47 protein-coding genes and 1 riboswitch (2 of these 48 only partly in view) are annotated in these 57,671 nt (G+C 70.9%); of the genes, 23 read left to right on the forward strand and 24 right to left on the reverse strand.

Translation table 11 applies throughout. The features are described 5' to 3' along the window. Positions 1-46, forward strand: partial view of a VWA domain-containing protein gene (locus Pka01_RS21960; protein WP_203884710.1) — the final stretch only. It extends 2,306 nt beyond the left edge of the window; the window shows 46 of its 2,352 coding nt (coding positions 2,307-2,352); its start codon lies beyond the left edge, outside the window; its stop codon occupies positions 44-46. 1 nt (position 47) lies between these two features. Next, a complete protein-coding gene (gene cobO, locus Pka01_RS21965; protein ID WP_203884711.1) occupies positions 48-650 on the forward strand; it encodes a cob(I)yrinic acid a,c-diamide adenosyltransferase in 603 nt (200 codons plus the stop codon). A gap of 29 nt (positions 651-679) precedes the next feature. On the opposite strand, the gene cobN is transcribed toward cobO, so the two are convergent. Next, on the reverse strand, positions 680-4,408 hold the full coding sequence (gene cobN, locus Pka01_RS21970; protein WP_239115200.1) for a cobaltochelatase subunit CobN: 3,729 nt from the start codon (positions 4,406-4,408) through the stop codon (positions 680-682). Between the two features lie 153 nt (positions 4,409-4,561). After that, a riboswitch (cobalamin riboswitch) is annotated at positions 4,562-4,756 on the reverse strand. A 21-nt stretch (positions 4,757-4,777) separates the two neighbouring features. Between cobN and cobG the strand changes: the two genes are divergently transcribed. Genes cobG through Pka01_RS21985 form a run of 3 tightly spaced genes read left to right on the forward strand, consistent with a single transcriptional unit; the run spans position 4,778 to position 8,345 of the window. Continuing rightward, positions 4,778-6,223 (forward strand): precorrin-3B synthase, encoded by a 1,446-nt coding sequence (gene cobG / locus Pka01_RS21975; RefSeq protein ID WP_203884712.1) that lies wholly within the window; start codon positions 4,778-4,780, stop codon positions 6,221-6,223. After that, positions 6,220-6,840: a precorrin-8X methylmutase gene (locus Pka01_RS21980; RefSeq protein WP_203884713.1), complete on the forward strand. Its 621-nt coding sequence runs from the start codon at positions 6,220-6,222 to the stop codon at positions 6,838-6,840. The genes cobG and Pka01_RS21980 overlap by 4 nt, the downstream gene beginning before the upstream one ends. A 5-nt stretch (positions 6,841-6,845) precedes the next feature. Then, positions 6,846-8,345: a precorrin-2 C(20)-methyltransferase gene (locus Pka01_RS21985; protein WP_203884714.1), complete on the forward strand. Its 1,500-nt coding sequence runs from the start codon at positions 6,846-6,848 to the stop codon at positions 8,343-8,345. Here Pka01_RS21985 and Pka01_RS21990 read toward each other — a convergent pair. Next, a complete protein-coding gene (locus Pka01_RS21990; RefSeq protein ID WP_203884715.1) occupies positions 8,333-9,091 on the reverse strand; it encodes a cobalt-precorrin-6A reductase in 759 nt (252 codons plus the stop codon). The genes Pka01_RS21985 and Pka01_RS21990 overlap by 13 nt on opposite strands. A 41-nt stretch (positions 9,092-9,132) precedes the next feature. Here Pka01_RS21990 and Pka01_RS21995 point away from each other — a divergent pair, with 41 nt between their 5' ends. After that, positions 9,133-10,215 carry a cobalt-precorrin-5B (C(1))-methyltransferase gene (locus Pka01_RS21995; protein ID WP_203884716.1) on the forward strand — a complete coding sequence of 361 codons (1,083 nt, stop codon included), beginning with the start codon at positions 9,133-9,135 and terminating at the stop codon, positions 10,213-10,215. A gap of 8 nt (positions 10,216-10,223) precedes the next feature. Here Pka01_RS21995 and cobM read toward each other — a convergent pair whose 3' ends face one another. Genes cobM through Pka01_RS22020 form a run of 5 tightly spaced genes read right to left on the reverse strand, consistent with a single transcriptional unit; the run spans position 10,224 to position 15,292 of the window. Beyond that, positions 10,224-10,967 (reverse strand): precorrin-4 C(11)-methyltransferase, encoded by a 744-nt coding sequence (gene cobM, locus Pka01_RS22000; protein ID WP_203884717.1) that lies wholly within the window; start codon positions 10,965-10,967, stop codon positions 10,224-10,226. Continuing rightward, positions 10,964-12,205: a precorrin-6y C5,15-methyltransferase (decarboxylating) subunit CbiE gene (gene cbiE, locus Pka01_RS22005; protein WP_203884718.1), complete on the reverse strand. Its 1,242-nt coding sequence runs from the start codon at positions 12,203-12,205 to the stop codon at positions 10,964-10,966. Before cbiE ends, cobM begins: the two co-directional genes overlap by 4 nt. Then, on the reverse strand, positions 12,202-12,597 hold the full coding sequence (locus Pka01_RS22010) for a pyridoxamine 5'-phosphate oxidase family protein (protein WP_203884719.1): 396 nt from the start codon (positions 12,595-12,597) through the stop codon (positions 12,202-12,204). The genes cbiE and Pka01_RS22010 overlap by 4 nt, the downstream gene beginning before the upstream one ends. Positions 12,598-12,653: 56 nt before the next feature. Then, on the reverse strand, positions 12,654-13,331 hold the full coding sequence (locus Pka01_RS22015) for a response regulator (protein WP_203884720.1): 678 nt from the start codon (positions 13,329-13,331) through the stop codon (positions 12,654-12,656). Further along, positions 13,328-15,292: a sensor histidine kinase gene (locus Pka01_RS22020; RefSeq protein ID WP_203884721.1), complete on the reverse strand. Its 1,965-nt coding sequence runs from the start codon at positions 15,290-15,292 to the stop codon at positions 13,328-13,330. Before Pka01_RS22020 ends, Pka01_RS22015 begins: the two co-directional genes overlap by 4 nt. Before the next feature lie 159 nt (positions 15,293-15,451). Here Pka01_RS22020 and Pka01_RS22025 point away from each other — a divergent pair, with 159 nt between their 5' ends. Continuing rightward, positions 15,452-16,183 carry a hypothetical protein gene (locus Pka01_RS22025; RefSeq protein WP_203884722.1) on the forward strand — a complete coding sequence of 244 codons (732 nt, stop codon included), beginning with the start codon at positions 15,452-15,454 and terminating at the stop codon, positions 16,181-16,183. Between the two features lie 66 nt (positions 16,184-16,249). Here the strand turns inward: Pka01_RS22025 and Pka01_RS22030 are convergent, their stop codons facing one another. Further along, positions 16,250-17,053, reverse strand: coding sequence for a class I SAM-dependent methyltransferase (locus tag Pka01_RS22030; RefSeq protein WP_203884723.1), 804 nt, complete (start codon positions 17,051-17,053; stop codon positions 16,250-16,252). A gap of 122 nt (positions 17,054-17,175) precedes the next feature. On the opposite strand from Pka01_RS22030, the gene Pka01_RS22035 reads away from it, so the two are divergent. The 9 genes from Pka01_RS22035 to Pka01_RS22075 all read left to right on the forward strand — a co-directional run bounded on the left by Pka01_RS22035 (position 17,176) and on the right by Pka01_RS22075 (position 32,593). After that, complete coding sequence (locus Pka01_RS22035) at positions 17,176-17,829, forward strand: PadR family transcriptional regulator (RefSeq protein WP_203884724.1); 654 nt, start codon at positions 17,176-17,178, stop codon at positions 17,827-17,829. A 189-nt stretch (positions 17,830-18,018) separates the two neighbouring features. Then, the gene (locus Pka01_RS22040) at positions 18,019-19,263 is read left to right on the forward strand and encodes an FAD-dependent monooxygenase (protein WP_203884725.1); all 1,245 of its coding nucleotides are present in this window, start codon (positions 18,019-18,021) and stop codon (positions 19,261-19,263) included. Between the two features lie 108 nt (positions 19,264-19,371). Further along, entirely contained in the window at positions 19,372-19,791 is a 420-nt protein-coding gene (locus Pka01_RS22045; protein WP_203884726.1) for a VOC family protein, read from the forward strand. 549 nt (positions 19,792-20,340) lie between these two features. Then, positions 20,341-21,006, forward strand: a complete 666-nt coding sequence (locus Pka01_RS22050; RefSeq protein ID WP_239115201.1) for a response regulator transcription factor — start codon at positions 20,341-20,343, stop codon at positions 21,004-21,006. 350 nt (positions 21,007-21,356) lie between these two features. Then, positions 21,357-21,917 carry a hypothetical protein gene (locus tag Pka01_RS22055; protein ID WP_203884728.1) on the forward strand — a complete coding sequence of 187 codons (561 nt, stop codon included), beginning with the start codon at positions 21,357-21,359 and terminating at the stop codon, positions 21,915-21,917. Positions 21,918-21,932: 15 nt separating this feature from the next. Then, a complete protein-coding gene (locus Pka01_RS22060) occupies positions 21,933-24,008 on the forward strand; it encodes a flotillin family protein (protein WP_203884729.1) in 2,076 nt (691 codons plus the stop codon). Between the two features lie 130 nt (positions 24,009-24,138). Continuing rightward, positions 24,139-29,049: a DNA repair ATPase gene (locus Pka01_RS22065; RefSeq protein WP_203884794.1), complete on the forward strand. Its 4,911-nt coding sequence runs from the start codon at positions 24,139-24,141 to the stop codon at positions 29,047-29,049. Positions 29,050-29,075: 26 nt separating this feature from the next. Beyond that, complete coding sequence (locus Pka01_RS41295; RefSeq protein ID WP_275414490.1) at positions 29,076-31,949, forward strand: helix-turn-helix transcriptional regulator; 2,874 nt, start codon at positions 29,076-29,078, stop codon at positions 31,947-31,949. Between the two features lie 104 nt (positions 31,950-32,053). After that, positions 32,054-32,593 (forward strand): COG4315 family predicted lipoprotein, encoded by a 540-nt coding sequence (locus tag Pka01_RS22075; RefSeq protein WP_203884730.1) that lies wholly within the window; start codon positions 32,054-32,056, stop codon positions 32,591-32,593. Positions 32,594-32,699: 106 nt separating this feature from the next. Here Pka01_RS22075 and Pka01_RS22080 read toward each other — a convergent pair whose 3' ends face one another. Continuing rightward, positions 32,700-33,821 carry a hypothetical protein gene (locus Pka01_RS22080; RefSeq protein WP_203884731.1) on the reverse strand — a complete coding sequence of 374 codons (1,122 nt, stop codon included), beginning with the start codon at positions 33,819-33,821 and terminating at the stop codon, positions 32,700-32,702. Between the two features lie 151 nt (positions 33,822-33,972). On the opposite strand from Pka01_RS22080, the gene Pka01_RS22085 reads away from it, so the two are divergent. From Pka01_RS22085 to Pka01_RS22095, 3 genes are all read left to right on the forward strand, one after another. After that, a complete protein-coding gene (locus Pka01_RS22085) occupies positions 33,973-34,746 on the forward strand; it encodes an SDR family NAD(P)-dependent oxidoreductase (protein WP_239115190.1) in 774 nt (257 codons plus the stop codon). A gap of 423 nt (positions 34,747-35,169) precedes the next feature. After that, complete coding sequence (locus Pka01_RS22090; protein ID WP_203884732.1) at positions 35,170-38,061, forward strand: LamG domain-containing protein; 2,892 nt, start codon at positions 35,170-35,172, stop codon at positions 38,059-38,061. A gap of 173 nt (positions 38,062-38,234) precedes the next feature. Next, positions 38,235-39,290 carry a helix-turn-helix domain-containing protein gene (locus tag Pka01_RS22095; RefSeq protein WP_203884733.1) on the forward strand — a complete coding sequence of 352 codons (1,056 nt, stop codon included), beginning with the start codon at positions 38,235-38,237 and terminating at the stop codon, positions 39,288-39,290. A gap of 90 nt (positions 39,291-39,380) precedes the next feature. Here the strand turns inward: Pka01_RS22095 and Pka01_RS22100 are convergent, their stop codons facing one another. Further along, positions 39,381-40,286 carry a sensor histidine kinase gene (locus tag Pka01_RS22100; protein WP_203884734.1) on the reverse strand — a complete coding sequence of 302 codons (906 nt, stop codon included), beginning with the start codon at positions 40,284-40,286 and terminating at the stop codon, positions 39,381-39,383. 291 nt (positions 40,287-40,577) lie between these two features. On the opposite strand from Pka01_RS22100, the gene Pka01_RS22105 reads away from it, so the two are divergent. Together Pka01_RS22105 and Pka01_RS22110 are read left to right on the forward strand one after the other, a co-directional pair. Then, complete coding sequence (locus Pka01_RS22105) at positions 40,578-41,126, forward strand: RNA polymerase sigma factor (RefSeq protein WP_203884735.1); 549 nt, start codon at positions 40,578-40,580, stop codon at positions 41,124-41,126. Beyond that, positions 41,126-42,304 carry a CU044_5270 family protein gene (locus Pka01_RS22110; RefSeq protein ID WP_203884736.1) on the forward strand — a complete coding sequence of 393 codons (1,179 nt, stop codon included), beginning with the start codon at positions 41,126-41,128 and terminating at the stop codon, positions 42,302-42,304. Before Pka01_RS22105 ends, Pka01_RS22110 begins: the two co-directional genes overlap by 1 nt. A 346-nt stretch (positions 42,305-42,650) precedes the next feature. On the opposite strand, the gene Pka01_RS22115 is transcribed toward Pka01_RS22110, so the two are convergent. Continuing rightward, on the reverse strand, positions 42,651-43,151 hold the full coding sequence (locus tag Pka01_RS22115; protein WP_203884737.1) for a hypothetical protein: 501 nt from the start codon (positions 43,149-43,151) through the stop codon (positions 42,651-42,653). Between the two features lie 90 nt (positions 43,152-43,241). Here Pka01_RS22115 and Pka01_RS22120 point away from each other — a divergent pair, with 90 nt between their 5' ends. Further along, positions 43,242-44,042: a putative hydro-lyase gene (locus Pka01_RS22120; protein WP_203884738.1), complete on the forward strand. Its 801-nt coding sequence runs from the start codon at positions 43,242-43,244 to the stop codon at positions 44,040-44,042. Positions 44,043-44,080: 38 nt separating this feature from the next. Here Pka01_RS22120 and Pka01_RS22125 read toward each other — a convergent pair whose 3' ends face one another. Further along, complete coding sequence (locus tag Pka01_RS22125; RefSeq protein ID WP_203884739.1) at positions 44,081-45,292, reverse strand: MFS transporter; 1,212 nt, start codon at positions 45,290-45,292, stop codon at positions 44,081-44,083. A 69-nt stretch (positions 45,293-45,361) separates the two neighbouring features. Between Pka01_RS22125 and Pka01_RS22130 the strand changes: the two genes are divergently transcribed. Next, entirely contained in the window at positions 45,362-46,333 is a 972-nt protein-coding gene (locus Pka01_RS22130) for an ArsR/SmtB family transcription factor (protein ID WP_203884740.1), read from the forward strand. 14 nt (positions 46,334-46,347) lie between these two features. Here the strand turns inward: Pka01_RS22130 and Pka01_RS41300 are convergent, their stop codons facing one another. The 12 genes from Pka01_RS41300 to Pka01_RS22185 form a co-directional block, all read right to left on the reverse strand. After that, on the reverse strand, positions 46,348-46,482 hold the full coding sequence (locus Pka01_RS41300; RefSeq protein ID WP_275414491.1) for a hypothetical protein: 135 nt from the start codon (positions 46,480-46,482) through the stop codon (positions 46,348-46,350). Positions 46,483-46,518: 36 nt separating this feature from the next. Then, on the reverse strand, positions 46,519-46,995 hold the full coding sequence (locus Pka01_RS22135; RefSeq protein ID WP_239115191.1) for a VOC family protein: 477 nt from the start codon (positions 46,993-46,995) through the stop codon (positions 46,519-46,521). Further along, on the reverse strand, positions 46,992-47,498 hold the full coding sequence (locus Pka01_RS22140; RefSeq protein WP_203884741.1) for an SRPBCC family protein: 507 nt from the start codon (positions 47,496-47,498) through the stop codon (positions 46,992-46,994). Before Pka01_RS22140 ends, Pka01_RS22135 begins: the two co-directional genes overlap by 4 nt. Continuing rightward, a complete protein-coding gene (locus Pka01_RS22145; protein ID WP_203884742.1) occupies positions 47,498-47,854 on the reverse strand; it encodes an ArsR/SmtB family transcription factor in 357 nt (118 codons plus the stop codon). Before Pka01_RS22145 ends, Pka01_RS22140 begins: the two co-directional genes overlap by 1 nt. A 185-nt stretch (positions 47,855-48,039) precedes the next feature. Beyond that, a complete protein-coding gene (locus Pka01_RS22150) occupies positions 48,040-49,164 on the reverse strand; it encodes a CU044_5270 family protein (protein ID WP_203884743.1) in 1,125 nt (374 codons plus the stop codon). Further along, the gene (locus Pka01_RS22155; protein ID WP_239115192.1) at positions 49,161-49,685 is read right to left on the reverse strand and encodes an RNA polymerase sigma factor; all 525 of its coding nucleotides are present in this window, start codon (positions 49,683-49,685) and stop codon (positions 49,161-49,163) included. The genes Pka01_RS22150 and Pka01_RS22155 overlap by 4 nt, the downstream gene beginning before the upstream one ends. Positions 49,686-49,877: 192 nt before the next feature. Further along, positions 49,878-53,186, reverse strand: a complete 3,309-nt coding sequence (locus tag Pka01_RS22160; RefSeq protein ID WP_203884744.1) for a PQQ-dependent sugar dehydrogenase — start codon at positions 53,184-53,186, stop codon at positions 49,878-49,880. Between the two features lie 160 nt (positions 53,187-53,346). Next, the gene (locus tag Pka01_RS22165; protein ID WP_203884745.1) at positions 53,347-54,498 is read right to left on the reverse strand and encodes a sugar phosphate isomerase/epimerase family protein; all 1,152 of its coding nucleotides are present in this window, start codon (positions 54,496-54,498) and stop codon (positions 53,347-53,349) included. Between the two features lie 573 nt (positions 54,499-55,071). Next, on the reverse strand, positions 55,072-55,524 hold the full coding sequence (locus Pka01_RS22170; RefSeq protein WP_275414492.1) for a very short patch repair endonuclease: 453 nt from the start codon (positions 55,522-55,524) through the stop codon (positions 55,072-55,074). 53 nt (positions 55,525-55,577) lie between these two features. Then, complete coding sequence (locus Pka01_RS22175) at positions 55,578-56,678, reverse strand: DNA cytosine methyltransferase (protein WP_203884746.1); 1,101 nt, start codon at positions 56,676-56,678, stop codon at positions 55,578-55,580. Positions 56,679-56,889: 211 nt separating this feature from the next. Beyond that, positions 56,890-57,639 (reverse strand): DUF6339 family protein, encoded by a 750-nt coding sequence (locus Pka01_RS22180; RefSeq protein WP_486357947.1) that lies wholly within the window; start codon positions 57,637-57,639, stop codon positions 56,890-56,892. Continuing rightward, positions 57,636-57,671, reverse strand: the 3' portion of a protein-coding gene (locus tag Pka01_RS22185) for a hypothetical protein (protein ID WP_203884748.1). It continues 789 nt past the right edge of the window; 36 of the gene's 825 nt are visible here — the last part of the coding sequence; its start codon lies off the right edge, out of view; it ends in the stop codon at positions 57,636-57,638. The genes Pka01_RS22180 and Pka01_RS22185 overlap by 4 nt, the downstream gene beginning before the upstream one ends.

The following is a 57,671-nucleotide window of genomic DNA, read 5'->3' on the forward strand; positions in this document are numbered from 1 at the left end:
CAGTGATCGGACCGCCGACGGGCGTGACTACAGGAAGGCGATCTGAGATGCCGCAGGGCAAGCCGGCCAGCGTCCCCGACGACGGCCTCACCACACGGCAGCGGCGCACCCGGCCGCTGCTGATGGTCCACACCGGTCCCGGCAAGGGCAAGTCGACGGCGGCGTTCGGCATGGCCCTGCGCGCCTGGAACCAGGGGTGGCCGATCGGCGTGTTCCAGTTCGTGAAGTCGGCCAAGTGGCGTATCGGCGAGGAGCGCGCGCTCACGGTGCTGGGCGCGTCCGGCGAAGGCGGCCCGGTGACCTGGCACAAGATGGGCGAGGGCTGGTCGTGGATCCAGCGTCCCGGCAGCGAGGAGGATCACGCCGCCGACGCCCGCGAGGGCTGGGAACAGATCAAGCGTGACCTCGCCGCGGAGACCTACCGGTTCTACGTGCTCGACGAGTTCACCTATCCCCTCAAGTGGGGCTGGCTCGACCTGGACGACGTGCTGGAGACGCTCGCCGCCAGGCCGGGCAGCCAGCACGTCGTCATCACCGGCAGGGACGCCCCGGACGGGCTCATCGAGGCGGCCGACCTGGTGACCGAGATGGGCAAGGTCCGCCACCCGATGGACGCCGGCCAGAAGGGCCAGAAGGGCATCGAATGGTAGGCAGGCAGTGACTGCCAGGGCCCCTGGGGTCAGGCCGAGCCGCCGTCCTCCAGGTCTCCCTCCGTCTTGAGGTAGACCTCCTGGAGGCCGCGCAGGATCTCCGGATCCGGGTGCTCCCACATGCCGCGCTCGGCCGCCTCGAGCAGGCGCTCGGCGATCCCGTGCAGCGCCCACGGGTTCGACTTGGCCATGAACGCCTGGTTCTCCGGGTCGAGCACGTACGACTCGGTCAGCTTGTCGTACATCCAGTCGGCGATCACGCCGGTCGTGGCGTCGTAGCCGAACAGGTAGTCGACGGTCGCGGCCAGTTCGAACGCGCCCTTGTACCCGTGCCTGCGCATCGCGGCCAGCCAGTTGGGGTTGACGACCCTGGCGCGGAAGACGCGCGAGGTCTCCTCGGACAGGGTCCGCGTGCGGACCGCGTCCGGGCGGGTGCTGTCGCCGACGTAGGCGGCGGGAGCCGTACCGGTGAGGGCGCGGACCGTGGCGACCATGCCGCCGTGGTACTGGAAGTAGTCGTCGGAGTCCGCGATGTCGTGCTCGCGGGTGTCGACGTTCTTGGCGGCCACGGCGATCCGCCGGTAGGCGCTCTCCATGTCGGTCCGCGCGGGGACGCCGTCGAGGTCGCGGCCGTAGGCGAAGCCGCCCCAGACGGCGTACACCTCGGCGAGGTCGGCGTCGTCACGCCAGTTGCCGCTCTCGATGAGAGGCAGCAGCCCGGCGCCGTACGCCCCCGGGCGGGACCCGAAGATCCGCATAGTGGCTCTGCGGGAGTCGCCGTGCGCCGCCTGGTCGGCGGTGACATGAGCGCGGACGTAGTTGTCCTCGTCGGCCTCCTCGAGCGCGGCGACCATCCGCACGGCGTCGTCGAGCATCGCGACCACGTGCGGGAACGCGTCGCGGAAGAAGCCGCTGATCCGGACGGTGACGTCGATGCGGGGACGGCCGAGTTCCTCGAGCGGGATCGGTTCGAGCCGGGTCACCCGGCGCGAGGCCTCGTCCCATTCGGGGCGGACTCCGAGCAGCGCGAGCACCTCGGCGACGTCGTCTCCGGCGGTCCGCATCGCGCTGGTCCCCCAGACGGACAGGCCGACCGAGCGCGGCCAGTCGCCCGTGTCCGCGCGGTAGCGCTCGAGCAGCGACTCGGCCATCGCCTGGCCGGTCTCCCAGGCCAGCCTGCTGGGCACGGCCCGGGGGTCGACCGAGTAGAAGTTCCTGCCGGTCGGCAGCACGTTGATCAGTCCACGGAGCGGGGAGCCGCTCGGGCCCGCCGGGACGTAGCCGCCGTTCAGGGCGTGGAGGACGTGGTCGAGCTCGTCGGTGGTGCGCGCAAGCCGCGGCACCACCTCGGTGGCGGCGAACGTCAGAACCTGTTCGACGAGCTCCCGGCGGGCACCGGAAGCCCCGCTGTCGAGGGCGGGGCTGTCAGGGGCCGTGCGGTCGGGGGCGGGGCTGTCAGGGGCCGTGCGGTCGGGGGCGGTGCTGTCAGGGGCCTCGCTGCCATGGGGCGACCCGGCCGTTCCGGCGAGGACCGCCGCGGTGACGTCGCGGACAGCGGCCGGTTCCCAGCCGCGCTCCTCCATCCCCTCGACCAGGGCCCGGGCCAGCGTCTCGGCCCGGTCGACGTTCGCCAGTCCCTCGCTGCCGTCCTCGGCCAGGCCGAGCGCCTCGCGCAGGCCGGGCAGGGTCTGCCTGCCCGCCCACATCTGCCGGGCGCGCAACATCGCCAGAACCAGGTCGACGCGGACCTTCCCGACCGGCGCCTCACCGAGGACGTGGAGACCATCGCGGATCTGCGCGTCCTTGACCTCACAGAGCCAGCCGTCGACGTGCAGCAGGAAGTCGTCGAACTCGGTGTCGTGCGGACGGTCCTCCAGCCCCAGGTCGTGGTCGAGCCTCGCCGCCTGGATCAGCGTCCAGATCTGTGCCCGGATCGCCGGAAGCTTGGCCGGGTCCATCGCGGCGATCGAGGCGTGCTCGTCCAGGAGCTGTTCGAGTCGCGCGATGTCGCCGTACGTCTCCGCGCGGGCCATCGGCGGCACCATGTGGTCCACCAGCACGGCGTGCGTACGGCGTTTGGCCTGCGTGCCCTCACCGGGGTCGTTCACGAGGAACGGGTAGACCAGCGGCAGGTCGCCGAGCGCCGCGTCGGGGCCGCACGCCGCGGACATGCCGGCCGACTTGCCGGGCAGCCACTCCAGGTTGCCGTGCTTGCCGACGTGCACCATCGCGTGGGCGCCGAAGTCCGCGGCCAGCCAGCGGTACGCCGCCAGGTAGTGGTGGCTCGGCGGCAGGTCGGGGTCGTGGTAGATGGCGATCGGGTTCTCGCCGAAGCCACGCGGCGGCTGCACCATCACCACCAGGTTGCCCGCCCGCAGCGCGGCCAGCACGATCTCTCCGTCAGGGTCGCGGGACCTGTCGACGAACAGCTCGCCCGGCGGCGGCCCCCAGTGGCGCTCCATCCCCTCGCGGAGGTCGTCAGGCAGCGTGTCGTACCACTCGCGGTAGGACGCCGCCGAGATGCGCACGGGGTTGCCAGCGAGTTGCTCCTCGGTCAGCCAGTCCTGGTCCTGGCCGCCCGCGGCGATGAGGGCGTGGATCAGCGCGTCGCCGTCCTGGTCGGCCACGCCGGGCAGTCCCTCGCCCAGGTCGTAGCCCGCCTCGCCGAGCCTGGCCAGCAGTTTGACCGTGCTCGCCGGGGTGTCCAGGCCCACCGCGTTGCCGACGCGCGAGTGCTTCGTCGGATAGGCCGAGAGCATGACCACGAGCCTGCGCTCCGCCGGCGGTACGTGCCTGAGCAGGCCGTGCCGTACGGCGATGCCGGCGACGCGTGCGGCGCGCTCGGGGTCGGCGACGTAGACGGTGAGCCCGTCGGCGTCGACCTCCTTGAACGAGAACGGGACCGTGATGATCCGGCCGTCGAACTCGGGGATGGCCACCTGGGAGGCCGCGTCGAGCGGGGAGAGCCCGTCGTCGTTCTCGTCCCATGCCTGCCTGCTGGTGGTCAGGCAGAGTCCCTGCAGGATCGGCACGTCCAGGTCGGCGAGCGCGCCGACGTCCCAGGCCTCGTCGTCGCCGCCCGCCGAGGCGGTGGCCGGCCGCGATCCGCCGGCGGCGAGCACCGTGACCACCAGCGCGTCGGCGGTGCGGAGGGTCTCGAACAGGTCGGGCTCGGCCGTGCGGAGCGAGGAGCAGAAGACGGGCAGCGCCTGGCCGCCCGCGTCCTCGACGGCCTGGCAGAGCGTCTCGACGAAGCCGGTGTTGCCGGCCATGTGATGCGCGCGGTAGTAGAGCACGCCGATGACGGGACCTTCCGTACGGCGCGGCGTGCGTACCAGCGGACCCCAGGTCGGCGTGGCGGCGGGCGGCGCGAAGCCGCGGCCGGTGAGCAGGACCGTGTCCGAGAGGAAGGCGTGCAGTTCGGCGAGGTTGGCGGGCCCGCCGTGGGCCAGGTAGGCATGGGCCTCGGCGCAGGTCCCCGCGCTGACCGTGGACAGCTCCATCAACTCGGCGTCGGGCGCCTGCTCGCCGCCGAGGACGACCACCGGTCGCGGCCCGGCCAGCAGGGCGTCGATGCCCTCTTCCCAGGCCCTGCGCCCCCCGAGCAGCCGGACGACGACGAGATCGGTGCCTTCGACCAGCTCGGGCAGGTCGTCGGCGACCAGCCTGGCCGGGTTGCCGAGGCGGTAGGACGCCCCACTCGCCCGGGCGCTGAGCAGGTCGGTGTCGGACGTCGACAACAACAGGACGGTCGGCACGGAAGTCGACGGCGTGGTGCCGGACGGCACGGAGTTCGACGGCGTGGAGTTCGACGGCGTGGAGTTCGACGGCGTGGAGTTGGTCGGCATCGAGCTGGAGCTGGACGGCTCAGGGCGCACGGAGGTTCCTCCCTCGGGGTCCTCGCCCCGGTCGTGGGTGTCGCGACGGCAGGAGTCTCCTGGCTCCCAGATCGACGCTCACCCCGGCCTTCCCGTCCGAAGCCGGACCGTGGCCCGCGATGGGGGTCGCTCCCTGGTCACAGTGGCGGGACCGCGCCGGCTTCGCACCGGCTTCCTCCCTGTGCCGTCGTCTCCGATGAGACTACGGCAGCCGGATGGAATGCAATAACTGGCGTTAACATCCTGTTCGTGGCGATTGGCGACTTTTCCGGACGTGCGCACCTCGACGCATGCCCGGGTGCGCTGCAGGTCCATACCGCCGCCGACGGCGGTCTCGCCCGGGTCCGCGTGCCCGGCGGTGCCGTTTCGGCCGCCCAACTGCGCGAGCTGGCCGCCTGCGCGGCCGAGCTGGGCTCGGGCGTCATCGAGCTGACCTCGCGGGCGAACGTCCAGGTGCGCGGGCTCGACTCCGCGCCGGCCTTCGCTGAGCGCATGGCCGCCGCCGGGCTCCTGCCGTCCGAGACGCACGAACGTGTGCGCAACATCATCGCCTCACCGTTCTCCGGCCGGTCCGGCTCGACCCTGCTCGACGTGCGTCCGCTGGTCGCGGAGCTGGACCGGGCCCTGTGCGCCCGCCCTCGCCTCGCGGAGCTGTCCGGGCGCTTCCTGTTCGCTCTGGACGACGGCACCGGCGACGTCGACGAACTCGGCGCCGACGTCGCGCTCCTCGCCCGGTCGCGTAGTGCCCGGTCGCGTACGGCCCGGTCGCGTGCGGCATGGACGGTGCTGCTCGCAGGTGTGGAGGCCGGAACAGTCCCGGCGACCGGTGACGCGGCCGGTCCGGTGGCTGGTAACGCGGCCGGTCCGGTGGCTGGTGGCGCGGCCGGTTACGCGGCTGGTCCGGTCGGCGTCATGGTGGCCGCCGCGGAGGCGTTCCTGGACGAGAGGGCCGCCCAGGGCGGCACCGCGTGGCGTGTCTCCGATCTCGAGGACGGCCCCGCCCGAGTGGCCACCCGTCTGCACCTCGACTCGGCCACTGCGGACAGCTCCGCGCCCGTCCCCGTACGGACGACAGCGGGTGTGCGGAGACCGAGGCTCGTTGAGCAGACGGACGGACGCGTCGCGCTGGAGGTCGTGGTGCCGCTCGGCAGGTTGTCCGCCGCCCAGGCGCTTCTTCTCGCCGACGCGGCGGGGGGCGAGGCTCCATCGGTACGGCTGACGCCGTGGCGGACGGTCGTCGTCCCGGATCTGACCCGCGCCGAGGCGGGCCATTGGACCCCGATTCTCACCCGGGCCGGTCTGGTCGCCGACCCGTCGTCCCCCTGGGCCGGCGTGAGCGCCTGCACCGGGACGCCCGGCTGCGCCAAGTCGCTCGCCGACGTCCAGGCGGACGCGGCGCTGGAGGCGGACGAGGCCGTGCACGCACGAGGGGTGCCCGTGCACTGGGCCGGTTGCGAGCGCCGCTGCGGACGGCCACGCGGACGGGTGGTCGAGGTCGTGGCGACCGGCACGGGATACCGGGTCGAGCTCGACGGCGACCGCCGCACGTGCTCGGGCCCCGACGAGGTGGCCGCCGCCGTTGCCGCGTTCAGTACGGCCGGCTCGACCACGGCCGGCTCGACCACGGCCGGCGAAGACCCAGCCGCATCCAGTGAGGCCGTGTCGAGCGTGCCCGCAGCCAGAGGGGAAAAGTGACCGACTACGTACGCGACGGCGCCGAGATCTACCGCCGGTCGTTCGCCACGATACGCGCAGAGACCGACCTCACCGGGATGCCGCCGGATGTGGCCCAGGTGGCCGTGCGCATGGTGCACGCCTGCGGCATGACGGACCTGGTCGACGACCTCGGCTGGTCGCCGGCCGTCGTGGCGTCCGCGCGGGCGGCGCTGCGCGGCGGTGCGCCGATTCTGTGCGACGCGGCGATGGTCGCCTCCGGCGTGACGCGGCGGCGGCTCCCGGCGGACAACGACGTGGTGTGCACGCTCGGCGACCCGCGCGTTCCCGAGCTCGCCGAGCGACTCGGCACCACCCGCAGCGCCGCGGCGCTGGAGTTGTGGGGCGACCGGCTCGGCGGCGCGGTCGTCGCGATCGGCAACGCGCCGACGGCGCTGTTCCGTCTCCTGGAGCTGATCGCCGAGGGGGCGCCGCGGCCGGCCGCCGTGCTGGGCATCCCGGTGGGCTTCATCGGAGCGGCGGAGTCCAAGCAGGCGCTGGCGGACAGCGATCTGGAGTTTCTGGTGGTCCACGGCCGCAGGGGCGGCAGCGCGATGGTGGCGGCGGCGGTCAACGCCATCGCGAGCGAGCAGGAGTGAACGCGATGACAGGTCGGCTCTACGGCGTCGGGCTCGGTCCGGGAGACCCCGAATTGGTGACGGTGAAGGCGGCCCGCCTGATCGGCGAGGCCGACGTGATCGCCTACCACAGCGCCCGTCACGGGCGGAGCATCGCCCGCTCGATCGCCCTGTCGTACATGCGGGACGGCCAGGTCGAGGAGCTCCTGCAATACCCCCTGACCACCGAGACCACCGACCACCCGGGCGGCTACCAGGGCGCGCTCGACGACTTCTACGCCGTCTGCGCGCAGAGGCTGGCCGTGCACCTCGACGCGGGCAGGACCGTCGTCGTGCTGTGCGAGGGGGATCCGCTCTTCTACGGGTCGTACATGCACATGCACAAGCGGCTCGCGCACCGTTACCCGACCGAGGTGGTGCCCGGTGTCACCTCCGTCAGCGGGGCGTCGGCGGTGCTCGGCCGTCCGCTGGTGGAACGGGACGAGATCCTGACCGTTCTGCCGGGGACGCTCCCCGCCGACGTGCTGGCGGACAAGCTGCGCAACACGGACTCGGCGGCGGTGCTCAAGCTGGGCCGTACGTTCGAGAAGGTCCGTGACGCGCTCGCGGAGGCCGGGCGGCTCGACGAGGCGTGGTACGTCGAGCGGGCCACGACGAAGGGCCAGCGGGTCGCCCCGCTGAAGGACGTGGACCCCTCCGAGGTCCCCTACTTCTCGCTCGCGCTCATCCCGAGTCCGGCCGAGCGGACCTTCGTGCCCGAGCACGCCGGGCGGCAGGAACAGTCCGGGCAGGTCACCGTCATCGGGCTCGGACCCGCGGGGCGTCCGTGGCTCACCCCGGAGGCGCAGGAGGCCCTCGCGGACGCGACCGACCTCGTCGGATACGGCCCCTACGTCGACAGGGTGCCGCAGAACCCCCGGCAGCGCCGTCACCGCACCGACAACCGGGTGGAGGCCGAGCGGGCCAGGCACGCGCTGGAGATGGCGCTCGGCGGCGCGCGGGTGGCGGTGGTGTCCTCGGGCGACCCCGGGGTCTTCGCCATGGCCAGCGCGGTGCTGGAGCAGGCCGGCGAGGAGAGGTACGCCGGGGTGCCCGTGCGGATCGTGCCGGGGCTCACCGCGGCGCAGGCGGTGGCCAGCAGGGCGGGGGCGCCGCTCGGCCACGACTACTGCGTGTTGTCGCTGTCGGACATCCTCAAGCCGTGGGAGGTCGTCGCCGACCGCATCACGGCGGCGGCGAAGTCCGACATGGTGCTCGCCGTCTACAACCCGGCCTCGCGCAACCGCGCCTGGCAGGTGGGAGCCGCGCGGGACCTGCTGCTCGAGCACCGCGACCCGGGGACGCCCGTGGTCGTCGGACGTGACGTCGGCGGGCCGGAGGAGAGCATCACGATCACCACGCTGGGCGAGCTGGACCCGTCGGCCGTCGACATGCGGTGCCTGCTGCTCGTCGGATCCTCGACGACGCGGGTGGTCGAACGTGAGGGCGGCCCCGTGGTCTACACACCGCGCCGCTACCCGTCGTGACGCCGGTCCGCCGCCAGGCCGCCGAGCCATTCGACGACCGCGTCGGGCGTGGTCACGAGCCGTACGCCGCCGGGCGGCGCCGGCCGGTCCACCATGACCACGGGCAGACCGAGCTCCCTGGCGGCGACGAGCTTCGCGGTGGTCATCGAGCCTCCGCTGTCCTTGGTCACCAGCACGTCGAGCCGGTGGTCCTCGATGAGGGCGCGCTCGCCCTCCACGGTGTACGGGCCGCGGGCGAGCAGGATCCGCACATTGCCGGGGATCGGGGGTTCCGGCGGGTCCACGGAACGCGCGAGGAACCACAGGCCGTCGAGCGCCGCGAAGACAGGCAGGCTCCTGCGTCCCGTCGTGAGGAACACCCTCCGGCCGAGCGAGGGCAGCAGGTCCGCCGCCGCGTTCAGGGAGGCGACGCGATGCCAGGAGTCGCCGGGCTCCTCCGTCCAGCCTGGGCGGCGCAACACGAGCAGGGGAACGCCGGTGCGCCGCGCCACCTCGGCCGCCGACGCGCTCATCCGCGCGGCGAACGGGTGGGTCGCGTCGACGAGGGCGTCGATCGCGTTGCCGTGGATCCAGGCCGCGAGGCCGTCGGGCCCGCCGAAGCCGCCCTCGTGCACCTCGCCGACCGGCAGGCGCGGATTGCTCACCCGACCGGCGAGCGACGACACCACGTGGACGTCCGGCCGGGGGTCGAGCACGGCGGCCAGCGCCCGCGCCTCTGCGGTCCCGCCCAGGATCAGCACCCGCATGCCGTGTCCCCTTCCGTCCTGCCGACCATGCGATCCGTCCGATGAGCGCCCCGCTGCGTCACGGCTGGACCACCGGCGCCTGCGCGACCGCCGCCACCACCGCGGCCTATACGGCGCTGCTCACCGGCGAGTTCCCCGACCCGGTGACGATCACGCTGCCCAAGGACCGCACGCCCGCCTTCGCGCTCGCGCGCGAGACGCTCGGCGACGGCTTCGCCACGGCCTCGATCGTGAAGGACGCGGGCGACGACCCCGACGTGACGCACGGCGCGCTGATCTCGTCGTCCGTACGGCCCGGCCCTCCGGGAAGCGGCGTCACCTTCGTCGCCGGACCGGGCGTCGGCACGGTCACCAAGCCCGGCCTGCCGCTCGACGTGGGCGAGCCGGCCATCAACCCGGTGCCGCGCCGCATGATGCGTGAGCACGTCGCAGAGGTCGCGGCGGCGCACGGCGGCGGCGGCGACCTCGTGGTCGAGATCTCGGTGGAGAACGGCGAGGAGCTGGCCCGCCACACGTGGAACCCGAGGCTCGGCATCCTCGGCGGGCTGTCGATCCTCGGGACGACCGGAGTGGTCGTGCCCTACTCGTGCTCGGCCTGGATCGACTCCATCAGACGCGGGGTCGACGTCGCCAGGGCCGCCGGGCACGTCCACGTGGCCGGATGCACCGGCAGCACCTCGGAGCGCGTCGCGGCCGGGCTGTACGGCCTGCCGGACGACGCGCTGCTCGACATGGGCGACTTCGCGGGAGCACTGCTGAAGTACCTGCGCCGCCACCCCGTGCCGCGGCTCACGATCGCGGGCGGCGTCGGCAAGCTCTCCAAACTGGCCGACGGCCACCTCGACCTGCACTCGGGCCGCTCCCAGGTCAACCCCGACCTGCTCGCGAGGCTCGTGCTCGACGCGGGAGGCGCGGCCGGGCTCGTGGAGAGCGTCCGCGAGGCCAACACCGCGCTGCACGCGCTGCGGCTGTGCCAGGAGGCCGGGCTGCCGCTGGGCGACCTGGTCGCCGAGGGGGCACGGGCCACGGCGGTCGAGGTGCTGCGGGAGGCTCCGGTCGAGGTCGACATCGTGGTCATCGACCGGGCCGGCGTGATCGTGGGACGGGCGGGCGGCCGCTCCTGACGCTACCGTCACGACCGGCGGCGGCCGGGCGAGTAGAGGTGGCTGTCGGGGAACTCCGACGCCGCCAGCACCCGCCCCACCACGATGACCGCCGTGCGCCTGATCCCTGCCTGCCGTACCTGGTCGGTGATGTCCGCGAGCGTGCCCCGGAGGATCACCTCGTCGTCGCGGCTCGCCCGGGCCACGACGGCGACGGGACAGCCCGCGCCGTACGAGGGCAGGAGCTCCGCGACGACCTCCTCGACGCGCTGGACGGCCAGGTGCAGCACCATGGTCGCGGTGCTCGCCGACAACGTCCCGAGGTCCTCGCCCTCCGGCATCGGCGTCGCCCGCGCGGACGTTCGCGTGAGGATGACCGTCTGGCCAACGCCGGGGACGGTGAGCTCGCGGCCCAGCGAGGCGGCCGCCGCGGCGAAGGCGGGCACTCCAGGCACCACGTCGTAGGGGATGTCCAGCAGGTCGAGCCGGCGCATCTGCTCGGCCACGGCGCTGAACACCGAAGGGTCGCCCGAGTGCAGGCGCGCCACGTCCAGCCCCGCCTCGTGCGCGGCGGTCATCTCGGCGATGATCTCGTCGAGCGTCAGGTCGGCCGTGTCGACGAGCCGGGCGTCCCCGGGGCAGGAGTCGAGCAGCTCACGGGGGACCAGCGACCCCGCGTAGAGGCAGACGGGCGACGACTCCAGCACGCGCAGCCCGCGTAACGTGATGAGGTCGGCCGCTCCCGGGCCCGCGCCGACGAAGTGCACCGTCATGGGGAATCTCCTTCGACCAGGGATTCGGGCACGGATTTGACCGCGGACCAGACGGTCACCGGCATCATCGCCCGCCATCCGGTGAAGCCGCCGACCGGAGAGGCCCGCTGCACCGAGAGGCGCACCAGGTCGCCGCCGAGCCTGCCGTACCACTGCCCGACGACGGCCTCGGACTCCAGGGTGACCGCGTTCGCGACGAGCCGACCGCCGGGCCGTAGCGCCGCCCAGCACGCCTCGACGACTCCGGGCACGGTGACGCCGCCGCCGACGAACACCGCGTCGGGCGAGGGCAGGCCCGCCAGCGCAGCCGGGGCATACCCGTCCACCACGCGCAGCCCGGGCACGCCCAGCGTCTCCGCGTTGCGGCGGATCCGTTCGCCGCGGTCGGGCCTGCCCTCGACGGCGACAGCCGTACAGGACGGGTGGGTCCGCATCCATTCGATCGCGATGCTTCCCGCGCCCGCGCCGACGTCCCACAACAGTTCGCCGGGAAGGGGAGCGAGCCTGGAGAGGCTGACCGCCCGCACCTCGCGCTTGGTGAGCTGCCCGTCGTGCTCGTACGCCTCGTCGGGCAGGCCGGGAACCAGGGCTGACGGCCGGGTGCCCGGGTCGGCCGCGCATTCGACACCGATCACGTTGAGCGCCGGGGAGTCGGAGTGCGGCCACCGGGACGCGACGCCGTCCTGCCGCGACTCGGCCGCCGAGCCCAGATCGGCCAGGACCGTCATGCCGCTCGCGCCGTAGCCTCGCGCGGTCAGGAGCGCGGCCACCTGTGCGGGGCCGTCGCCGTCCGCGCTGAGCACGAGGACGCGCCGCCCGGGCGAGACGGCCGCGCTCACGGCGGCGAGCGGTCGGCCGACGAGGCTCACGACCTCGACCTGCTCGACGGGCCAGCCCAGCCTCGCGCAGGCCAGGGAGAGCGACGACAGGTGGGGCAGCACGCGCAGCCGCTCGGGACCGAGCAGGCGCACCAGCGTCGAGCCGATGCCGAAGAACATCGGGTCACCGCTCGCGAGGACGCAGACGGCCCTGGCGGCGTGCGCCTCCATCAGCCTCGGCAGGGCGGGCAGGAGGGGGGACGGCCAGATGATCCGCTCGGCGGTGACGCCGGGCACCTCAGGGATCAGATCGAGCTGCCTGGAGCCGCCGACCAGCACCTCGGCCGCCTGGACGGCCGCACGCGAAGAGGGGGAAAGACCGGCCCACCCGTCGGCGCCGATCCCGACGACCGTGATCACACGTTTCCCAGCACTCGGGTCACCCGGATCTCCAGCACGACTCGGGCCGGGTTGGGCCGCGGCTGTTTGTACCGCTCGGCATAGCGGCGCTCGGCGTCGGCGACCTGCTCGGGCTCGGCACGGAGGACGGCCATGCCTTCGAGGGTCGACCACCGGCGTCCGTCGACCTGGCAGACCGCGACCGGTGTGCCCTCGGGACCGGCGGCGGCGACGCGGCGCGCCTTGTGCGAGGCGCCCGAGGTGATGACGCGGGCCGTCGCCGATTCCAGGTCGAGGGTCACGCCGACCGGCACCACGTGGGGCGTGCCGTCACGCCGGACGGTGGTGAGCGTGCACAGGTGCCGCTCCCGCCAGAACCCGGCGAACTCCGCACCACGCTCGACCAGATTCACGCCGTACCCTTTCGTCCCGTTTCGGCCATCGTAGTGGCCGGGATCCGCCGGCCCCGTCAGGGCCGGTGGCCGAGACCGGCCTGGCGGGCGCGCACGATCGCCTCGGCGCGGTCGGCGACCTGGAGTTTGGCGAAGATCGCGGAGATGTGGTTGCTGACCGTCTTGGGGCTGATGACGAGACGCCGGGCGATGACCGCGTTGGAGTGTCCGGCGGCGATGAGGTCGAGGACCTCGCGCTCCCTGCCGGTCAGCTCGGGGAACGGCTCCGCGGGAGTCGCGTTCCGGCCGCCGCCGGCGAAGAAGTCGATGATCCGGCGGGCCACCGTCGGCCCGAAGACGGCCTGACCTGCCGCGACGGAGCGGATGGACCGGACGATCTCCTCCTGCTCCGCGCCCTTGACGAGATAGCCCGACGCGCCCGCGCGCATCGCGGCGAAGACCGACTCGTCGTCTTCGAACATCGTCAGGACGAGCACCCGGGTGGCGGGCGCGACGCGCAGGATCGACCGGGTCGCCTCGACGCCGCTGACCCCGGGCATGTGCAGATCCATCACGACGACGTCGGGACGGGTGAGCTGGACCTCCCGGCAGGCGGCCTCGCCGTCTCCCGCCTCGCCGACGACCTCGATGTCGGGCAGGGAGGCGACAAGGGCGCGCATGCCCTCGCGCATCATCGGATGGTCGTCGACCACGACCACACGGATGGCGGCCCCGGTGCTCAGGTCGGTGCTCATCTCGGCTCCAGGGGCAGGAGGGCGTGGACGCGGCCGCCGCGGTCGGTCGGCCCCGCGCTGAGGGAGCCGCCGAGTTCGGCGGCGCGTTCGTGCATGGAACGGAGGCCGACTCCATGCTGCCACGCGGTCACGCCGCCGGCGCCGTCGTCGCGGACCTCCAGATGCAGGGAGTGGTCGGCCCGCAGCGTGATGACGCACGAGCCGGCGCTGCCGTGCCGCAGGGCGTTGGTGACCGCCTCCGTGGCGATGCGGTAGGCGGCGACCTCCACGGCCGCGGGCAGCGACGGCAGGTCGGCGGGGGAGTCGAGGGTGACGACGAAGCGGCCGTCGTCGCGGCGCCAGGCCTGCTCCGCCCGTTGCCGCAGGGCGCCGAGCAGGCCGAGTTCGTCGAGGTCCGGCGGCCGCAGGTCGTAGACGAGACGCCGGATGTCGGCGATGGCGCCGGTCAGGTCGGCCCGCAGGTCGAGCAGCAACTGCCCGGACCGCGCCGGATCGACGGTCTGGAGGTTGTGGGCCGCGTCCGCCTTCAGCGTGACGGCGGTCAGCGCGCTGCCGAGGCCGTCGTGCAGGTCACGGCGCAGCCGACGGCGCTCCTCCTCCCTGGCGGCGACGATGCGGGCACGCGACTCGCGCAACTGCTCGGACAGCAGGACCGCCTGGAGCGCGACTCCGACGGGCGCGGCGAGCAGATCGAGCGCGCGGCTGTCGGCCGCGGACAGCCGTGATTCGCCGGAGCGCAGTCCCACCAGCAGGTCGGCGGGCGTGCCGTCCGCCACCTCCAGAGGCACGGTGTGCCGCCCCTCGGGTGCGGTGCCGAACGTGGCGACGAGCCTGCCGTCGGCGCTGACCGCGGCGTACGGCAGGCGCAACGCCTCGCAGACCGCCCGGAGCACACCCTCCAGTCCGGCGCCGAGCCGCACGCCCACGCTGGCCGCCGCCGCGGCCGGGTCGTGGCGCCGGCCGTACATGAGCCGGTCCACGCCGGACTGGACGGCGGCGCGGGCGGGCGCGAAGACCAGCGCGACCACACCGGTCGCCACCAGCGGGCTGGCCTCGAGCCGGTCGCGGGCCAGAGCGCCGAGCACTGCGACGATGCCCAGGTAGGCGCCGATCACGCCCACCGTGAGCACGCCGTAGACGATGGACCGGTTGACCACCAGCCGGATGTCGTACAGCCGGTGCCGGATGATCGCGATCGTCGCGGCGGCCGGGATCAGCGGCAGGGTCAGCAGGAACAGGATCGGCCCGTCGGTAGTCACGAGGCGCTGGACGTTGAGGACGACGAAGACCGCGACCGCCCAGAGCAGCCACATGAGCTGGAGCCGCTGGTCGCCGATCGAGCGCCTGACCCGCAACCACAACGCGGCGACGCTGGCCAGCAGCACGAGCCCCACGAGGACGACGGCCACCGGGACGATCGCCCCCACGACGCGTCCGGCCGCCTCCGGCAGCAACGGGCTGCGGTCGGCGATGGGCTCCTTGTCGATGGCCCCCGGCTGCAGTGTCAGAGCCGGCGTGAGCACGACCAGAGCCAGGGTGACCGCGGCCAGCGGGCGCCACCGCGGCGACAGCGCCGTCCCGTCGGGGAACAGCTGCAGGATCAGCGGCAGGCAGACCGCGGGGGCCGGGATCCACACGGTGATGCCGATCACGTCGATCAGCCGTTCCCACCCCGGCGTCAGTGCGATCACGCCCGACTGCAGGCCCAGGCAGACCACGCTCGCCGCGTAGAAGGCGCCGAATGCGACGAACAACGATCCGATGCGGTGCCGCGGCCGGTGGGTCAGCACGAGCGCGCCGAACGCGGTGAACGTCACGGCCATCGCCGAGTTCGTCAGCAGGTACGTCTCGGCCGCGTCGCGCAGGTCGTAGCCGCCGGCGAGCCACGACGCCCACGCGGCCGCGATCGCCACGGCCGTGACGGTGAACGTGGCGATCGGAGCGGCTCGGGAGGCTGACATGCGACCCATCATCGGGTCCGGCGACCCCTGGAGCCATAGGGGCGGACTCCTATCCCGCCGCAGGAGGCCTGGGAACGGATGGGAGGGCGCGCCCAGGAACGCGGGGGCTCCGGCGGCCCACTCTCGGCGGGAGGAGACATCACAGGCATCGGAGGATCCATGGAAAACGAGTCCCGTACCGAGACGGCGAGCCGCGCGGCGGCTACGGCGGCCGGCAGGCCACTGCGAGACGTCCGCGCGTTCTGGCGGATCCTGCTCGCGGTGATCACTCCGCTGCCGCTGTTCGCCCAGGCGGTCTACCAGCTGCTGATGCCTGGCCCCGCCGGCGGCGACTTCGCGAGCACGCTGGACATGGTCGGCTCCGCCCAGGGCACGGTGGGCGCGCTGCAGTGGGTGGGAGCCGTCTTCACCGTCACGCTCATCCCGGCCACGTGCACGGTGGCGTGGGTCGCCCGCCGCGGCGCCCCCCGGCTCGCGACGGCGGGCGCCCTGCTGTCGATCCTGGGGTTCCTCGCCTCGGCTCTGCTGCCCAACGACCACCTCATCGCGCTGGTCACGCTGCAGGGTGGCATCGACCAGGGCGCGGCGACCGCGCTCGACCAGGGGCTGTGGGCGAACCCGGTCGTCTCCGCCGCCTCGGGGTTGTGGATCCTCGGGCTCACCGTGGGCCTGGCGCTGGTGGGGGCCGCGCTCTGGCGCAGCCGGGTCGCGCCCGCCTGGGCGGGCGTCGCGCTCATGATCGCCGGCCCCACCCACCCGTTCATCCCGGGTCAGGTCGGCAGCGCCGCGGGACTGGTGGTGGGTGCGATCGGCATGGCCGGGGCGGGCGTCGCCCTTCTGCGGATGCGCGACGACGAGTTCGACCTGCCGCCCGGACGGCGGTCGTCCTGACCCGAGGAGTGAGCCTGACTCAAGAGGTGAGCGCTGACGCGCGGCGGGTCGGCGGCCCGCCGCGCGTCAGCGTCCGTCCGGGAGGCGGGTGTCGGAGAGGCGGGTGTCGGAAAGGCGCAGCAGGGTGAGGTAGCGCTTGACGATCCGCCCGCCGTACCGGCCGTCGATGAGGGCGGCGATGCAGCCGAGCAACCCGGCTCTGGCGTCGGCGGGCAGCGCCCGGTGGTTGGAGTAGGTGGACAACACGTCGAGGTATTCGGCCGTGGTGTAGCCCCGTTCCCATTCGAAGCGGCGGAACCGTGAGACGCCGAACCTGCCTGAGGCGTCGATCTCGGCGCTGTCGGACGGCAACGCGACGGCCGGCTGCAGCGTCAGGCCCGGCGGCGTGTCCGGGTCGAACCTCTCGTAGCACCGCTGGACCTCGGCGAAGAAGGGTTCCGTCCCGCCGCTGATGTGGTGCGTCGAGATGACGGCGAGGGTGCCGCCGGGGCGCAGCGCGTCCGCGGCCTTGGCGACGCGGACGGCCGGGTCTATCCAGTGGAAGCTCGTCGCCGCGAGGACGACGTCGAACGGCTCGGGCGGCAACGGCCACTCCTCGAACGCCGCGTTGACGATCTCGACGTCGGGGAAGCCGGCGAGCTTGCGGCGGGCGAGCCGGGCCAACTCCTCGCCCAGCTCGATCGCGACGATCCGGCATCCGCGCTCGGCGAGCGGGATGGTCGCCTGCCCGGTGCCGCAGCCGATCTCCAGCACGCGGCTTCCCCGGGGGATCTCGTCGAAGAGCCCGGCGGGATATCCGGGCCGCGCCCGGTCGTACAGCTCGGCGTCCTCGGTGAACGTACGGCGGAGCCTTTCCCGGTCTGCGGCCATGTTTCGAAGCGTACGCGCGGGCCCCGAAGCGCACGCGCGGGCCGGGCGGGAGCCTTGTCAGGCGATTACTCGTAAACGTATACTCGCCTACGAGTAATCGGCTGCGAATATCGGAGCGTCCATTGGCCAAGCGTCGAAAGGTCGGCAACCTACTGGCGCTCGCCGTGCTCTCCGCTGTCATGGAACGGCCGATGCACCCCTACGAGATGGCCTCTGTGCTCCGCGAGCGGGGCAAGGAGCGCGACATGAACATCAAGTGGGGCTCCTTCTACACCGTCGTGCGGAACATGGAGAAGCACGGCCTGCTGGAGGCGACGGAGAGTGTCCGGCAGGGGGGCCGCCCCGAGCGCACCGTCTACCGGATCACCGACGCCGGTCGCGCCGAGCTCGTCGACTGGGTGCGTGAGCTGGTCTCCACGCCCGAGCGTGAGTTCTTCAGGTTCGAAGCCGGGCTCTCGGTGCTCGTGGTGCTGCCTCCCGACGAGGTGACCGCGCTGCTCGGGCAGCGCCTGAGCCTGTTGGAGGCGGAGATCGCCGATACGCGGGAGTCCCTCGGGCGGGTCGCCGGTCAGATTCCCCGGGTGCTCCTCCTCGAGACGGAGTACGACCTGGCCATGCGTGAGGCGGAGGCGGCCTGGGTCCGCTCGCTGCTCGGCGAGCTGACCTCGGGTTCGCTGCCTGAGCTCGAGCTCTGGCGGCGGTTCCACGAGACGGGGCAGGTCCCCCAGGAGGTGCTCGACATCGCGGAGAGGAGCCGTACGAAGGACGCGCCATGAAGAAGGGGACCCCGGACGAGGTGCTGCAACACCCCGCCGGGGTCCCCGGCCTCGAACCGAACCCGCGGAAGGGAACCAGCACGAGGTGGCGACCGCAAGAATAGCCGGGGCTCTCCTCCATGGGCCGGTTCGGACGATCAAGATCCGAAACCGGAGGAATCCATGCAGAACCCAACCCGAGGAGAGGGCATGTCCAAGGTACGGACAGCGCTGGTGATCGGTGGCGGGGTGGCCGGACCGGTCGCGGCGCTGGCATTACGCAAGGCCGGTATCGACGCGAAGGTGTACGAGGCCTACCCGAGCACGGCCGACGGCATCGGCGGCTCGCTCGCGATCGCCCCGAACGGCCTGGCCGCGCTGGAAATCGTCGGCGCCAGGAAGGCCGTCGAAAACTACGGGACACCGACCCCGAAGTCCGTGATGTCCTTTGGTCGCAGGGAGGTCGAGCTGCCCCAGCCGTCCGGCCTGCCGCCCATGCGGCTGATCCAGCGCGGCGACCTGCACAGGGCGCTGTACGACGTCGCGGTCGCCGGCGGTGTCCAGATCGAGCACGGCAAGCGGCTGGTGGCGTTCGACGACGACGACCCAGCCGGGGTGACCGCCCGGTTCGCCGACGGCAGCGTCGCGACCGCCGACGTGCTGATCGGTGCCGACGGCGTGCACTCGACCGTGCGTCGACTGATCGACCCGGCCGCGCCCAACGCCGGCTACACGGGCATGCTGGGCCTCGAGTCGATCATCGACTGGGCCGTGCCCACCGAGACCGGCACGATGCGCTTCACGTTCGGCAAGCGGGCGTACTACCTGTACTCGCGGCGGCCTGACGGGCGCACGCAGTTCGGCGTCAACCTGCCGCAGGAACGGCCGATGAGCCTGACCGAGGCGCGGGCCGTGCCGGCCGAGGAGTGGTTGCGGCGGCTGCGCGATGTGTACGGCGACGACGACCCGGGCGGCGACCTGGTCCGGCATATCGACCCGGCGAAACTGATCGTGACCGGCTCGACGCACATCATGCCGGCCGTGCCGCACTGGCACCGCGGGCGTGCCGGGCTGGTCGGCGACGCGGTGCACGCGCCGTCGAACAGCTCGGGGCAGGGCGCGTCGCTGGCCATCGAGAGCGCGATCGAGCTGGCCCGCTGCCTACGGGACCTGCCGGACGCGCGGTCGGCGTTCACCGCGTACGAGCGGTTGCGCCGGTCGAGGGTGGAAGGCATCGCCCGCAAGGCGGCGAAGGTCAACCACGTGAAGGCGCCTGGTCCGTTCGCGCGGGCCGTGACGCCGACGCTGATGCGGTTGCTGCTGAGGACGGCGCTGCGGCCGGAGAAGACCTTGGGCCCGATCCAGCGGTACCGCATCGACTGGGCGGCGAAGGTGACGGCCGACGCGTCTTCGAGATCGTCACCCCGGCGACGAGCCGGAAGCGCTTCAACGTGACGATTTGCGACTTCGGCAGAGTCCGGGGCGAGGAGTTCCGCGAAACACCTACAGGGTAGCTACCGTTCGTTCATGGCAAATGTCGCATAAGACATGGAAAGGCAGACAATGGCGGAGATTCCCCGTTTCCATCTGGCCGTGCCCGTGGACGACCTGGACGCGGCCCGCCGCTTCTACGGCGAGCTCATGGGCTGCGCGCAGGGCCGTAGCTCCGACCGGTGGATCGACTGGAACCTGCACGGCCACCAGTTCGTCACCCACCTGGCCCCCGGCCGCTCCGAACGCGTGCACAACCCGGTCGACGGCCACGACGTCCCCGTGCCGCATTTCGGGCTTATCCTGACAATTCCAGAATTTCACAAGCTGGCGGACCGGTTCCGCGAAGCCGGCACCGCGTTCGTCATCGAGCCGTACCTGCGTTTCGAGGGCCTGCCCGGCGAGCAGTGGACGATGTTCCTGCTGGACCCGGCCGGCAACGCGATGGAGTTCAAGGCGTTCGCGGACGACGCGCAGGTGTTCGCCGTCTAGCACTACATCGCTGGATCGCGTTCAGCGTCTGGCTGATTCCGCTGTGTGACGGGCTCGGGTGTGTCGCGGTGGGGGGCATGCCCGAACCTGTCGAGAGTCCAGGCGCGGTCACACTCGCTGATCTGAATATCTGCGCGAGTGGAGCGGCCGCCTGTTCCCTTTGGCGCAGGGCGTACCCCGAACGGTGTAGACCCCGGTGACGGTCAACGGACGACGCGGCCCGCGCGCGGCCCGGCCTAGCGTTGCGCCTCGCCCCTTGTCGCGCTTGTCGCGCTTCACCCCCTTGAGGGAGCACCCCGCATGGCCGAACCTTCGCCGCTCCGCGAACCCGCCCCCGTGCGCCATTCCGCCGTGATCGTCGACGCCGCGCTCGCCGTTCTCACCGTGGTCGGCTTCACCACCGGCGCCCTCGCCGCCGGGGTGCGTTCACCCTGGCAGGGCACGATCCCCCTCGCGCTCTTTCTCGGAGCTCTCCTGTTCTTCAGGCGCCGCCTCGGTCCCCGGCGGCTTCGCCGTACGGGCCGACATCCCTGTGGCAGGCTCGGCACCGTGACGATCAAGGTGCTCCTCGCCGACGACCAGGCACTCGTGCGGGCCGGGTTCCGCAGCCTGCTGGCCCGTTCCCGGGACGTCACTGTCGTCGGCGAGGCCGCCGACGGCGACGAGGCCGTACGGCTGGCCGCGAGCACCCGCCCCGACGTCATCCTGATGGACATCCGCATGCCCGGCACCGACGGCATCACCGCCACCCGCCGCATCGTGGCCGACCCCGCCGCGCCCGGTTGCCGCGTCGTCATCCTCACGACGTTCGACACCGACGAGCACGTCTTCGCCGCGCTGCGCGCCGGAGCCGGCGGCTTCCTCACCAAGGAGGTCGAACCGGCCGAGCTGCGCCGCGCGGTCGCTGCGGTCGCCGCCGGAGACGCCCTTCTATCGCCGGGTGTCACCCGCCGCGTCGTCGAGCAGTTCGCCCGTCGCCAGGACCTCTCTCCGGGCGCCGGACAGCGGTTGGCCGTCCTCACGGCGCGGGAACGGGAGGTGGTCAGGCTCGTCGCGCTCGGCCTGTCCAACGACGAGATCGCCGAGCGCCTCGTCATCAGCCCGCTCACCGCCAAGACCCACATCACCAGGTCCATCGCCAAGCTGGACGTACGCGACCGGGTGCAACTGGTCATCCTCGCCTACGAGAGCGGCCTGATCCGGCCCGGCGGCTGAGCGAGACGGACGATTCGTTCGCGCCGCCACAAATGACTCGCCATCGCGCCGTGCCGGGCGGCGAGATCGGGAGATCACGCCCGGTCTCGTCGCCCGTACGGAGCCGGCTCACGGAAGCCGGCCCGAGATTCCATGAAACGAAAGAGAGGGCACCCGGAGTGCCCCTCGCTTCGACCTCATCAGAGGGGCCGGGCAGGAGCAATGTGAGTGGAGGGAGCCGTTGTGAACACAACGGGCTGAAGCGGCCAAAAGTGCCCGATATTCGCATCGAATTTGTTAGTTACAAATGCTGGGTTATCAGGCAATAATGCATACGTCTCAGGGGGGACGTACGTAAACGGTGGGAGTCGATGGGGGATTTCGTCGGCGCGGCGCTCGGTTTTCCGGCCGTCCTGTTCAGCTTCATGTTGGTCGTCGTCATCGCTTATTGGGTGCTCGTTCTGCTCGGAGGTCTCGGGCTCGACCTTCCCGACGAGTTCCTGTCGGGCATCGGGATGCGCGGGCTCCCCGCGGGCGTCGCGCTCTCGCTCATGGTGGCGATCGCCTGGTTCGTCAGCCTCGCCGGTGTGGTGCTGGTCGACGGGACGCCCGCCAGGATCGCCGTTCTGCTGGTCGCGCTGCTCGCCGCATGGTCGCTCACCCGCCTTCTGGCGCTGCCGTTCCGGCGGTTCCTGCCGCCGATCGCCGCGCCGTCGCGGAACGACTTCGTCGGGCGGATGTGCGTCATCCGCACCGGGCGGGTCGGGCGTGACTTCGGCCAGGCCGAGGTCACCGCGGAGGACGGCTCCTCCGCGGTCGTCCAGGTGCGGCAGACCGGCGAGGACGACCTTCGCGCCGGCAGTTCCGCCCTCATCTTCGACTATGACCCGGAGGGCGAGTTCTTCTGGGTCATGCCCTATGAAATGCACTGACAGGGGACCTAGCGCATGGATGTCATCTCCACGGGAATGGGCGTTCTCTTAGGCGTCATCCTTCTCGTCATCATCGGCATGGTGTTCGTCATCAGCCGCCTGTTCCGCAAGGTCGAGCAGGGCAAGGCTCTCATCGTCTCCAAAGTGCGGAAGGTGGACGTCACATTCACCGGCGCCGTCGTCCTGCCCGTGCTGCACAAGTCGGAGACGATGGACATCTCGGTGAAAACCATCGAGATCACTCGGACCGGGCAGGAAGGCCTCATCTGCCGGGACAACATCCGGGCCGACATCCGCATCACGTTCTTCGTCCGGGTCAACAAGACGGTCGAGGACGTCATCAAGGTCGCGCAGGCGATCGGCACGGCCAGGGCCAGTGACGAGCAGACGCTGCAGGTGCTGTTCAACGCCAAGTTCTCCGAGGCGCTCAAGACGGTCGGCAAGCAACTCGACTTCGTCGACCTCTACACCAAGCGCGACGAGTTCCGGGACCAGATCGTCCGCGTGATCGGCACCGACCTGAACGGCTACAGCCTCGAGGATGCCGCCATCGACTTCCTCGAGCAGACGCCCCTGGCGCAGCTCGACCCGGCCAACATCCTCGACGCCCAGGGCATCAGAAAGATCACCGAGCTCACCGCGATCGAGCACGTCAAGACCAACGAGTACCAGCGCAACGAGGAGAAGGAGATCACCCGCCAGAACGTCGACGCGCGGGAGGCGATCCTCGAGCTGGAACGGCGCCAGGCCGACGCGGAGACCAAGCAGAAGCGTGAGATCGAGACCATGCGGGCGCGGGAGGAGGCCGAGACCTCCCGGGTGCGGGCCGAAGAACGCCTCAAGGCGCAGACGGCGATCATCCGCACCGACGAGCAGGTGGGCGTCCAGGAGGAGAACCGGGCCAGGGAGGTCGCCGTCGCGGAGAAGAACCGCGAGCGGGTCATCGCGATCGAGACCGAGCGGATCGAGAAGGACCGCATGCTCGAAGTGATCGCCAGGGATCGCGAGACCGAACTGGCCCGCATCGCCAAGGACAAGGAGCTCGAGGTCGAGAAGCGGGCCATCGCCGAGGTCACACGCGAGCGGATCGCAGTGGACAAGACGGTCGCCGAGCAGGAGGAGACCATCAAGCGCCTGCGGGTCGTCGAGGAGGCCGAGCGCACCCGCCAGGCACTGGTGATCCAGGCCGAGGCGGAGGCGCAGGAGAACCTCGTCAAGGACATCAAGGCGGCCGAGGCCGCGGAGGCCGCCGCGAAGTACAGGGCCCGCGAGGAGCTCGTGCTCGCCGAGGCCCGCCAGCAGGCGGCCGAGCTCGACAGCCGGGCGAAGATCCGCCTCGCCGAGGGCATCCAGGCCGAGGCGGCCGCCGCCGGCCTCGCCGAGGTCCAGGTGCGCGAGCGCGACGCCGAGGCCATCGAGAAGGTGGGCCGCGCGGAGGCCGCCGTCGACAGGGAGAAGGCGCTCGCCGCCGCCCTGGCCGTCGGCGAGAAGCTCAAGGCCGAGGCCGAGGGCGAGCAGGCCAAGGCGCTCGCGGCCGCGGCCGCCGTGGGCGAGAAGCTCAAGGCCGAGGCCGAGGGTCTCACCGAGAAGGCGGCGGCGATGGCCGCGCTCGACGAGGCGAGCCGGGGACACGAGGAGTACCGCCTGCGGCTGGAGGCCGACACGCAGGTCCGGCTCAGGAGCATCGACGTGCAGCGGAACATCGCCGAGGCGCAGGCGGCCGTGCTGGCGGCCGGGCTGGAGAAGGCCGACATCGACATCGTCGGCGGCGACACCGTGTTCTTCGACCGGCTGATGGGCTCGATCTCCATGGGCAAGAGCGTCGACGGCTTCGTCGAGAACTCGGACGTCGCGCGGGCGGTCGCCCGGCCGTACCTGGACGGGACGGCGAGCCTGACCCAGGACCTCAGCCGGATGCTCGGGTCGCTGGACACTGCCGACGTGCGGAACCTCACGCTCTCCGCGCTGCTGGTGAAGCTCATCAAGGCGGGCGGACCCGATGCCGACAAGCTGCAGGCCCTGCTGAGCGCCGCGCAGCGGCTCGGCGTCGCCGAACAGCCGGTGGCGGCGCTCGACGCGGTGAAGCACTGACGAGCGCGTGACAGAGGTTTCCGTGACAGAGGCCGGCGGGACGGACACCGCAGTGACCGGGACAGAGTCGATCGGAACACAGCCGATCGGGACGGCGACCACCGCAGCCGGGGGCGCCGAGGCAGGGAGCATGGGAGCGGGGGACGCCGCCGGGACGCGGGCCGGGCTCGACGCGGGCACCTACGAGGTGCTCAGAGCCCGGCTGGGCGAGCAGGCCAAGGAGCTCGCCCGCCGGGCCGAGGCGCTCAACGCCGACCGGCTCGAGGTCTTCGGCGGCACGGAGCTCCGGCTCGTCGGCACCGACCGGGTCCGTACGGAGAACAACTGCGTGCCCCGCGACATCGTGTCGGCGGACGGGGTCATGTTGTTCGGCTACAACGTGTTCATCGGGCTGAAGTCCGAGACGACGGTGCCGGACGTGTTCTCCGCCCACCGGTTCAGCCGCGACGGCGACGCGTTCCGGTTCGACGACGCGCCCCTGCCGTTCGGCGGCGACCCGCAGTTCGACCGGGACTTCGGCGAGCTGTACCGGTACTACAAGGAGACGAGGCTGCTGCAGCTGCGCCGGGTGGAGGGCAGGCTGCTCGCGGTCTTCCAGACGGGCCCGCAGGACATCCGGGTGTTGCGCTGGACGGTCGCGGCCGACGGCTCCATCGCCTACCTGGACAACCGCGGCGAGCGCGACCACGTGTTCCCGCCGTCGCACGACTTCGAGTGGACGCAGACCACCCGGGACGACCACGTCCTCGGCCGCCATCCGCACATCTCGATCGGCGACGAGGTGTTCGTCGAGACCGTCGGCGGCGACCTCACCATCAAGATCGAGAACAACACGGAGACCGGTGAGGGCGTCTACCGGGAGCCCGTCGCCGAGCCGCTGCAGAGCCTGGCCGACGCCGACGTCCAGTACGCCAGGGTCGGCCCGCTGATCCTGCTGCGCATCCGGCCCTACAACGAGCCCGAATGGCGTCACCTGGTCTTCAACATCCGGACCAGGGCCGTGGTCAGGCTGGACGGCATCGGCAGGTCCTGCCTGCTGCTCCCCGAGGACCAGGGTGTGATCTTCCCCGGCGGCTACTACCTCGCCACCGGCACGGCCAAGACCTTCGACACCGACGTGGCGGGCCTGGAGTTCGAACGCGTCATCCGCTCGCCCAACGGCGAGGACGTGCTCTACGTCTACCGCGCGCGGACGGAGGGCCGGACGCTGCTCCTGCCGTACAACGTGATCCGCAAGGAGGTCGCCAACCCGATCACCTGCCACGGCTACTCGCTGTTCGACGACGGCACCCTCATCGTGTTCCGGGAGACCTCCGCCGAGCCGACCCGCGTGCATCCCATGCAGGTGTGGCAGACGCCGTACGTCTCCGACACCTTCGCCGCGGCCCAGCCGGTGGGGACCGGCCCGCTGGAACGCATCGGCAACGCCGAACTGGTGCGCGGGATCTCCGACTGCCTGTCCGTCGTCCGCATGGTCGGGGAGATGGCGCCGTCCGTCCCGGTGCTCGAGGCGCTGATCGCCGCGTGCGTCCGGGCCTTCGACACCTATCACTGGCTGAACGACCACGGCCTGCGCGGGCCGCTCGCCGACGTCCGCGCGACGGCCGAGCAGGTCCTGGACGAGTTCGAGAAGGTCCAGTCGCTGACCGGGCAGGCCGCGTCCGCGCTGCAGGACGAGGAGGGGCGGATCGCCTCGCTCGTACGGCAGGCCCGTGGCGAGACGCCCATGACGGCCGACGCCTGGGTGCGGCAACTCGCCGGGCTCCGCCGGGCCCAGGGGCGTCTCGCGACGTTGCGCGAGATGCGGTACGCCGACCTGGACAGGGTCGCCGCGCTGACGGCCGACCTCGACTCCGAGATCGGCACGGCCGCGCGTCGGGCCGTGACGTTCCTCCAGGGCGAAGACGCGTTCACCGGCTACCACGCAGACGTGGAACGGCTCACCGAGCAGGCACGGGCCATCGGCACCGTCGCGGAATCCACGCCGGTCTCCGAGCGGCTCGCGGAGCAGAGCGAGGGCCTGGCCATCCTGACCGAGGTCGTCGGCACGCTGGACATCGACGACGCGACGGTGCGCACCGCGATCCTGGAACGGATCGGCGAGGTCCTCGGCGGGATCAACCGCGGCAGGGCGACGCTCACCGCGCGGCGCGAGGAACTGCTCGCGAGCGAGGGACGGGCCGGCTTCGCCGCGGAGTTCGCCGTGCTCGGCCAGACGATCACCGGCGCCCTCGACGTGGCCGACACCCCCGAACGGTGCGACGAGCAACTCGGCCGGCTGATGCTCCAGCTGGAGGGGCTGGAGTCGCGGTTCGGCGAGTTCGACGACCTCGTCGCCCGGCTCGAGGACAAGCGGGAGGACGTCTACGAGGCGTTCTCCTCGCGCAAGCAGGCGCTTCTCGACGAACGCGCGCGGCGTGCCGACCGGCTGTCCGCCTCCGCCGACCGCATCCTCGGCGGCCTGGGACGCCGGGTCGCGAGCCTCGGATCGCTCGAAGAGGTCAACACCTACTTCGCCTCCGATCCCATGGTGGCCAAGCTGCGCGCCGTGTCCGGCGAGTTACGCGAGCTCGGAGACCAGGTCAGGGCCGAGGAGCTCGACGGCAGGATCAAGGCGGCCCGGCTCGAGGCGGGCCGTGCGCTGCGCGACCGGCTCGACCTCTACGCCGACGGCGGCGAGACCATCCGGCTCGGCAGGCACCGATTCGCCGTCAACACGCAGCCGCTCGACCTCACGCTGGTCCCGCAGGACGGGCGGATGGCGTTCGCGATCACCGGGACCGACTACCGGGCGCCGGTCGGCGACGAGTCATTCGACGCCACCCGGCCGTTCTGGGACCAGCCGCTCGTCTCCGAGTCCGCCGACGTCTACCGGGCCGAGCACCTGGCCGCCGCGATCCTCTCCGAGGCGGAGGCGGACGCACCGGAGCGCACGCTCGACGCCCTCCAGGCGGCCGCGCTCGTCGACGGCGGCCTGCTCGACGTGGTCCGCCGCGTCGTGGAGACCCGCTACGACGAGGGTTACGAACGCGGGGTGCACGATCACGACGCGGCGGCCGTCCTCGACGCCCTCCTGCGACTTCACGCCGGCGCCGGTCTGCTGCGGTACCCGCCGGAGGCGCGCGCCGCCGCGCAGCTGTTCTGGGCGTTCGGCGCCGAAGAGGCCGCCCGTGCCACCTGGACGACGCGGGCCCGTTCGCTGGCCAGGGCCCGGGCCATGTTCCGCAGGAGCTCCGCGGCAGGTGAGATGCACGCGGAGCTGGGTTCGGCCGTGGACGCCTTCCTTCGCGGCGCGGGACTCGCGGGAGGCGAGGCCGCGCTCGCGGGGGAGTACCTCTTCGAGGAGATGTCGAGCACGCCCACCGGTTTCGTCACGAGCACCGCGGCCAGAGGCCTCCTCGACGGCTTCCGGGGGGCGCTCGGCGGTTCCGCGAGGGACTTCGAAGCCGACCTGCGCGCGCTCGGCGACGACCTGAGAGCCCGCCACCAGCTCGTCGGCGCCTGGCTCGGGGCCTACCTCGACGCCTCCGACGGCCGGTCGGCCGTACAGGCCGGAGATCTGGCCGAGGCCGTCGCCGTGCTGCTGTGCGACCTGCCGCGGCACGACTCGTCGGCGGCCCTGACGGCCACCGTCGAGAACCTGCTGGGCACGCATCCCCGGTTGACCGGGCGGAACATCGACCTGCGCCTCGACGAGGTGCTCGCCCGCACCCGCCGGTTCCGTACCGAGCGGGTGCCCGCCTACCGCGCCTACCAGCGGCGGCGGGGTGAGCTGGTCGACGGCGAGCGGGCGCGGCTGCGGCTCGAGGAGTACAGGCCCTCGGTGATGAGCGCGTTCGTGCGCAACCGGCTGCTCGACGAGGTCTACCTGCCGCTCATCGGCGACAACCTGGCCAAGCAGCTGGGCGCGGCGGGAGACGCCAAGCGCACCGACCAGATGGGCCTGCTGTTGCTGATCTCCCCGCCGGGGTACGGCAAGACGACGCTGATGGAGTACGTCGCGAGCCGGCTCGGCCTGGTCTTCGTGAAGGTCAACGGCCCGGCACTGGGGAACGCCGTCACCTCGCTCGACCCGGACCAGGCTCCGGACGCCACCGCGCGGCAGGAGATCGAGAAGGTCTCGTTCGCGCTGGAGTGCTCGAACAACGTGCTGCTCTACCTGGACGACATCCAGCACACCTCGCCCGAACTGCTGCAGAAGTTCATCTCGCTGTGCGACGCCCAGCGCCGCATCGAGGGCGTGTGGAACGGCCGGACCCGCACCTACGACCTGCGTGGCAAACGCTTCGCCGTCTGCATGGCGGGCAACCCGTACACCGAGGCGGGCAGACGCTTCCGCATCCCGGACATGCTGGCCAACCGGGCCGACGTGTGGAACCTCGGCGACGTGCTGTCGGGCAGGGAGGAGCTGTTCGCGCTCAGCTACATCGAGAACGCGCTGACCTCCAACCCCGTCCTCGCGCCGCTGTCGACCCGCGACCGCGCCGACGTCGAACTGCTCGTACGGCTGGCCAGGGGCGACTCGGGAGTGCGCGCCGACCAGTTGAGCCATCCGTACTCGAAGGTCGAGCTCGACCAGATCGTCGCGGTGCTCACCAAGCTGCTGCTGGTCCAGGAGATCGTGTTGTCCGTCAACCAGGCGTACATCGCCTCGGCTGCCCAGGCGGACGCCTCGAGGACCGAGCCGCCCTTCCAGCTCCAGGGGTCGTACCGGAACATGAACAAGCTCGCCGAGCGGATCATCCCGATCATGAACGAGGCCGAGCTCCAGGCCCTGATCGACGATCACTACCTGGGCGAGGCCCAGACGCTCACCTCCGGGGCCGAGGCCAACATGCTCAAGCTGGCCGAGCTGCGCGGCACGATGACGCCCGGCCAGGCCGAGCGCTGGGCCGCGGTGAAATCCGGCTACCTGCGGTCGAAGGCCCTCGGCGGGGACGGCGACGACCCGGTGGCCCGGGCCGTCGGCGCCATCGGCCTGCTCGCCGACCGGGTGGGCGGCGTGGAGAAGGCCATCGAACGGGCGGCCGGCCCCGAATGAGAGACCTTTGATGGCATCCTTACCTTGTGTCAGCTTCTCGGGGGATTAGTTCGACTCTGGTAGGTCGTGCCGGTGAGCTCGCCTTCCTGGACGCCGCCATGGACACGCTGCCCACGGCGTTGCTCGTCGGGGGCGAGGCCGGCGTGGGGAAGAGCAGGCTGATCCGGGAGTTCGTGCAACGGGTCCAGCAGCGCGGCCGGACGAAGGGCGTGCTGGCGTTGATCGGCGCCTGCCACCAGATCAGCGCGGAGGGCCTGCCGTACGCGCCCTTCAGCGCCGTGCTCCGCCGGCTCGTCAGGCAGATCGGCGTGGAGGGGGTGACCGCGCTGCTGCCCGGCGGCTCGCCTCGCGGTCTGGCCCGCCTGCTGCCCGAGTTCGGCGAGCCGGACACCGAGTCCGGCACGTCGGTGGCCAGGTCGCGGTTGTTCGACCACGTCCTGCTGCTGTTCGAGCGGCTGGCGGAGGACAGGCCCGTCGTCCTGGTCATCGAGGACGCGCAGTGGGCGGAGCGCTCCACCCGCGACCTGCTCAGCTACCTGATCGGCAACCTGCCGCCGGGCGTCCTGGTGATCGTCGCCTATCGGTCGGACGAGCTGCATCGCACGCATCCGCTCCGGCCGCTGGTCGCCGAGCTCGACCGCATCCCCTGGGTGCGCAGGCTCGAGCTCGACCGGCTGCCCCGCCGGGGGGTCGCCGAGCAGGTCCGGAGCATCCTCGGCCGCGAGCTCGATCCGCGGCTGCTCGACCGGATCTACGAACGCAGCGAGGGCAACCCGCTGTTCGTCGAGGCGCTGCTGGGCGACGGGAGGATCGAGGGCGAGCTGCCCGAGTCGCTGCGCGACCTCATGCTCGGAGCCGTCCACAAGCTTCCAGAGGAGACCCAGGAGATCCTGCGGCTGGCCAGCGCGGGAGGCGCCCGGGTCGAGCACACGCTGCTCGCGGCGGTCAGCGGGCTGGACGACGCCGCCCTGTCGCGGGTGCTCCGACCGGCGGTGTCCGGCAACGTCGTGGTCGTTGACGGCGAGGCGTACACCTTCAGGCACGCCCTGCTGCGCGACGCGGTCCACGGCGACCTGCTGCCGGGCGAGCACTCCCGCACGCACGCCAGGTTCGCCGAGGCGCTCGAGGCCGACCCGTCCCTGGTCCCGCCCGGCCGCGCCCCCGCGGCGCTGGCCTTCCACTGGTACTCCGTGCACGACGACACCGGAGCGCTGGTCAGCGCCTGGAAGGCCGCGCAGGTCGCGAAGGAGGCGGCCGCCTACACCGAGTCGCTGCAGATGCTCGACCGCGTCCTCGACCTGTGGAAGAAGGTGCCGGACGCGCAGGAGCGCCTGGGCGTCGACCACACGTCGGTGCTGGAGGGGGCGATCGAGGCCGCCAACGTCGCGGGCGAGACCGATCGGGGGATCGCCTACGCCCGCGAGGCGCTGAAGGAGATCGACGATCCGGTGCGCGCGGCCGGGGTGCTCGAACAGCGGGCCAGGATCAAGATCAAGCTGGGCGACGCCACGGTCCTCGACGACCTGCACGAGGCCGTTCGGCTGGTGCCGGCGCACCCGCCCAGCCTGCCCCTGGCGCGGGCGTTGTCCACGCTCGCGCAGCGGCTCTACCTGATGCCGTCGGGACGAAGGGACGAGGCCCGCGCGCTGGCCGCCGAGGCGCTGACCATGGCCCGCGCGGTGGGCGACGCCACCGCCGAGGCCCACGCCCTCATCACGCTCGCCGGGTGCGAGTTCGACGAGGGGGACGCGGAGCGGCACCTGGAGGCTCTGGCGGAGGCCCTCAGGGTCTCCGAGCGCGGGGCGGACGACTCCGTGCTGCTGCGGGCCGCCACCAACGAGGCGCACGTCCTCGAGGGCATGGGCGAGCACGAGCGCGCCGCCGCCGCGGCACGGCGGGGGATCGAGGCCGCGGGCCGCCACGGCCAGGCCCGCACGTCGGGCGCGTTCCTCACGATGAACCTGGCGGAGCCGCTGCTCGCGCTCGGCCGCTGGGACGAGGTCCTCGAGCTGGTCGAGCACGCGCTGGAGCTGTCACCGCCCCGGCTGACCCGGGCCTCGCTGCACTGGCTGATCGGTTTCGTCGCGATGGCGCGGGGCGACCTCGACGCCGCCGCAGACGCGCTGGCCGCCGTCGACACGGTGCGGGCGTCGTCGTCCTCCCTCGTGCAGGATCTGTTCCCGCCCGAGAGGCTGCGGATCGAACTCCGGGTCGCCCAGGGCGACCTGTCCGGCGCGCTCGACGCCGTCGACTACGTGCTGGCCGAGCTCGGCCTCTCCGGCGGACCCCGGTACGGCTGGCCGTTGCTGGCGAGCGCCGCACGCGCCTGTGCGGAGGCGGGCGGGGAACGCGCGGCGAAGCTGGTGGGCGAGCTACGCCTGCTGGCCTCGCAGACGCCCGTCCGCGTACGCGTCCAGCAGGCGCACGCCCTCGTCTTCGAGGCGGAGGCAGCGCGGGCCGAGGGCCGTGCCGTCCCGAGTGAGTGGGACGCCGCGGCGGCTCACTGGAAGGCGCTGGGCGAGCCGTACCCGGAGGCCTACGCGCTGCTCCGGGCGGCGGAGACGGCCGGCAAGGACGCCGCGGCGACCCGGCTGCACCGCGCGGCCGAGCTCGCACACGAACTCGGCGCCCAGCCGCTGCTCGAGGAGATCGAGGCCCGCGCCCGCCGTGCCCGCGTGCCGATCGGCGCGCGTCCGGGCGACGACTCGCTCGGGCTGACGCCGCGTGAGCGGGAGGTGCTCCGCCTCATCGCCGACGGGAGGAGCAACCGGGAGATCGCCGGGGCGCTGTTCATCTCGGCCAAGACCGCCAGCGTCCACGTGTCGAACATCCTCACCAAGCTCGGGGTGGCGGGCAGGGGCGAGGCCGCGGCCGTCGCCCGCCGCCTAGGCGTCGGCTGACCGGGCCGGCGGTAAAGATCGCCCCACCCGCCGGACGGAGGTCCGGCGGGTGCTGGTGAGATGGGAACGCCTATTCGCCGTCCATCATGCGAAGGACCACCCTGATGAACACTCGTGCCCGCGCGGGCCGTCTCGTGGCCGTCACATTCGCCGTCGTCGGGCTCGCGACCGCCTGCTCGTCCGGTGACGAGTCGAAGAGCGCCGCCCCCGCCCCCAAGGCCGCCACTCCCGAGTCGACCGCGGCCACCGCCGCCGCGAACGCGACGGAGACCCCCGGCCCCGTCGTCGGCGGGCCGGTCGGCACCTCGACGTCGTCCATCGGACTGATCGTGGTCGACGGCACCGGCCGCACGGTCTACGCGTACGACAAGGACAAGACCCACCCCGCGACGTCGGACTGCGACGACCGGTGCGCCGCCCAGTGGCCACCCGTTCCCGCCACCACCGACGTCGCCGGCATCGACTCCGCCCTGGTCGGCTCGCTGACCCGCAAGGACGGGTCCGAGCAGCTCACCATCGGCGACCACCCGGTCTACCTCTACGCCGGGGACAAGGCGCCGGGAGACGTCAAGGGCCAGCTGGCCGAGGGCGCCTGGCACGCCATCACGCCGAAGGGCAAGGAGATCGACAAGCAGGCCCGCTGAGCCGCCCGATGCGCGCGTCAGGCGGGAGCGCCCGGCGCGCGCATCGGGCGGAGTGCCACCGGGGGCCGGTGGGCCTCCGATGTGCCCCCGATGGCAGGTCCCGGTTTCAGCGGTCGCGCTGGATGAGGCCGAAGCCGTGGGCGACCTGGCCGTCGTCGACGATGTAGTTGCCGACGCTCCACAACCGGGCCGTGCCCTTGATCGGAGCCAGCGCGTTCACCGCTTCGACCCGGCCCCCGGCGGGGACCGTGCCCGCGACGGTCTTCCAGCGCCTGCCGTCGAAGCGCCAATAGAGCGGCGGCCCGGAGAATCCGGCCGGGTCGCCGGTGACCCACACCTTGCCGCCGTTGCCGCTGATGGCGAGCGGCCACTGGCCCTTGTCGGGCATCTTGACGTTCTTCCAGCGTTCGCCGTTCCAGTGCAGGACCGTCGGGATCCAGCCCTCGCCCTTCGGGATCAGCCCGGTCACCCACACGCTCTTCCTGGACTGGGCCCACACGTCGTTGACGCCCAGATTGTTCGCCGGGGTCTTCACCCGCTTCCAGCTTCGGCCGTTCCAGCGCGCGGTGTACGGCTGCAGCCCCTTGGCCTCGGTGTAGACGGTCCCGGCGATCCACGCGTCGGTGGCGGACCTGGCGTCGATCGAGCTGATCCGCACGCCCGCGGGCACAGCCGTGGTCTTCCAGCCGCCGCGGACGCGCCGCGACACCCAGGTCTCCCCGACCAGCCATGTGGCCTTGCCCGCCGAGGCGAGCTCGGCGTAGGAGACGGGCGCCCCCTCGGGAAGCTCGGGGAAGGCGACCTCGCGCCACCTCCGCCCGTCGAAGTGGGCGACCCCCGCCCGCTCCTCGTTCCAGCCGTAGACCCATACGTCACGGGGCGAGGACGCGCTGACGGAGTACCAGTACTTCATGTCCGGCAGCGAGCCGGGCGGGATCAGGCTCCAGGCGCGCCCGTTCCAGCGCAGGACAGCCGCGTGGTGGTCGCCGTTCGCGTCCTGGTACTGGCCGACCGCCCACGCGCTCGACGCGCTGGGAGCGGCCACCGAGTGGAGGTATCCCTCGGTCAGGCGGCCCGCGTAGAAGATCTTCCAGGCGGGCGGGACCGCCGCCGCCTGTCGCGTCGGCGCCGTCTGCCGCATCGGTGTCGCCTGCGCCGGCTCGACGGCCGCGGTCAGGCCGATGACCATCGTGGCGGCGGCGAGGCCGTACACCATCCTTGCTCTCATCGCGCGTCCTTCCCCCCGGGCCGGCCGGCGGAGGCCGGTGCCGTCCCTCGCTACTGAGAGAAGAGATGGGGATTACGGCGATGCGGTTTGTGGCCTGTGGGCGACATTTCTGAATCGCCGGGTAGGTGCGGGGTCCGACCGAGGAGGGATCATGGGCGACACCTACATCGTGACCGGGGGCGGCCACGGCATCGGACGCGCCATCGCCGAGCGGCTGCTGGGCGAGGGGAGCGGCGTCGTCGTCATCGAGTTCGACCCGGCGGCGCTTGCGTGGACCGACGACCACCCCGCCGGACCTCGTCTGACCGCGGTGGCGGGCGACGCCGCCGACGAGGCCGTGACCGAGCGGGCCGCCGACCTGGCGGAGTCGTCAGGCAGGCTCGCGGGGTGGGTGAACAACGCCGCGGTCTTCCGGGACGCCGCGCTGCATTCGACGGCGGCGCGGGACGTCCTCGACCTCATCACGCTGAACCTCGCCCCGGCGGTGACCGGCTGTGCCACGGCGGTGCGCCGGTTCCTGGCACGCGGCCAGGGCGGAGCGATCGTGAACGTCTCCTCCCACCAGGCGCGGCGTGCCGTGCGGGGCGCGCTGCCGTACGCGACGGCCAAGGCCGCGATGGAGGGGCTGACCCGGGCGCTCGCGGTCGACTACGGGCCCTCGGGCGTCAGGACCAACGCCGTCGCGCTCGGCTCGATCGGCACGCAGCGGTATGCGGACTTCCTCGGCAGCCGGGATCCGGCTGCGGCCGCGCGCATCGAAGGCGAGATGGCCTCGCTGCATCCGCTGGGCAGGGTCGGGCGGGCCGAGGAGGTGGCGGCCGCGGTGGCCTATCTGTTGTCCGATGACGCGAGCTTCGTCAACGGTGCGATCGTGCCCGTCGACGGCGGCCGGTCCGCCGCCGGCCACGACCCCGAAGAGATGTGATCACGGTGCCGCAGGGCGCGGGCCGGAGCCTCGGTTCAAGGGTTCGGCATGGGGACCGAGAGATTCCTGTGTGAGCAATATCACCGTCCTGCCCCGCACGTCCGTCGCGGGGCGACGCCGTACCGGCGGTCTTCGGGGTGGGCCGGGGTGGGTGATCAGTGAGTTAACCGGACGCTAACCGAGCCGCCGGGCATTGCTATCGCCTGCCCGGCCCGCGGCGTTACAGGTGTGCCGACTGGATCACTGACTGTTGGTATTTACGCATATTGATCACCTTTCTTACGATCAGGGCGCTTTGTCGGCAACTGGTCTTTGATGGGGGCTGAAATGCGTCTGACGAGGAGATCGTCGGCGGCACGAGAGCGAAGTCCGCGGAGAGCGCGCACGCGTCACGCGGTCCGCATATTGGGTGCGGCGGCGGCCGTGCTGGCACTGGAGGCAGGCGTCGGGGTGCCACAGGCCTCAGCCGCCACGGAGACGACGTCCTCGGGAGCGTTCACGGCGGCAGCGGTGGTCAACACGCCGCCCGCACAACCCGCGCTTGCGGATCTGACGATGTCGCCTGGTTCCGTGTGCCAGGCCGAGCCGGTCCGGGTCAACCGGCTGCCCCAGGTCACCGCGAAGTTGACCGACCCGGACGGCGATCGGGTGGGCGCCCAGTTCGCGGTCTCCTGGCCTGACGCCACGGGCAAGCTGGTGCGCCAGTGGTGGTCCACCGGTGGGGAGGACGTCCCGCCGCCCAGTGGGTGGTTCGAGAGCTCGGGGTCCCCGTTCACGGAGGCGCTGCCGGCGTCGATCCCCCAGGGAACGACCGTGGGCTGGGAGGTCCGTGCCTGGGACGGAGTCGCCTGGGGCCCGTGGAGCCCGGCCGGCACCTCCACGAGGTGCCGTTTCGCATGGAAGACGGCCGCGCTGAGCGACCCGAAGGTGACGAGCGCCGACTATCCGGGATCCACTGATTTGACCGGCTCGCTGCCGTTCACGACCGGGGTGGGCCGCGACGGCGCGTTCACCGTCGATTCGGACGACAGCGATGTCGTCGCGTACCAGTGGGGAATGGACACGGGCGTCACGGGCGCCCACGTGGTGACGACGAGACAGGGTGAGCCCCGGACCGTGCGACTGCTGCCCACGACGGAGGGCGGCCACTCGCTGGCGGTCAGGGCCTTCGACTCCTACGGCAACGGCAGTCGCCAGGTGACCTACCACTTCAACGTGCTCGCCGGTCAGCCGGAGCGGGCGTCGTGGACCCTCGACGAGGGCGCCGGCGCAGCCGAGGCGGGAGGCGCGGGCGGCTCCTATCCGCTCACCATCGGGGGCCATGCCGCGCTGGGCGCCGACGGGCATTCGGGCACGGCGCTGTCCCTGAGCGACGAGGACTCCTTCGCCGAGTCCCAGGGTGCGGTGCTGGACTTCTCCCAGGGCTTCACCGTCTCCGCGTGGGCGAAGGCGGACGACCTGAGCCGTTCCCGGACCGTGGTCTCACAGGCCGGGACGTACAACAGCGGCGTCGTCATGGGATACGACGCGTCCAGCGGCAAGTGGTCGCTCCGCCTTCCCGACGCGGACGACTCCGGCGCCTCGACGGCGGCCTCGGTCTCGGACGCGCCCGTCGTGCCGGGCCGGTGGACCCATCTCGTGGGGACGTACGACGCGAGGACGAAGACCGCGACGCTGTATGTCGACGGTGCGGCCGCGTCGGCCGCCTCGGTGACGGCGTTCAACGCCCGCGGGAACCTGGAGATCGGCCGGCGCTGGGACGCGGGCGTGTGGGCGGACCCGTGGTCCGGCGCGGTCGACGATCTGCGCGTGTGGGATCGGGTGGTCTCCGCCGCTCAGGTCGCGCGTCTCCACAGCACCGGCGCGGTCACCACGCGCCTGCCCGCCAAGGTGGTGTGGGGGCTGGACGACGCGACCGGGCGTTCAGAGGGCCAGAGCGTGACCTTCCACGGCGGAGCGCAGACCGGGCAACCGGGATACACCGGCAAGGCGGCGGCCTTCGACGGCGCAGACGGCTACGGAGACACCGCACGCGAAGTCGTCAACACCGCGCGGAGCTTCTCGGCCGGGGCGTGGGTGAAGCTGGGGGACACCGCCTCCGACCACGCGGCCTTGAGCCAGAGCGGCAGCGCCAGAGGCTCCTTCACGCTCGGGTACGACCACGAGAAGGGAGCGTGGGTCTTCCGGCTGCCGACGCGGGACGCGGAGGGAGCGGACTTCCAGGCCGCCTACTCACCGGCACCGGCCGTGGCCGGACAGTGGATCCACCTGCTGGGCGTGTACGACTCCGCGGCCGACCAGATCACGCTGTACGTCAACGGGCAGGCCGGGTCCCCGGTGGCGGCGCCTTCGGCCTGGCAGTCCGCGGGCGGACTCCAACTGGGCCGGGTCCTCGGCCAGGGCGGCTACCGGGACTACTGGAAGGGATCGCTTGACGACATCGAGGTCTTCGACCGGGTCGTGACCGGGCCGGAGGCCCAGAAGCTGGCCGCACCGAAGCCGCCGGCGGTCGCCGGCCGGTGGATGCTCAACTCGGCTCCGGACGGCGTGACCCCCGACTCGTCTCCGGCGAAGCTCGGCGCCACGTTGTCCGGCGGCGCTCGCATCGGCGCCGACTTCTACGCGGACTGGCTGGTGGGCGATTTCAACGGGATCAACGCCGACGGGCAGGAGGAGCCCGACGGGGGCCTGGTGCTGGACGGAGTCGACGGTTACGCCGCCACGGCGGCCTCTCCGCTGGACACCACACAGAGCTTCACGATCGCCGGCTGGGCGAGCATGCCCAACGGCATGCCGGACTGCCCGGAGGACAAGGCCCTCGCCGACTGCGACATGACGGTTCTGAGCCTCCAGGGGAACGGCGAGCATCCGTACAACAGCGCGTTCACCCTGCGCTGGCATGTGATGGGCCGTGGTGACGCGGAGAACCAGCCATGGGGGATCTGGCAGGTTGAGATGCCCGACAAGGACGCCCCCGGAGCCGTCCGTGCCGTCGCCTCCCATTCGTATAGGTTTGGCAGCTTCAGTCCGTGGACCCACCTTGCGGTGGTCTACGACGCCGGCCGCAAGCAACTGCGGTTGTACGTGGACGGTCAGTTGGAGAACAGCCAGCAGGCGGTCTCGACCGTGGACGGCGTCGAACCCTTCGCGGGAACGGGCGGTCTGCAGTTCGGGCGCAACTGGTCTGAGGGCGAGGCCGGGGAGTACTTCGCCGGGCCGATCGACGATGTGTGGGCCTACCAGGGTGTTCTGAGTGACGCCAAGATCCGGCTCCTCGCACTCAGCTTGGAGTTCCCGACCAGCACCGGTCCCTGACCGGGTGGCCGGGGCAGGACGGACGCCGTGCCTGCCCCGGCCCTGCTTCCGGTTCAAGGGTTCGGCACGCGTACGTCAAAGATTTGACATGCCCGCTACCTGGAAAAGTTCGCCAGAAGGTAGACAGAGGGGATAACGCAGGTCAACTAGTACGGCGTCGCATCGGGGGGATCATGGCGCGTGCTCTCGACGCGTGGGAGATCTTCCAATCCGGGGGAGAACCCACCGGTATCCAGGGGGAGATCGTCAGTTCGTGGCGGCGTTCCCAGGACAGCGGCGTACATCCCGAGCGGCTCGATGTCGGTTACATCGAGATCGACTCGGGTTCGGCGTTCGTGCGAACGGCGGCTCCCGTGCTGGAGAAGATCGGGGACACGCTCGTCGGCAGCGCGACCTGCCTGGTCTTGACCGACACCAACGGCAACCTGAACTGGCGGTGGGTCTCGGAGCGGTCCCTGGGCCGTGCGCTCGACCGGTACGAATTCGCGGAGGGGGCGCGTTACGGCGAGGCGCACGCCGGGACCAACGCGATCGGCGTGGCCCTGGAAAGCGGCCGCCCGGCGATGATCGTGGGCGGAGAGCACTACAAACAACCCCTGCACAGGTGGGCGTGCGCCGCGATGCCGATCGCCCACCCCATCACCGGACAGCCCCTCGGCACCGTCAACGTGACCTGCAGGGCGGACGACGCGAACCACCTTCTGCGGATGGCGGTGCGGCTCCTCGCCGACGAGATCACGTCGGCGCTGTACGCCGCCGCCACCGCCAAGCAGCGCCGCCTGCTCGACGTCTTCCTCAACTACCGTGCGACGACGACCAGTCCGGTGATCACGCTCTACGACCACATCATGATCGCCGACGAGACGGCGACGTCGCTGAATCTGGACCAGGGCCGCCTGTGGGCGACGGTCAGGGAGGCCGGGCCGACGGCACGCACGATCCGCCTCAGCGCAATGGTGACCGCCCGCATGTTCCCCGTGACGCCGGGAACCCTGGCAGACGGGGTGGTGCTCCTGCTGGCCGGGGTCGTGCCCGTCGGGCGGCAGGCCGCACTTCCCGCCTCCGCCGAGCCGCAGCCCGCCAGGCTCACGCCGATCGAACGGGCCGAGGCCCAGATCATCTCGAACGTCCTCGTCGAGTGCGCGGGCAACAAGTCCGCCGCCGCCGCCAAACTCGGCATCTCCCGGGGCACGCTCTATCAGAAGCTCCGGCGTTACCGGCTCAAATAGATCGGCTCAAACAGCTCGGCTTGCCGCACGAGAGGGGTTGTCCGCCGGTACGGCCACGCCGGCGTTCGCCGCCATGGCCGTACCGGCGGACTAGACAGCCTCCGCTGACCTGGTCACCTGGAAGGATCGTGTGCTCGCCGACGCGACCGGACCTGGTGGACAACAGGCGGCCACGATGACGAGGGAATCCTGTGGACCCCAGAGATCGGTCACCGGCTTCTGCCTCAGACGCTCCCACAACCTGACGGGTCGGTCGGGAGGGTCGGCAAGAGGAAGTCGTAGGACGAAGGACGCGCCGCCACCGGCGGCGTCCCCCACGCGGAGGGTGCCTTTGTGGGCTTGTGCGATGTCGCGGGCGATCGCCAGGCCGAGGCCGGTGCCGCCGCTTTCGCGGCTGCGTGCGGCGTCGAGCCGGCTGAACCGCCTGAAGATCCTTTCTCGATCCGGGGCGGCGACGCCCAGACCGTCGTCGATCACCTGGAGCTCGGCGCTGTCGCCGTCACGGCGGACCCGGATCTCGACCGTGGTCCTCGCGTGCCGGTGGGCGTTGTCGAGCAGGTTGGCGAGCAACCGGTCGAGCTGGCTCGGGACGGCCCGGACCAGCACTCCACGCTCGAGCCGGAGCCGGACCTCATGTCCGCTCGCCCGCCGGGAGACCTCCGCCCGCACCAGGTCGGCCAGGTCGACCTTCTCCTGTTCGGACGGCCGCGGACCGGCGGCCACGCGCGTGAGCAGGAGCAGGTCGGTCGTGATCGCCTCCAGCCTGTCGACGTCACGCAACAGGCCGGCGAGCAGGCCGGGAAGCTCGGTCTCGTCCTGGTGGAGCAGAGCCTCCTCCAACTGGAGCCGCAGGGCGGCCAGAGGAGTCCGCAGTTCATGTGAGACGTCCGCGGCGAACTGGAGCTGTTGAGCGAGGATCCACTCGGTGCGCTCGTCCCCAAGCTGATCGCAGTTGACCGGCGCCTGAGCGGCGAGATCGTCGAACTGCGTCGTCATGCTGGGTCCTCCTCCGTCGGCCACCAGGGCAGTCGCCCGTTGAGGGCGACTCGGCGTCGTCGACGCCGGCCGATCTCGCCGGTCCGGGGGTGTCGCCCCCGGTACTTGGAGATCCTGCGTCCTCGGGGAAGCGGGCCGCAACACATTGTTCAGGAATTGAACACGCCTCAACGAGCCTTGACGCGCAGGTCACGACCATGATCGCCCCGGTCGCCGGATTCGGCGGGCGCGTCGATCGCGTATTCCTTGTCGGGGGCGGTAATCGGGGCGCGCCGGGAGGGACTACTTGGTGTGAACGATCCTCATGAACGCTTCACCAACCTCTACGACCGGCACTACCGCAGCGTGCTCGGCTACGCGCTGCTGCGCGCCGAGCGCGAGACGGCGGAGGACGTGTCGAGCGAGACGTTCCTGGTCGCCTGGCGGCGCCTGGACGAGCTCCCCGATCAGCCGCTGCCGTGGCTGCTCGGGGTGGCGCGCAACCTGCTCGCCAAGCAGCGTGACGCACGGCGCCGCGGTCAGGCGCTGATCGACCGGATCACGGTGCTCACCACGGCCGCGGACCAGACGAGTTGGGACGTCGCCGAGCACGTGCTCGACCGGCAGAGCGCGCTCGCCGCGCTCGCCTCCCTCCGCGACAAGGACTTCGAGGCGATCACCCTCGCCACCTGGCACGGCCTGACTCCGGAGGAGGCGGCCGCCGTCATGGGCTGCTCGGCCCGCACCTACAACGTGCGCCTCCACCGCGCCCGCACCCGCCTGTCCAGGGCGATGCGGGTGGAGCCACGAGTCGCGCCGCCGTACCGGGCCGCCGCCCGCCCGTTCTTGGAGGAGATCTGATGCCGAACCCGCCCAGAAGCCCCCACCTGGAGCACGACATGACCGACCACCTCGTCACCCGGCTCAGGCCGGCGCAGCTGGACGACCTGGCCGACGACGCCTACGGGCGGCGCCGGTCCGCGGACCTCGCCCGCGCGTTCGAGACCCCCCGAACCCAACTGCCGACCCGAAGGATCACCTTGTCCCAGCGCCGACGTCCGCTCTTCCTGATCGCCGGCACCGCGGTCGCGGGGCTCGCCGCCGCCGCGATCATCGTCCCTGGAATGGTCTCCGGGGACACGGTCTCCGGAGACGGCCGGTCCACGACGCCCGTCGCCGCGGCTCCGAGTCCTTCGGCGACCCGGTTGGACGCCCACTCGGTCCTGTTGGCGGCCGCGGCGACCGCGGCGCGCGAGCCGGCCACGACCGGCCGCTACTGGTACACCCTCGAACGGGAGACCTCACGGGTCGACCGGATCGTGACCAAGCCGGGATCGGGGAAGAGCCCGAAGGTGAAGATGTTGCCCTTCACCGCCTCCGTCTCCACCTCGCAGGAGTCCTGGTTGGCGCGGAGCCCCAAGGACCGCAGCCGGACGATCACCGGCATCGATTTCAAGACGGCCTTCGACTCGCCGGCCGACGAGGCCAAGTGGAAGGAGATGGGCGCGCCCCCGCTCACCCTCCACACCGGCGGCTCGACCAAGCCCAGGGTCAACAACTACGACATGGCGCTCAACTTCATGATCGGCCAGCAGCAGCTGAGCATGGCCGAGCTCGCGAAGCTGCCCACCACCAAGGACGGCCTGGAGAAGGAGCTGAAGCGCAGGTATCAGGCCGACGTGAACGACCCGAAGTACCCCCTCAAGGGCAGTTTCCTGCAGTACGTCTGGTCGACGGCGCAGGACCTGCTGGCCGGGCCGGTCACACCGGGGACCCGGGCGGCTCTCTACCGCGTCCTCGCCGACCAGCCCGGCCTCACCGTGGCCGGAAAGGTGACGGACCCGTTCGGCCGTCCCGGCATCGCGATCGAGATGACCCTCAAGGGGAACTCCGAGAGGGAGTCATTCCGGCTGATCGTCGACCCGGACACCGGCCGGCTGCTGGCCTACCAGGCAGCCTTCGGTGAAGGGGAGAAGCCTCTCCTGACGATGGCCTACAAGTCGATGGGCTGGACCGACAGTCTCGGCGCACGCCCCTGATCCCGCCCCCGCTGTTGGGGGGTGACCCCCTCCGGCATGGCCACCCTCCGGCGCGACCACCCTCTGGCGTGATCATGCACAGACTCGGCCGCATGGGCGCTGACCAGCGCAGTCACGTTTCGTGATCATGCACGGTTTCGTGGATGTATGGCTCGACCTGGGGTTTCATGCTTCGTGATCATGCAGTGGTGGATTGCATGATCACGTAGTGTGTACGGCCAGCTCACTGCGGGTCTGCGCGAACCTGTGCATGATCACGGGGTGGAAGAGCCCAGGTCGTGTACCTGGTCGGCGAACCTGTGCATGATCACACCCAGGGGTGGGCCGGGGGGCTCCTGGCGTGCGGTCAGTCTGACCGGGTGTGGGCCGCGGTCCAGTTCAGGTGCCAGGTCACGCCGGCGTCGTAGGAGAAGCGCTGCTCCCATCGGGCGCTCTCGGTGCCGAGGACGTCCCAGTCCCACCTCACCCGTACCGCCTCGCCGTCGATGGTCTCGACCGCGAAGAACTCGCCGTGCGTTCCGCTGAACCTCCCCTCCATGGGGTTGTCGTCGAGGAGCCCCGGCTGCCGGGTGGAGATCCACCAGATCCGCCAGTTTCCGGTACGCGGGTCGAACAACCGCAGGGTCATCGCCTCGAGCGGATCACCGGAGGGCGGCATGGCCGGCGCGGTGAAGGGTTCGACGTTGCCCAGACCGCCGAGAACGGGCTCGCAGCGCACGGTCGAGTCGAACTCGACCCAGGTCGTGCAGTCGCGGTCGAGCACGTCGGCCAGTTTGCGGTTTCGCGTTGTCCAGCGCCCGTGGAAGAAGTCGAAGTCATGGCGGCCGTCTGGATTCATCTCCGTCATGCCGCGAACGCTAGGCCGGGTTCACTGACACCCTGCGTCAGTGAATCCGGCCTGTTCCATCCCGCCACCCGGCGTCGTTGAATGGATGACATGAGAGCGGGCGGGGACGTGGCCGACCGGGCGCGGCTGACCCCACCGGAGGCGCGGGCGCTCTTCCGGGCGGGGCTTGTCACACCCACCTCCGGCTGGGCGGCGGGCTGGACCCAGGCCAACCTGATCGCGTTGCCGAGGGACCGGGCGTACGACTTCCTGGTGTTCGCCCAGCGCAACCCGCGGTCATGCCCGGTGCTGGACGTCACCGAGCCGGGCGAGACCGCAGCGTCGATCTTCGCCGGCGACCTGCGCACCGACCTGCCCGCCTACCGCGTCTACCGGAACGGTGAGCAGGTCGCCGAGGTCGCGGACGTGAGCTCCCACTGGCGTGACGACCTGGTCTGCTTCCTCATCGGCTGCAGCTTCACCTTCGAGGCGGCCCTGCTGGAGGCGGGTGTGCCGGTCCGCCACATCGAGGCGGGCACGAACGTGCCCATGTATCTGACCGACCGCCCGTGCCGGCCGGCGGGCGAGCTGGCCGGCCCCCTCGTGGTGTCGATGCGTCCGGTCCCCGCCGAACTGGTGTCGGCCGCGGTCCGGATCACCTCGCGTTACCCGGCCGTCCACGGCGCCCCGGTGCATGTGGGCGATCCCGCCGTGCTGGGCATCGCGGACCTCGACCGCCCTGACTTCGGCGACGCGGTGGAGGTACGCGCCGGCGAGTTGCCGGTCTTCTGGGCCTGCGGGGTGACTCCCCAGGCCGCGGTGATGCGGTCGCGGCCTCCGTTCGCCATCGGCCACGCGCCCGGCCACATGGCGATCACCGACGCCCGCGACAGCGCGTACGCGGTGCCCTGACCGGCCCCCCTACCGGGCCATGTCGGACCGCACCGCGATCAGGCCGTGGCTGCTGCGGGAACGGCACCGGGGACGGCCGTGCGACGGGAGATCCTCGGGGCGATGGCTCCGATCCCGAGGGCGGCACCGATGCCCGCGACGGCGCTGAACCACCAGACCACGGCGGGGCCGGCGGCGGCGTAGACGGTGGTGCCCACGGACAGGGTGATGAATCGGGCGATGCCCCACGTCCACTGGAAGCTGCCCTGATAGCGGCCGCGAGCGTCGGCCGGGGCGAGGCTCGCGACGATCGAGCCGGGGATGCCGCCGACCATCGCCTCGCCGATCGACCAGAGGACGACCGTCCCGCCGTACGACCAGGTGTCGTGCGCCACTCCGGTCAGAGCGATGCCGGTCGCGGCGAGCACACTGGCACTCACATAAACCGGGACCTGCCGGAACCGGGCCAGGACGTTCGTGGCGATCGGTTGCAGCACCACCACCAGGGCGGCGTTGAGCGTGGCCATCAGGCCGAGGGTGGTGGCGGGCAGGCCGTGGTCACGGATCGCCAGCGGCAGGCAGACCTCGGTGAGCGAGTAGATCGCCAGCCCGACGCCGAACAGCGGAAGCAACGCCCGCATCAGCGGATCCCGGAACACCACTCCGTAACCCGTCCCGCCTCCGGAATCGGTGGTCCGCACGGCGACGGCGTTTCCGCCGGGCAGCAGCACGACGATGATGAGCGCGAACGCCAGCGAGCTCGCCGCGTCCAGCGTGAACAGCAGCCAGTAGCCGTGCGTCGCCAGGAATCCGCCGAGCATTCCGGCCACGGCGGTGCCGATGTTGATCGCCCAATGGAGCAACGAGAAGGCGGTGCGCCGCCGCTCGGCAGGCACCGTGTCGGCGAGCAGGGCGCCGGCGGCCGGGCTGACCATCGAGCCCGCCGCGCTGAGAAGCGCGGCCGCGAGTGCCAGCGTGACCACGTTCGGCGCGGCGAACAGCAGGCCCTGCGCGAGAGCCGTTCCGATCAGTCCGGTCAGCATCGTGGGACGCCGGCCCACCCGGTCGGCGAGCAGGCCGCCGACCACCGGGCCGATCAGGTTGCCCGCGCCCAGCGCACCCAGCACGTACGGGGTCTGCGTGGTGGGGATGCCACGCGATCCGAGGTAGAAGACGAGGAAGGGGGTGACCACGTAACCGAGCCGGTTCACCACGGTGCCGGCGAAGACGACCCAGGCGGTACGGGGCAGTCCGCTGAAGGTGGAGAGCATGTCGGAGATCCTGCGACCGCCGTACACTCATGACCATTGATTAAGTCCAGATCGAATCTTGGAGCGCCCGTGCTGTCCGAACTGGCCTTCTCAGCCGACGATCTGGCCCTGACCCGGTTCGCGGTCTCGCCGATGTGGGAGGTCGTCACCAGCTTCCGGCTGCTCGCGATGGGAACCGCGCATCCCGTGCACCGCGCCTGGATCGATCAGGTACGGCCGCGCGTGGCCGCCGCCAAGTTGGACTCGGGCTGTTTGGCCGAACTGATCCCGGCCAGTCGTTATCTCCCCGACTTCCTCACCCCGCCGCCCGACGAGCCGGCTCCCACCCTCGACGCCGAACTCGCCGCCATCCGCGCCACTCCGGCCGATCAGGTGCTGGCCGACCTCGACCTCCTCGGCGGCGCCGGTCCCCACGGCAAGGCTCTTCGCGCCGACCCGGAAGCCCGGCTGCGCCGCCTCACGGAGGAGATCGAGGTCTACTGGGAGGTGGCGCTCGCTCCCTACTGGGCGAGGATCCGCGTGGTGCTCGACGCGGACGTCTTCCACCGTGCCCGGCAGGTCGCCGAGCGCGGCGCGGGCCACCTGTTCAACGACCTGCACTCCACGGTGAGCTGGGACGACAACACCCTCCGGTTGGTCCGCAGGCATTGCGGCATCCGCCGCGAGACGACCGGGTCGGGGTTGCTGCTGGTCCCCTCCGTCTTCGCCGACGGCATGCTCACCTGGTCGCGCCCGCCGGAGCCGCCCCAGCTCGCCTATCCCGCGCGCGGAATCGGCACGTTGTGGGAGAGCCGCCCGGTCGCGCACCTCGAGGCGATCGCGCGTGTCCTCGGCCGATCCCGATCCGTCATCCTGGCCGAGTTGGAGGCCCCGGCCTCCACGACCGATCTCGCCCGCCGCACCGGCATCTCCGCGGCGGGGGTCTCCCAGCACCTGACCGCCCTGCGGGACGCCGGCATGGTCAGCGCCCACCGTGCGGGCCACTCGGTCCTCTACGCCCGCACGACCATCGCGGAATCCCTCCTCGCCGTGACGGGCTGAATCGCTCGAGGCCGTCAGCGGGCGGCGCGGACGGCCGTGACGACGGCGGCGACGGCGCCGAGCGAGAGGGCGACGGCGAAGCCGATCATCGTGGCCTCGAGGGCCGCGCTCTGGATGACGAGGCTGAACGCGATCGACGGCAGGCCCATGCCGAGGTAGGCGACGACGCCGGGTGGCGGCGCGGCTCAGGTCCGCCAGGGCATGTGCTGGAGGGTCCAGGTGTTGCCGTCCGGGTCGGCGAAGGCGGCGTAGAAGACACCGCCCAGATCCTCGACCGGCCCCACGTCGGCGCCGCGCTCGATGAACGTCGCCCGGGCCTGCTCGATGTCGCTCACCACCAGGTGCAGGCCGCGCAGCGTCCCGACGGGCATGTCGAGAGACGGTACGCCCTCGCTCAGGACGATCGAGCAGGCCGAGCCCGGCGGAGTGAACTGGACGATCCGCACCCCGTCCGCCGGTCGCACGTCCACGTCCGGGTGGAAACCGAGAGCCGCATAGAAGGCCTTGGCCCGGTCGATGTCCTCGACGGGCACCGGGACGAGTTCGAGCAGGAACATCCCGGGACGTACGGGCGGCATGTCGGGGTCGGCCGGGATGTCGGCGACATCGGCCGGAATCTCGGTCTGCGTGCGCCGCAGGTCGCCGGGCTGGGAGTCGGTCATTCGAGATCGCCTTTCGGGGTCGTTTCGCTGAGCACCTCGGCGAGCCGGTCGTAGGCCTCGCCCGCGCCGCGTTTCATGGGGGTACGGAGCACGCTGTCGCGGATCTCCCGCGAGGAGTAGCGCACGGTGGTGTTCATCGTGGTCCTGCCGTGCGACTCGTCGAAGACGGTGGTGACGAGCGCCTCGCCCGCTTCCCAGCCGGTGTGCAGTTCGGTCTGAACCAGCCGGTATGGCGGTTCGACCTCGTGGTACACGCCGCTGAGGCCCATCTCGGCGCCGTCCGGACCGCGAGACACGAAGCGCCACGTGCCGCCGGGACGCAGGTCGATCTCGCAGACGACGAGATGCCAGCCACGCGCCCCGTGCCACCGCCGGAGCAGTTCCGGCCGGGTGAACGCGTCGAACACGAGCGGACGGGACGCGTCGAACGTCCTGGTCAGAACCAGTTCGGTGTCGGACGGTGTCGTCACAGACAGGCCCTCGCCGGGCGCCGGCCGTGACATCACAGGGCCTCCCGTTCTCCGGTGCCGGACTTGTCGGCCTCGAGTTCGCCCAGCAGGTCGTCGAGTCGCTGATAACTCTCCTCCCAGTAGGAGCGGTAGTCCGCCAGCCAGTCCATCGCGGTCTTGAGCCGGGTGGCCTCCAGCCGGCACGGTCTCCGCTGCGCGTCGCGACCTCGGGAGATCAAGCCCGCGCGCTCCAGCACCCGCAGGTGCTTGGAAACGCCCGGCTGGCTCATCGCGAACGGGGCGGCCAACTCCATCACCGTGGCCTCGCCTTCCGCCAGCCGGGCCAGGATCGCCCGCCTGGTGGGATCGGCCAATGCGGCGAACGTCGCGTCGAGAATGTCGGAGGCCACGCTGATTACCTTCCAGTTCTATAACTAGATGGTTTTATACGTGTGCGCTTCAGTCCATGTCAAGGCCCGTGCCCCCCCCGCGCCTGCGTCGACCGGGGATGAAGGGAAGCAACCGGCGGGTCGGTCGGCCGGTTCCGGCGGGTGCGGACCGGGCGGGGGGCGGCCCACACACCGCCGGCCCCCGCCTATTCCTTGGGCGGTGCGTCGTCGGACCAGGCGGCGCTGATGACGACGGTGTAGCTCATGAGCTTGTCCCTGCCTCCCAGGCTCCAGGACTCCTCGGCGAGGGCGTGCCCGGTGCGCGGATCGATGATCAGCCGGATCTGGCCGAGCGCGCCCGAGTCGCCGCGCCGGGTGTAGGCAACGGCCACCCCTTTACGGCCGTGCTGGTCGGTGACAGTGCCCAGGCTGGTGATGCCCTTCAGGCCGGCGATCAGCTTGTAAGCCGCCGCACGCACCTCCGGAGTCACCGGCAGATCGAGCACGAGCGCGTTGGCGCTCCAGAACAGGTACGCGTTCTCGCTCTCGAGACTGCCCGTGCCGGCGTGCTTTCTGAGCAGATAGGCCTTCAGAGCCGACGGATCGGCCGGCAGCGCGGACAACTCCGCCGAGGTGATCGGCTGTCCGCCGAGGAGGTGAATATCCTTGCCGGACAGACCATCTGGCGTCCTGAGCCGGCGAGGCCCCCCCTTTGCGCTGATGATGACGGGTTTCATGCCCTTGGGTGCGGGCTCGGTCCACCGGGCGGGGGAGCCGTCCCGCTTCCACGCCTGCTCGTCCGCGGCGGTGGCCGGTGCGGCGCCCATGCTCTGGAAGAAGACCCAGCTCCTGTCCTTCGGGCCGGACGCCAGCCATTTCTCGTCGATCATCCTGATGACGACGTCGTACGGCCTGGCCTTGGGACCGACCTGCCGGGTCTCGCCGTTCTCGATCCTGGTGACCCAGTACCGCCCGCCTGCGGCCTCGTCGGCGGCGACCTGCTCGGCGGCGACCAGGAGCAGCCCCCGTGCCGTGACGGGCGTGTCCGCGGGTGTGTCCACGGGCGCGGGCCGCTGGGTGAGGGTGGGCTGAGGCGTGGGGGTGGCGGGGCTCTGGGCGACCATCACCGTGACCATCACCATGACCGCCGCCGCGGCCGCCACAGCGGGGACGAGCCCGGCGGCGAGAACCAGCCTGCGCCTGCTCGCCCGGCCGCCGGTCTCCTGCGGGAAGGCGGTGACGGCGGCCAGGTCGATCGGGCGCGGGCCTCGATCGAGCTGGGCGGGCCGGGCCTCTGACAGCACCCGCAGCACGTCGCGATGCCTGCTCATCGGCTGAACTCCTTGAGGTCGAATGTGGTCGGTGCGTCTTCCATGGCGGCTTCGAGCCGCTTCCTGGCGCGGTGCAGGCGGACGAAGAACGTCGCCACCGAGCAGCCGACGACGTGCGCCGCCTCCCGGTTGGACAGGCCCTGCCATGCCATGAGCGTCAGCAGTTCGCGGTCGCCGTCGCTCAACCGGGCCAGGGCGGCCAGGACGGCGGCCCGCTCGGTCACCCCGTCGGCCACGTCCGCGTCCGCCTCCTCCACCCAGGCACGCAACTCGGCGGCCAGCGAGGCCTGCCGTACCTCGTCCCGGTATCGCCCGTGCATCACGTTGCGGGCCGTCACCAACAGCCACGGCAACGGCGTCTCGGGGACCATGGACAGGCGCCGCCATGCGACGAGGAAGGTTTCGCCGACCACGTCGTCGGCGAGCTGCCGGCCCGCCCGGCTCACCGCGTACGCGTATACCTGCTCGTGGCAGGCCGCGTACATCTCGGTGAACCGGGCGCCCGCATCTGGTTCCTTCACTGGTCCTGCTCCTTCGTCGGGGAAGGTGTCACCGGGTAATGCGCAGGGAGCCTCCGTTCTTACCTCCGGCGCGGGATCCGGCGCCATACGGCAGGCGCCGCCGCCGGCGCGACGCCTGCCGGGCCGGGGCGTGACGACGAAGGGCGCCCAGGCCCGTCTCCGGACCTGGACGCCCCTCGCGTGTCACCGGCTTCACATGGCGCGGACCTGGGCGATCAGCGCCTGCGCGTCGCGGACGAGCGCGTCACGCACCGCCCTGTCGGTCACGTGGAACGGAATGCGGACGGAGTCGGCGAACCGCTCCAGCGCCTTCACGGCGTTCTTCGTCTTGCCCTTGCGCGCGTCCTTGTCGGCCTGGTCGAGCTGGGCGCGCAGGACGATCGAGCCCAGGATCGTCACCGACCCCGCCTCCCTGAAGTCGCCGAGGAGCGTGCGCACGTCCGCGAAGGAGGTCGTGACCTGGAAGGCGACGGTCTTCGTCGTCGTCCGGCCCGCCTTGTCCTTCGTCGTGACGGACAGGCTGTGCTCGCCGAGCGTCAGCCGCCACAGGGCGACCGGCCGTCCCGTGACGACCTGCCCGCCGTCGATCGTCGCGGTCACCGTGTCCACGCCCGACGTGGCGTCCGCCGCCGAGAAGACCGGCGTGACGGAGGCGGAGTCTCCGTACGCCTTGGCCTCCACGCCGCTGACGTCCAGGGTGGGCGCGGTCTTGTCGATCCGGACCGTGAGCGATCCGACCGGCGAGACGTTGCCGCCCGTGTCGGTCGCCCGGTACCGCACCTCGTGCACGCCCTCGGCGCTCAGCGTCACCGGGTTGCTGGCGTTCGACCAGGTGGCGCCGTTGTTGAGGGAGTACTGCCGGCTCGCCACCGCCACGTTGTCGGTCGCGGAGACGGTCAGCGTGACGTCGCCGGTGTACCAGCCGTTTGCGCCGTTCGGCTGGGCCGGGTTCGGTGTCGCCGTCACGGCCGGCGGCGTCGTGTCCGCGGTGCCGTCCCCCTGGAAGACGAACTCGTCGAGGTCCACGCCGCCTGTCGAGGTGACGTAGAGCCTGCCGCTGCCGGTCGGAGCGCCCGCGAGCGCGGTGTCAACCGTCTGCCAGCCGTCCCCGGCGGGCACCGTGACGGTGGCGAACGGCTCGGCGGACGGCGAGTTCCACCGCAGGGACAACGTGCCTGCGCCGGAGGCCCGGGTCGTCACGCCGGTGATGCCCGCGAAGTTCACCGGGTCGTAGGCGATCCAGTCACCGGGGTCGAACGAGGTGATCTTGGCCAGGGCGGACGCGGTCTCGTCCTCGACCTCGGTGACCCCGCTGCTCGCGTCCGCGTGCTCGGCCTGCAACTGCTTCGGGTTGAGGATGAGCGTCGCGTCGCCGAGCGCACCCGGGATGCCGGCGTGGCCGTTGTCCCGGTAGCTCACGACGACGACGCCGAAGATGTTCTCGGTCTCACCGTGCTGGGGGGCGTCGGCGGGCGTCGCCCACCCCCCGCTGCACCCGGTTCCGGTCGTCAGCGGGTGGGCGTGGACGTCGTGGCCGAGTCCGAAGGTCCACTGCACCCGGCTGCAGACCGGGGTGTCGCCGTCCTCCGCGTCGGAAACCGCGATCCGGAACGGCACCACGTCTCCCCAGTCGATGAAACCGCCGTTTCCTGGAGTCTGGATGGTCACCTCGGGGGCGGTGTTGCCCACGGTGATCTCCGTCGTGGTGAGCCCGAACTTGCCCTGGGCGTCGGTCACGCGCAGCCGGGCGACGTACTGGCCCAACTCGGCGTAGGTGTGGGAGGCCGTCACGCCCGTCGCGTCGAAGGTTCCGTTCCCGTCGAAGTCCCACTCGTACGTCAACGTCCCCGGCTCGGCGTCCGTCGACGACTCCGCGCTGAACGCGACGGTGAGCGGCGCGTCGCTGCTCGACCTGCGGTCAGCCGTGATCTTCGCCTGAGGGGTCTTGTTCCCCGGCGTGTAGTCGATGCGGTAGAGGCCCGCGTCGGGGTTGGCGCGGAAGAAGCCGTCGCCGTAGTCGAGGACGTACAACGAGCCGTCGGGGCCGAACTCGATGTCCATCGGGCTGTCGGTGATGGGCATCGCCATCGAGGTGAGCGCGCTGTTGGGCAGGAACTGCTCGATCGCGGTGACCGGCCCGTCCGCTCCCGAGACCGTGAACGCCGCCAGGTAGTCCTGGGAGAACTCGGCGAAGAACGCCTTCTTGTCCCAGTACTCGGGGAACTTCGTCGGCGACGGGTTGGACGCGTCGTAGTGGTAGACGGGGCCGCCCATCGGCCCCTGGCCGCCCTGCGGGTCGAAGTCGGTCAGCCCCGCCCAGGCCGCGGGCTGGTGGGTGTTGTTGTCGCCGTAGTAGAGGTCAGCCGGCGTCGCGGCGGGCAGTTTGTCCAGCCCGGTGTTCCACCGTGACGTGTTGACCGGACCGCCCGCGCAGTCGAACCACTCGCGCGGCGTCGCGGTCTGGAAGTTCCAGTTGTTGTAGTTGAAGTCGTCGCCCGTGCAGTACGGCCAGCCGCTGTTCATCGGCGTGCCGATGGGGGTGACGTTCCACTCCACGTATCCGAGCGGGCCGCGGTTGGGGTCGGGCGCACCGGCGTCGGGGCCGTAGTCCGCCCACGAGACCGTCCCGGTCGCCGGGTCGACGTCCATGCGGAACGGGTTCCGCACTCCCGTCACGAAGATCTCCGGACGGGTCCTGGCCGTTCCCGGGGCGAACAGGTTGCCCTCGGGAATCGTGTAGGAGCCGTCCTCCTCGACGTGGATCCGGAGGATCTTGCCCCTCAGGTCGTTGCTGTTGCCCGAGCCGCGGCGCGAGTCGAACCCGGGGTTCATCCCGGGGGCGTCGTTGTTGGGTGCGAAGCCGTTGGCGCCGGGCGTGCTGGCGGGGGTGTTGTCGCCGGTCGCGAGGTAGAGGTTGCCGTCGGCGTCCCAGTCCATGTCGCCGGCGACGTGGCAGCACTGGCCGCGCTGCGTCTCCACCTTGATGACGACCTGCTCGGTGGACAGGTCGAGCGCGTCGCCCGTCCACTTGAACCGGGACAGCTGGTTGTAGCCCTTCCACTGGTTCCAGTACGACTCGTCCGCGCCGGCGGGCACCGAGTTGGGCGCCGACCCCGTCGGCGTCGTCTCCGGGTACGGCGCCGACATCGTCTTCGGCGCGTAGTAGACGTAGACCCACTTGTTCTCGGCGAAGTCGGGGTCGATCGCGATCGTCTGGAGGCCGTCCTCCGAGTTGTTGTACACGGGGACGGTATTGATGATCTTGGTGATGCCGGTCGCCGGATCGGTCAGCCGGATGTCGCCGTTGCGCGCGGTGTGGAGAACCCGTTCGTCGGGAAGCACGGCGAGGTCGATCGGCTCCCCGACGTTCTTGGTCAACGTGATCTTCTCGTAGTCGGTCCACTCGGTGGCGGGGTCGTGTCCCGGATGGGCGAAGGCGGGGGTGGCTCCGGGCAGAGCGAGGGGGAGCGCCAAGGCCGTCAGAAGGACGGCGGCCGTCATGCGAGTACGCTGCACTTGCTGCACCTCTTGTTCCGCGAGGGGTGACAGGAGAGGCGGACCGCCACGCGTACCGGTGCAACGGTTCGAGAACGTGGCGGTCCGCCGGAATGTTCGGGGCTTACTCAGCCGCTCGGGTGCCGATCTTCAGGCGTTTCTCCGGTCAGTGCTTGGGGGCGCGCAGCGCGGCCATGTTGTCGTAGCTCACTTCGGAGAACTCGAGCGACTGGTTCGGGTTGGCCGTGCCTCCGGGCGCGTTGTCCTGCTCGTACATCGGGTTGTGGTAGCCCTTCGCGCCCATCTGCGAGAAGAACGTGGCGTAGTCGATGTCGCCGGTGCCGAACGGCACCATGTCGTACCCGTTGCCTGTCGCCGGGTTGGACCTGCCGTCCTTGGCGTGGAACAGGGGGAACCGCTTGGTCTGCTTCTGCACGACGCCGAGCGGGTTGAAGACGTTGGTCTGCGCCGAGCCGTCCGGCGCGGTGTAGTTGCGGTACTTGAACTGGGCCACATGCGCCCAGAAGATGTCCATCTCCAGCCAGACGTGCTCGGGGTTGGTGATCTGCAGGAAGTACTCGAGACGGCGGATGCCGGAGGAGCGGGTGGGCCGGCCCTGGGCGTCCAGAGGCCCGCTGTCGAGGAGGAAGCTGTAGGCGACGTCGTGGTTGTGCGTGTACAGCTTGAGCCCGGCCTCTGAAGCGATCTCGCCGAGGGAGTTCCACTTGTCGGCGGCCACGTCCCAGTCGGCCTTGTAGGCGCTGCCGGTCGGGTCGTTGCCGGTGCCCACGTGCCCGAAGCCCAGGATGTTGGCGATCTCCAGGTGCAGCTTGAACCGGTCGAGGTCGGCCGCGCTGAGAGGCCACGAACCGGGGATGAAGCCGTGGTTGCCCTCGGCCTCGAGACCGTTGTCGTCGAGCCACCCGCGAAGGAGCCGGGCGCCCTCGACGGTCTCCAGGTTGGCGCCGCCCTCGCTGTTCGCGTGCTGGCCGTACCCGGCGAACTCCACCTGACTGAAGCCGATCCGGGACAGCTCCTCGAAGACGGCGCGGAAGCCGGAGGGCAAGGTGGTCGACCGGGGGTCGCGGGAGATCGCGTCGCGGACGGTGTAGAGGATGATGCCGCGCTTGCTCGGCGGCACGAGCGTGCCGCCGCGGCCCTTGGCGGCGGCCTCCGCGGCGGACGAGAGCGGGCCCATGCCCGCGACGGTCGCCGCCGCGGTGAGTCCCGTGGTGGCTGCGAGGAACTGACGTCGGTTGAGGCCTAACCCGCGGCGCAGCGCTCCGGCGGACTGGATCTCTTCTTCGTGCGCAGTCATGTCTTTCCTGACTCCAAAAGGTCGGAATCGCGTGCTTGTTCCCCCGATGCCTGAGCCGCTATGACTCCCTTCCTGCGTCGGACCGGGCTCGCGGAGTGGTCGCCGCCCGGACGGTCACCACAGACGTCGTCGTCGGGCTCACGCAGCTCCCATCGGTCCTTTGCGGAGATCTTGACAAGGAAGTTACGTCGCTTTTTTCAGGATTGGAATAGCTTTCGTTCAGGTTGCTCTAACTTTGTCTTGATTGAGGACAAAGTGTCAGGCTGAGTACTGGAGCGGCCTGGAGACGGACTGAGTCCGTGAGGGCCGGCCGTGCATGATCTGTATGTCGAGGCCGCGGTCTCCACACCGGGTCAGGTGGCCGCGATTTGCCCTGCGGCCGGAGTCGCTCTCGGGGGCAAGCGGATGAACTGTGTCCCGCCGGGACGCCAGGGTGATCGAGCGAACTCGGTCTCCGAGGTCAGGGAGGTGCCTGTGATGATCTTTGTGCGCTGCGCGCTCGAGCGCTGTACTGGAGCGGCTCCCTGGGCCGACTCCTGTTTCTCGGGCACTGTCCGGTCCATCGGTGGGGACTCACCGAGTCAGTTTTGGGCCGGGTCGGATCCTGCGCGACGCGACGATCGAGGCGATCATTTGAGCGGCCTGAAGGGGGGGCTCGTGCTCCCAGATGCGGATAGCAAGCCAACCTTCCGCGGTCAACAGGCCGTCGGTCTCGGCGTCGCGCTCGCGGTTCCGCCTGACCTTTTCGGCCCAATATTCGGCGTTGGTGGCCGACTTGGTGTGGTGCTCCGGGCATCCGTGCCAGAAGCAGCCATCAAGGAACACGGCGATCTTCGCCTTGGGGAACACCATGTCGGCCGTCCGGCGCACGCTCGGCACAGGCCGTGCTGAGACGCGATATCGGAGTCCGAGTGCGTGAGCGGCCTTGCGCAGCGCCAACTCCGGCCGTGTGTCTCGACCTTTGTTGGACTGCATGCTCTTGCGCACGCCAGGGCTGGATGCCTGGGTGGGTCTCGGAACGTTCACAGTGCCTACGTTAGGGAAGCCTGGCAGTGTTCGCGCGAGAGCACCTTAGATCGTCAGGACGAGCGGAGATGCTCGGCGATGTGCTTGGCCAGTGCTTCCGCGAGGGGGATGGGTACGGCATTGCCGATCTGTCGAGCGATCTCCAACTTCGGACCGCACCACTTGAAGTCGTCCGGGAATCCCTGAATGCGTGCTGCCTCGTGGTGTGATAGCGCGCGAGGTTGGTCAGGGTGCAGGTAGCGGCCTTTTTCTGGTTTGAAGAACTCGGTTCGGATCGTCACGGATGGCTTTTCCCAGACGAGTCGCCCCATGACGTCCCCGGATCCTGTGGTGTGCTTCTTCCAGCAAGGCGCCTTGAGATCCTCAGGCAGATGGAAACGGTTACCGCCAGCAGGGATGGCTGCGAAGCGCTTCTCTGAGAGCTCGGTGTAGTTCCGCGTAATGTGCAGTTCCGCCGCGGTATAAGTCCCTGGCACTACCTTGTCGAAGGCCTTGAACTCCCTGCCTGTGGGTAGGTCGACGAGTTCCTGTGGGATCTTGGGATCGAGATCTCCGAGCACGTCCTTTATCGTCTTCCACCCTGTGGGTGCCACTTGCCTGGCAGGCATCTCGATCTGTGCAAGATCCTTACGGGTACCAATGACGATCGCTCGCCGGCGTAGCTGGGCGGCTCCGAAGTCGGTGGCCTTCAACACGTCGAAGTCGATCTGGTAGTCCTGCAGTCTGCCGGTCCTGACCTCGGCTTGCAGTTGTTGGAACTGGTGCGTCTTGAGGAACCTGTCCACGTTCTCCAACAGGAAGGCCTTGGGCTTGACCTTGACCAGAGTGTCGACGTAGCGCTCCCATAGCTCATTGCGCTCATCGTCTTCACGTTTCGCGCCCAGGTTGGAGAAGCCTTGGCAGGGCGGGCCACCAACGACGACATCAGCCGCCGGCAGGTCTCCCTTCACCCAGTCCGCGATGTCTCCTTGATGGACATGGTCCTCGCCGAAATTCGCCGCATAAGTGGCTGCGGCGAAGAGATTCTGCTCGACGGCGGCAATGGGGGTGTAGAGACCCGTTGCCCGGAACCCTGCCGAAAGTCCGCCGCACCCTGCGAAGAGGTCGATCACTCGGAACAGGTGCGTGTTCGACGGCACGGAAGGATCGGACATCGGCCTCTTGCACCGCCTTCCACGCTACTCCGAACCGGTGTTCGCATACTACGAGGTGTCGCCGACAAGATCGAACCAGATGTGCGAAAACGGGTTCCGATGCTATCCGGTGTGGCGGACTTGCGGGCCACGACGAACTTCACGTCCGGTCGGTCGGGCAAGCGGTGTCGGTCGAGCCGGCCTCGGGTCTGGCTCACTGAAATGCGCCGGGTCAGGTCGGGGCTCCTTCTAGTGACCCCGGTACGCCAGTCCTCAGACGCATGACCGTCTCGTTCGTCAGCGCAGAACACAGCTCTCGAACTTGCTGGTCGGAGAGGGCTCGCGCGTCCAGGAATGCCAAGTACCGTCTCAATCGGAACGTGACATCGCGAATCACTGCTCGCCGGGGAACCTGTGCGGGGACTTCGGTGACTGCTCGGGCGATCTCCCGTACGAGACGGGGGTCGCCGCCGATGCTGCGCCGTTCCAGAAGTTGGTTGAGATCACTCTCGCTAAGTGCGGCCAAGACATGTTCGTGTCCGGCGAACACTACAGCCTGCCACCATAGCCGGGCCCACGTGTGTCGGGTGAGGTCGGTTGCGATCCATCGTTCCCTGTTGTCCAGCCCGAAGCGCCACTTGGTCACGTGAGGCAGGGCCACGAGGGAGAGGAAGGACCAGAGATTCCGGTTACCGGCTTCCGCCCATGACAGATCCATGTGGAGACGGATCGCGCTGGCCGCATCTCGGTCGAAGGCGATTCGCGCCTCGGGGCCCGCAGGTTCCGGAAAGCCATACTTTTTGGCCAAAGTGGAGATCGTGTCGATCATTTCACGTACACGCTTTTCCGACACGCGGCCCCCAACGGGAGCCCAGGTTTGGTCCGGGTGGTTCTCCTGTGGGACTGGAGGTCGCCCGGAGGCGAACTCGGCGAACACTGCAGCACTCACGACTGCCGGAAGATGCGGCCATAGTTCACTCACAGGAACATCCGCCCCCTACCGAGGTTTCTGAT

Source organism: Planotetraspora kaengkrachanensis (genome assembly GCF_016862895.1).
GTDB classification, from domain to species: Bacteria; Actinomycetota; Actinomycetes; order Streptosporangiales; family Streptosporangiaceae; genus Planotetraspora; species Planotetraspora kaengkrachanensis.

Coding starts and splice junctions, on each gene's coding strand:
- cobO (WP_203884711.1), top strand. CDS start 48: ATGCCGCAGGGCAAGCCGGCCAGCGTCCCCGACGACGGCCTCACCACA.
- Pka01_RS21985 (WP_203884714.1), top strand. CDS start 6,846: ATGACAGGTCGGCTCTACGGCGTCGGGCTCGGTCCGGGAGACCCCGAA.
- Pka01_RS21990 (WP_203884715.1), bottom strand. CDS start 9,091: ATGCGGGTGCTGATCCTGGGCGGGACCGCAGAGGCGCGGGCGCTGGCC.
- Pka01_RS21995 (WP_203884716.1), top strand. CDS start 9,133: ATGAGCGCCCCGCTGCGTCACGGCTGGACCACCGGCGCCTGCGCGACC.
- cobM (WP_203884717.1), bottom strand. CDS start 10,967: ATGACGGTGCACTTCGTCGGCGCGGGCCCGGGAGCGGCCGACCTCATC.
- Pka01_RS22015 (WP_203884720.1), bottom strand. CDS start 13,331: ATGAGCACCGACCTGAGCACCGGGGCCGCCATCCGTGTGGTCGTGGTC.
- Pka01_RS22020 (WP_203884721.1), bottom strand. CDS start 15,292: ATGTCAGCCTCCCGAGCCGCTCCGATCGCCACGTTCACCGTCACGGCC.
- Pka01_RS22025 (WP_203884722.1), top strand. CDS start 15,452: ATGGAAAACGAGTCCCGTACCGAGACGGCGAGCCGCGCGGCGGCTACG.
- Pka01_RS22030 (WP_203884723.1), bottom strand. CDS start 17,053: ATGGCCGCAGACCGGGAAAGGCTCCGCCGTACGTTCACCGAGGACGCC.
- Pka01_RS22040 (WP_203884725.1), top strand. CDS start 18,019: ATGTCCAAGGTACGGACAGCGCTGGTGATCGGTGGCGGGGTGGCCGGA.
- Pka01_RS22045 (WP_203884726.1), top strand. CDS start 19,372: ATGGCGGAGATTCCCCGTTTCCATCTGGCCGTGCCCGTGGACGACCTG.
- Pka01_RS22055 (WP_203884728.1), top strand. CDS start 21,357: ATGGGGGATTTCGTCGGCGCGGCGCTCGGTTTTCCGGCCGTCCTGTTC.
- Pka01_RS22060 (WP_203884729.1), top strand. CDS start 21,933: ATGGATGTCATCTCCACGGGAATGGGCGTTCTCTTAGGCGTCATCCTT.
- Pka01_RS22065 (WP_203884794.1), top strand. CDS start 24,139: ATGGGAGCGGGGGACGCCGCCGGGACGCGGGCCGGGCTCGACGCGGGC.
- Pka01_RS22075 (WP_203884730.1), top strand. CDS start 32,054: ATGAACACTCGTGCCCGCGCGGGCCGTCTCGTGGCCGTCACATTCGCC.
- Pka01_RS22080 (WP_203884731.1), bottom strand. CDS start 33,821: ATGAGAGCAAGGATGGTGTACGGCCTCGCCGCCGCCACGATGGTCATC.
- Pka01_RS22085 (WP_239115190.1), top strand. CDS start 33,973: ATGGGCGACACCTACATCGTGACCGGGGGCGGCCACGGCATCGGACGC.
- Pka01_RS22095 (WP_203884733.1), top strand. CDS start 38,235: ATGGCGCGTGCTCTCGACGCGTGGGAGATCTTCCAATCCGGGGGAGAA.
- Pka01_RS22100 (WP_203884734.1), bottom strand. CDS start 40,286: ATGACGACGCAGTTCGACGATCTCGCCGCTCAGGCGCCGGTCAACTGC.
- Pka01_RS22110 (WP_203884736.1), top strand. CDS start 41,126: ATGCCGAACCCGCCCAGAAGCCCCCACCTGGAGCACGACATGACCGAC.
- Pka01_RS22115 (WP_203884737.1), bottom strand. CDS start 43,151: ATGACGGAGATGAATCCAGACGGCCGCCATGACTTCGACTTCTTCCAC.
- Pka01_RS22120 (WP_203884738.1), top strand. CDS start 43,242: ATGAGAGCGGGCGGGGACGTGGCCGACCGGGCGCGGCTGACCCCACCG.
- Pka01_RS22125 (WP_203884739.1), bottom strand. CDS start 45,292: ATGCTCTCCACCTTCAGCGGACTGCCCCGTACCGCCTGGGTCGTCTTC.
- Pka01_RS41300 (WP_275414491.1), bottom strand. CDS start 46,482: ATGGGCCTGCCGTCGATCGCGTTCAGCCTCGTCATCCAGAGCGCGGCC.
- Pka01_RS22135 (WP_239115191.1), bottom strand. CDS start 46,995: ATGACCGACTCCCAGCCCGGCGACCTGCGGCGCACGCAGACCGAGATT.
- Pka01_RS22140 (WP_203884741.1), bottom strand. CDS start 47,498: ATGTCACGGCCGGCGCCCGGCGAGGGCCTGTCTGTGACGACACCGTCC.
- Pka01_RS22150 (WP_203884743.1), bottom strand. CDS start 49,164: ATGAGCAGGCATCGCGACGTGCTGCGGGTGCTGTCAGAGGCCCGGCCC.
- Pka01_RS22160 (WP_203884744.1), bottom strand. CDS start 53,186: ATGACGGCCGCCGTCCTTCTGACGGCCTTGGCGCTCCCCCTCGCTCTG.
- Pka01_RS22165 (WP_203884745.1), bottom strand. CDS start 54,498: ATGACTGCGCACGAAGAAGAGATCCAGTCCGCCGGAGCGCTGCGCCGC.
- Pka01_RS22175 (WP_203884746.1), bottom strand. CDS start 56,678: ATGTCCGATCCTTCCGTGCCGTCGAACACGCACCTGTTCCGAGTGATC.